The organism is Bacillus cereus group sp. MYBK15-3 (genome assembly GCF_051916765.1).
GTDB classification, from domain to species: Bacteria; Bacillota; Bacilli; order Bacillales; family Bacillaceae_G; genus Bacillus_A; species Bacillus_A cereus.
Map to the genome: position 1 here is coordinate 115344 of NZ_JBQAHG010000008.1, position 57671 is coordinate 173014.

Consider the following 57671-nt stretch of genomic DNA (forward strand, 5'->3'; position numbering starts at 1 on the left):
AATGCGACTTGGTTAATCACTTCTGCCATAACTGGATTTACTTTACCTGGCATAATCGATGAACCTGGCTGACGTGCTGGCAATTGAATTTCAGCCAACCCAACACGTGGCCCAGACGCCATAATACGAAGATCGTTTGCAATTTTAGACATGTTCATCATACATACTTTAAGTGCTGCAGATACTTCTGTGTATGCATCTGTATTTTGCGTTGCATCAACTAAATGCTCTGCACCAACAAGTGGGAACCCACTAAACGTTCTTAAATGTTTTACCACCTGTTCAATATACGTAGGATTTGCATTTAATCCTGTACCAACAGCTGTCGCCCCCATATTCACTTCATATAAATGTTGACGAGACTGTTTAATTCTTTTTATATCGCGCGCAAGCACTCGGCTATACGCTTCAAATTCTTGTCCAAGGCGAATTGGAACTGCATCTTGTAAATGTGTGCGTCCCATTTTAATAACGTGATCAAACTCTTTTGCTTTTTTACGAAAAGCAGAATGAAGTTCTTCCATTGTAATAAGAAGCTTTTCTAACATCATAAGAGTTGCAATATGAATCCCTGTTGGAAACGCATCGTTCGTTGATTGGGCCATGTTCACATGAGTGTTTGGGCTAATTTTCGCATACGCACCTTTTTCATATCCCATACGTTCTAACGCTCTATTCGCAATTACTTCATTTGTATTCATATTAATAGAAGTTCCGGCTCCGCCTTGAATAGGGTCCACGATAAATTGATCATGCAACTTTCCATCAACAATTTCTTGCGCTGCTTCTGCAATTTCATGTCCAATGTCTTTAGCTAAGTAACCAGTATCTATATTCGCAAGTGCCGCCGCTTTTTTCACAATTGCCATTGCTGTAATGAGTGATGGATGAATGCGATATCCTGTAATTGGGAAGTTTTCTACAGCACGTAATGTTTGTACACCATAATAAGCTGCACTTGGTACTTCCTTTTCACCTAAAAAATCTTTTTCTATACGTATATCCTTCGTTGCTATCATTTTTATCACCTATACTTTTTCATTCTAAATCCTTATCCAAAAAATCCGCCCTCTAAAAACACGAGTATCATTCAGAAGAATTTTTCAGTATCCACCTTCACTATATAGTACCTTTTTTGAAAGCGCAAACATTTATTTTTCTGTATATCCTTTTTATTAAAGTTTATAGAAAATCATTCTCCTACTTTCCTTATTTCCACTCGTTTAATTTGATGCATATCCTTTTCAAGGACTTTAAAATAAAAACCGTGTTTCTCAATAATATCTCCTTCAGCAACGATTTGTTTTTGTACCATAATCCAGCCACCAATTGTATCTACATCATCAGCAATTAAATGTATGCCAAGCAAATCATTTACTTCACTAATAAGCACTTTTCCCTCTACGATTTTATAGCCTTCACTTACATGCTCTATAGGTGGATTCTCATCTTCATCGTATTCATCTCGAATTTCTCCAACAATTTCTTCTAAAATATCTTCTAGTGTAACAATCCCTGCTGTACCACCATATTCATCATACAATACAGCTAATGGAATGTGTTTTCTTTGCATTTGTAATAGTAAATCATGAATTGGACTATTTTCTAGCACTTCAATAACTGGCCTTGTATATGGCATAATCGAGCACTCCTCGTCCCGATTACCATCCATATAACGAATAAATAAATCTTTTACATTAACCATCCCAATAATTTCATCTTTATCTTCACCAAATACAGGATATCTCGTGTACTTTTCTTGCGCGATTACTTTAATATGTGTTTCAAATGGTTCGTCCTCATATAAGCCTACAACTTCCGTACGAGGTACCATAATTTCTTTTGCTACTCTATTATCAAATTCAAAAATATTATTTACATATTTAAATTCCCTTTGGTTAATCTCTCCGCTCTCATAGCTCTCAGATAAGATTAACCTTAATTCTTCTTCTGAATGAGCTACTTCATGTTCAGAAGCTGGATGTAATCCGAATAAACCAGTTACAACCCTCGCTGAACCATTCAAAGCCCAAATAAACGGATACATAACTCGGTAAAAATAAATAAGTGGTTTCGATAACAATAAGCTAACTTGTTCTGCTTTTTGTATAGCAAATGTCTTTGGAGCAAGTTCCCCAATGACAACATGTAAAAATGTAATTACTGCAAAGGCAATAATAAATGAAACTGTACTGGAAATTGTAGGTGAGAATTGCAATTTTAAAAACAACGGCTCGAGTAAATGTTTAATGGTTGGTTCCCCTAACCACCCGAGCCCTAAAGCAGTAATTGTAATACCTAGCTGACAGGCCGATAAATATTCATCTAAATTTGTAGTTACCTTTTTAGCGGCCAGTGCACCTCGTCTTTTTTCGCTAACGAGTTGATCAATACGACTGCTACGTACCTTAATAATTGCAAATTCAACAGCCACAAAAAATGCTGTTAACCCAATAAGAATGACTACCATCAATAATTTTAAAATATCCACATATGCTCTTTAGCTTTCTTAGCTAAAGTTACACCTCCTTTTAAAAAGAAGTTTCACTTTAGTTTCTTCAATTATTGGAAAGCAACTCTATATAAAATCCACCAATTTTCAAACCTCATACAATTCTAAAGGTAAACCATCAGGGTCTTGGAAAAAGACGAATTTCTTCCCCGTTATTTCATCAATACGGATCGGTTCGATCTCAACACCACATTGATTTAAATGCTTCACAGCTTCTTCTATATTTGTAACAGCAAATGCTAAATGTCTAAGACCGGCTGCTTCTGGAAAACTTTTGCGCTCAGGCGGATTTGGAAATGAAAATAATTCGATTTGATACTCTTCTCCTACACATAAATCTAATTTATAAGAATCTCGTCCCTTTCTATATACTTCATTCATTTTTTTAAACCCTAATATTCTAGTATAAAAATACTTTGACGTCTCATAATTCGAACAAATAATTGCAACGTGATGCACTCTACATATATTCATACTCTCTCTATTCCTTTCTTTACCAAAGATGCATATTCTCCCTTGAAATGAAAAACATATATAGCAGAATATCTCTTTTAGGGGGCTTACCATGAAATTCATTACTTTTTTCGTCGGATTAATTGTTGTTTTCTTGCTCGCTTATATTGCTAGCAATAATAAGAAGCATATTAAATTTAAACCAATTTTTATCATGCTTATTATACAGTTAATTTTAACCTATTTACTATTAAATACAGAAATCGGCCTCATACTTATTAGAATCATTTCCAGTTTGTTTACAAAGCTACTCGAGTATGCTGCTAATGGAATAAATTTCGTATTTGGTGGTCTTGCAAATAAAGGTGAAATGCCATTTTTCCTTACTGTATTATTACCAATCGTCTTTATTTCTGTTTTAATTGGTATATTACAACATTTCAAAATACTACCATTTTTCATTCGTTGGATCGGGTACTTTCTTAGTAAAATAAATGGTCTTGGGAAATTAGAATCTTACAACGCTATCGCTTCTGCCATTGTCGGCCAATCAGAAGTTTTTATTACAGTGAAAAAGCAATTAGCTCAAATTCCAAAACACCGTCTTTATACACTTTGTGCCTCCGCTATGTCAACCGTATCTATGTCTATCGTAGGTGCCTATATGACAATGATTGAACCTAAGTATGTAGTAACTGCACTCGTTCTCAATTTATTTAGCGGTTTTATTATCGTACTCATCATTAACCCTTACGACGTTAAAGATGACGAAGATATTTTAGAAATCAAAGGTGAAAAACAAAGCTTTTTTGAAATGCTTGGAGAATATATTCTTGATGGTTTTCGTGTAGCCATTGTTGTCGGCGCTATGCTCATCGGATTTGTCGCATTAATTAGTTGTATTAATGACTTGTTCCTCATTATATTCGGTATTACGTTCCAACAATTAATTGGCTACGTATTTGCACCTATCGCATTCCTTATCGGTGTACCAAGCTCTGAAATTGTAGCAGCTGGTAGCATTATGGCAACGAAGCTTGTAACGAATGAATTTGTCGCAATGATGGACCTTAGTAAAATTTCTAATAGCCTTTCTCCCCGTACAGTTGGTATTATTTCTGTTTTCCTTGTATCTTTTGCCAATTTTTCTTCCATTGGTATTATTTCAGGTGCGGTAAAAGGACTAAACGAAGAACAAGGAAACGTTGTTGCGAGGTTTGGCCTTAAATTACTATATGGAGCTACTCTCGTTAGTATTTTATCTGCAATTATCGTAAGCATTATGTTGTAATTAGGTAAAATTTTATCATTTTCTTATCCCTATCTTTTGTATACAATAACGAATAGGTGTCTTATAAAGTGAAACTTTAATCAGAGTGGGGCTATCCCCACTCTGATTATTAGCCTTCATCAATCGGGTATTTACGGGCAGTTATCTCCCACCTAACTTCATTGTATTCACTGGACTTTGAGGTGGGCGTTTTACTGCTCGTTAATACCGGATAAATAATCAAGACATCTATTTTTTATACATGTACAATCGCTTTTATTTAGCGTAAAATATTTTTTATGTGTTTGAATACACTTCTAAATGTATACACTTTGATAGTTTTAAAGGAGAAAAAATGATGAAATCCGACACGAACAACGATACGCGAGCCAAAAAAGGACGCTCAAAGAAAAAACGCCTACTTTGGTTCCTTCTTATTCCATTACTAATTGTAGCACTTGGAGCAGGAGGCTATTCCTTCCATATATACAGTAAAGCAAAGTCCGTCTTAAATAATGCTTATGCTGAACTAGGTCGAGGAGATAAGTCCAGTAAACGTGAAAAAGCTGTTAAACCTATGACCGACAATATTTCCGTACTAATTATGGGTGTTGATGAAAGTGATATTAGGGAAAAAGGTTATGGAAAAGCAACTCGAACAGATGCGTTATTACTTGCAACAATTAATAAAAACGATAAATCAGTTAAACTTGTAAGCATTCCACGTGACTCACGCGTCTACATTAAATCACGTGATAAATACGATAAAATCACACATGCGCACGTATTCGGTGGTGTAGACAGCACAATTGATACGGTAGAGAACTTTTTAGATGTTCCAGTTGATTATTATGTAAAATTCAATTTTAAATCCTTTATTAAAATTGTTGATTCTCTTGGTGGCATTACTGTGGACGTTCCAGTTGAATTCACAGAGCAAAATAGTAAAGATGAAGCAGATGCAATTCATCTAAAAAAAGGACGTCAACATTTAAATGGAGAAGAGGCACTGGCACTAGCTAGAACTCGTCACATCGATAGTGATTATATGCGTGGCCAACGACAACAGCTTGTATTAGAGGCCATTGCTGAAAAGGCACTCTCTCTTAATTCCATTAATAAAATCGGTGGCCTACTAGACGCTGTCGATAAAGACTTAAAAACCAATTTAACTTTTGATGATATGATGACAATTACAAAAAATTCAATGGATTCAAATTTAAAGATGGAAAAAATGCAAGTAGAAGGTACAGATAAATATATAGGTGGTATTTATTATTACGTGCCAAATGAAAAAAGCGTCGATACTATTTCAACTACCCTTCAAAAACATCTCGGTGTTACGAATAAAAATGAACATAAAAAATTATAATAAAAAGGCTGCTAGATCTTTCTAGACAGCCTTTTTATTATATTTTTCAACATATTTTTCATACACATTGTGACAAGAAGTGACAATTATTACAGAAATGTAACATTTTTTATGAAAACATTACACACGCAGTGAAAATAATAGTATACTAGTACGTACATAATGTTATTTTCATCATTTTTATACAAAAAATGTAATACATATATTTATACATAAATTTCTGGGGGGAAATAAATGAAGCTAAGTAAAATACTGATTGGTTCTGCAATTGCTGGGGGCATATTACTTTGTGTAGGCGGTGTTGGGGGATATCAATATGTATCCAAATTAAATAATCAATTAGATACTACTGCATTACCAAATACTACATTTGAAGGTATTTCTCTCGATGGAAAAAATAAGAAAGATATTCAAGCAATTATTAATCAAAGGGTAACTGAATTAGATCAAAAATCCCTTACCTACATATTCCAAAACGATAAACAAACTTACACATGGAAAGATTTAGGAGTAAATTATAAAGAGAAAGATATTATTGACAAAATCTTTAAAGAACAAGAAGGAAACGTAATGAATCGTTACAAAATGCGTAAGCAAGCTGAAAACGGTGAATTAAAACGTGACTATAAATTAACACCACAATTAAATGCAACAGCTTACGAAACCTTTATAAAAGATAAATATAATGAAACATTAAAAAATCCTGTTAATGCAGAATTAAGCATTGAAGGCTCAACAGTAAATGTTAGTCAAAGCCAAAACGGAGAAAAAATTGATAAAGGAAAACTAAACAGTTTAACAAACGAAGCTATTACTACTGGTAAATCAGATGTTACATTACCAGTTACATTCATAAAACCAGAACGCTCTACAGAAGATATACAGAAAATGGGTATTAAAGAAGTCATTGCTGAATATTCTACTCCAATGGCTGGCCGTAACGGAAATCAATCATTTAACGTAAATAAGTCAGCTAATACTTTAAGTGGGGTTATTGTCGCACCTGATGAAACATTTAGTTTTAACGGCCGCGTTGGCGTAACTGATGCTGCACATGGTTACAAATCTGCAGCAGTATATTCACAAGGTAAAGTAATACAAAGTGCAGGCGGAGGAGTTTGCCAAGTCAGTAGTACTTTATACAGCGCAGCTTTAAGGGCTGATTTAGGAATTGTTTCTCGAAGCAATCATTCTATGCCAGTAAATTATTTACCACTTGGGCAAGATGCAGCAGTAGCAGATTATGGTCCAGATTTAAAATTTAAAAATAATACAGGCAATCATATTTATATTCAAGCATTTTCAAATGGAGGTAGTATTACTACACGCATTTTCGGTACAAATACTGGTAAAAATGTTGAAGTTTCTTCTCAAGTAATTAGTAGGACTAGTGATAAAATCACAGCGGTTACGTATAAAAAAGTAACACAAAACGGGGAAGTAATATCAAATGGACAAATTTCAAAAAGCGTATATAAAAGCGCTCCAAAAGAATAGATAATATCAACCAAATAGCATAAAGAAAAAGGCGTGAGTAAATCACGCCTTTTTCTTTTGCAGTAATAGTAAAAAAGTTTCAAGATGATCTTTCGTTTCTTCTAAAGACCACATACGGTTTCCTTGCTTCGCAGCTAATACACACGCCTCTTCCCACGCGTTCTTTTTCTTCATATTTATTAATTCATCACGTAATTTCAAAACAATTTCTTCGTCTTCTTGTTCAATAAACTCTTCCATCACGCTTACTATTTCATCCTCATGAATACTTAACGTACAGTACGATTTAAGAAAGTATTGTAATGTCGTATACATAATGTACTCCCCCTTCTTATTTATCAGATGGATAAGAAGTAATAATCTTAAACCCTAATTCCCCTGACTTATCTCTTGCTAAAACAGTAACAGTTTTTACCAATTTGTCTTTTACACTCATATTTTTCTTTATTACCGTTTTTCCAACAGGGAATGAATGAGTTGTATTTATTACGAGACGAGCCTCTTTAGAATTTTTTAACCAATCTTGAATTTCCTTGTCATGTTGCTTCAAGCTATCTTTTACAGCTTTCGTCGCTGTTTCTTTATCATAGTATGTACTTGCGGCTGACACTTTATCTGTCTTCAAGCGATTCTTCAAATCCTCTTCTGACTTGCCTACATGTCTTTCAATCGTATGACCATTTTTAGGTGGTCCTTCCATTTCATCTAAAATATTATCACTAATTTTTTCTACCGATGTAGCTTGATTACCTGTCTGTTTCTCTGTTTTTTGTTCTTTTCCTGCACATCCACTTAAGATCAGCATTAATGCCAATAAACTACTGAAGAAAAGACTACTTATTCGTTTCATCATATCACCTCTTCCATGATTATTATCGCAACTTCACTAAAAGTCAATTTCACAACGAAAAAATCTATCAGTTTTCATTTTTTTCATCTATTTTTCCATATTTACCCGCGCAATTTCATCAACCCTCTATTTTTCGCCTTTTATAATATATACCCCCTATATTTTATAATTATTTCCCGAATAAAATCACCAATAATATAATTATAAAACCCTTTTATAAAAAGGGTTTTATACTATTTTTCAAAACGATTTAAAATACCCCTATTTTTATATACCTAATACCTATATAAGGTATCAGGATCCCTTCTTATCAACGTTTTTCTACATTATGTAAATTTCCCCTTGCCTATACAATCGAAATATGGTGTAATGCAAAAAAAGATAAAGGATTTTAAACAATGGCTGAAACGATTCAAAATTTCTTAATAGAATACTATTCAATCGCAATTCCACTTAGTATCTTAATTAACATCATCATTAGTCTTTTAGGTGTTATTCCTAGCATCTTTTTAACCGCCATTAATATACAGCTCTTCGGTGTAACAAATGGCACAATCATTTCGATCGCAGGTGAGGCCTTAGGGGCTATTATCTCGTTTTATATTTACCGCCTGGGCCTTCAAAAGTTCACTCACGATAAAGTAAATAAGTACCCAAAGGTAGAGCGTCTTCTTTATGTAGAAGGTAGAGAGGCCTTTCTACTCGTTCTATCGTTTCGATTGATACCTTTCATCCCATCAAGTATCGTGACTTTATTTGCAGCTCTAGGGAAAATGTCATTACTCTCCTTCAGTATTGCCAGTACAATAGGTAAAATACCAGCCTTATTGATTGAAGTATATTCGGCATACCAAGTCATGAACGGAACAAATGAAGCGAAGTGGGTTGTAACAATCGCAGGCGTTATTGGATTGTTTTATTTGTGGAAAAAATGGAGAAAAAAATAAAGAAGGAGCCTATGCTCCTTCTTTATTTTTGAGGTATTTTATTACTAGCTCTTCCTTAAAGCCTTAGTTTACACCAACAGCACTAAATGATTGCTTAACTGCTGCTACTTCAGCAGAATTTGCACCATATAAGTCTGCAGCAGCTTGTACTGCACCAGCACGAGCTTGACTAAATGTAGTAGATTGCGTGAAATACTGTGTATTTGCACGGTAGTAAATCGCACCTAATTTATCTTTACCGATACCAGTTACAGTTACACCATAATGCGTACCACCATTTGCTAATAAATAAGCTTGTTTATTAATAATACCGCTGTTTGTATGAACACCACCGTTATCACTTGAACCAGTGTAACGCTTAGAATAATGGTCTGGATCACCATACTTCGTAGGATCACTCATAGAGCGAAGTGCGTCTCCTGCTTTACCAGGTGTGTAAATATCTTCACCAATCTCCCAATCCGGGTTACGGTTATCATAGAATTCTACTAAAGTACCAAAGATATCAGAAATCGCTTCATTTAAAGCCCCAGATTCATTTTGATAAATTAGATTTGAACTATTTTCCGTAACAGCATGCGTTAACTCGTGACCAATTACATCAATTCCACCAGATAATGAAGTAAACGTTACACCATCACCATCTCCGTATACCATCTGTGATCCGTTCCAGAATGCATTGTTATAATTACTTCCGTAATGAACTGTCGATTTTAACGGTGCTCCTGCATCATTAATAGAATTTCTATTAAACGTAGCTTTATAGTAATCATATGTTTTACCTGCATAGTAATGAGCATCTACTGCTGCTGCATCATACGCTGCATTGAAAACATTATCTGCATCTGCCCATAATGTTCCTGGTAATGTTGAACGGTTTTTCGCATCATATGTGAAAATCGTTGCCCCGCGTGTATTATCTTGTAAGTAGTAAGATGATCCAGATAACGTTGTATTAAGCGACTTCGTATCTCCTAATACACCTTTACCAGTTCCTACTTTATTCGTTCCTGTTACAGGCTTTACAACAGCTTTCGCATCCTGTTTAGGAGCCTCTTGCTTAACTGGTGACTTATCATCATTCGTCACATGATCAATTGTATTAAACTTATTTAATACTTTACCGCTGTCTGCCTCAATGAAATAGTAGTAGTTTCCTGGGCTTGGATCTAAGAAGTTTAGATTTACAACATATGCATATGTTGTTTCCTCACCGTTTTGATATACATATAAGTCCGCTTTTGGTTCTACTTCATATTTCGGTGTTACCCCTAAATCTTGCTGCGCGATTTCAATTGCTTTTGCGCCTTCAATCTTATTTTTATTTTTCAACTTTTCCTTTTTGTCTAAATCAGGTGCAACTGTTCCAGACAATACTTTTAAAGAACCGTCTTTACTTACGTGAGCTACTTGAGTAGAACCCCATACAGGCACTCCTTCGTAAACTTGTTGCATACGTACTACTGTTGAATCAGTTACAGCATCTTTCTTCACTTGTTTCACTTTGAAAGAATCTTGTGCACTCTTTTCCCCTAGCTTGTAATCACCTTTTGCTGCGTTTAAGTAATCAAACACAACAGATTCTGCTTTCTTGCCAGTTGCTTCAGTTAGATCACCAGAAATAAACTCAGGTGACTGCACCGTCTCATTGTACTTCTTCGTAGAGAGCACATTTTTAGAATCCGCAAATGCAGAGCCTGTCCCTCCAAACGTTGTAACTGCCATTCCTGTCGCTAACACTAATGCTAAACTTTTCTTTTTCATGAACCTTCCCCCTAATAAAAATTTTTTTTGAAAAAGAGTAGTTTCATATTAGCATTATGTTTCCACTATTAATATACTAAAAATTCAAATAATTTTTTTCTCAAGTTTTGTAGAATTTTGAGGAACAAATATTGAAAAACCCCTTTCCTGTTGGAAAGGGGTTTCTGTTAAGAATTTATTAATTCTACTACTTTTTCTCCTTGACCATAAATATCCGATGTCCAAGCATATTGCGGTTCCAATACCACTAATACAGCTACCAAAGCCAAAGCACCAATAATTATTTTTTTCATATTATTTTCCTCCCTTTTCTTCTAATAAATTAATTGCTAATTTATAGTAGTTATTACTTTCCTTAAATTCTAGTAATTCCTCGTGATATCCTGCTAGTTCTAAATACACCATTTTTAATTCCTTTTTATTTTCTTCGCCTCTAAAAAATGGGATTGCCTCAACTTCTAAAAATCTTTTATAAACATCTTTCGTTTCAAAGTATTTATTCTTAAGCATTGAAAGTATATATAGCATACTTTTATACTTTTCATCCCTCTTGGCAACATCTATCCCTTTATTAATCCAATCTTTCGCTTCTTCAAATTCTTTTAATTCAATACACTGCAAAGCGATCTCATACACTGCATCAATATAATTTAAATCCTCTTCCTTTTTGTACTTTAGGCATTGTAAATAATAATCTTTTGCTTTTGCATAATCTTTTAAGTTATAGTACAAGAAGCCTAAATTATTTAAAGCAATAGCTGTTATACTTTCTTTATCAGCAAAAGAATTTGCTTCCCTCAAAATATTATTATAAATAGATAGTGCTTCATTATATTGCTTTTTTTGTATATAACTCAACGCAATAAGTAACTGGCAATTTATCACATAACGGAATTTATATTCATTCTTAAATCCTTCCATTGCTACATTAGCAAAATGTAAAGTCATATGTTCAACTTCTAATTCATTATAAACAAGAGCTAAATTGAAATATATTCCATTCTCATGATAACCTTGTTCCTTTGCCATTACTTCTGTTCGAGTCAAATACTCCAATGCCTTCTTATATCTATGTTGTAAAAAATAATATAACCCTTTGCTATACGTATATAATAATTTTTGGAATGGTGAATACTTTTTGTACATCTTCTTTAAGCTCTCTAACTCTTTTTCGACAGCAGGAAAATCCCTTTTCATAATTAAATAACGTGTATACAGCAGTTTATAATAATTTATAATTTCAAAATCCAACACATGCTTCATTTCACCTTGCAACTCTTCATATATACGTTCTACTTGTTGCTTGTCTAAATGAACTAGTGCATTCAACCATTCATCCAGCTTCCCCTTCACATCTTCTTCTACATCCCTCAAATCCGTCACGGCAATTTCTAATCTTGCGCAGAGCAATTGTAGAATTTCTTCTGATGCTTCAATCTTTCCATTTTCAATCTTACTTAAGTATGAGACAGAACAAATGCCCTGACATAATTCTTCTTGTGTCATTTTTTGCTGTAGCCGTTTATAAAAGACTTGTTTGCCTATTTTTTCTAATGTTTGTTGCATTGTCCTCCTCCATTCTCATTACCCCCATTACTCTAATAATACATAAAATCTGGAGAAATATAAATTGATAAATATAAATTTTCTAAAAAATATGCATAATTTCATTTTTTTCTCTCTTGACTTCACATCAATATCTCTTCTTTGCTACGAATGGTGAAAAATTGGTATACTATAACCAAATTATGGAGGTGTTCTCGCGATGACTCATTATAAAGACGATAGTTATGCCTTACATACAGACCTATATCAAATCAACATGGCTTATACATATTGGAAAGATGGTATTCATAATCGCCGTTCTGTTTTTGATTTATATTTTCGAAAGCTTCCATTTGAGAACGGCTACGCTGTTTTTGCTGGCCTTGAGAAAATTGTAGAGTACATAGAAAATTTCAGTTTTACTGAAAGCGATATCGCTTATTTAGCAGAATTACAATTTGAAGAAGAATTCCTTCATTATTTACAAAATATGAAATTCACTGGGACCATTCGCAGTATGCAAGAAGGTGAAGTTGTATTTAATAACGAGCCTTTATTACGTGTTGATGCACCACTTGGTGAAGCACAAATTATTGAGACTGCCCTCTTAAATATTGTGAATTACCAAACATTAATTGCCACAAAAGCAGCACGTATGAAACATGCTGCAAGTAATGATGAGCTTTTAGAGTTCGGCACAAGACGTGCCCATGAGTTCGATGCTGCCCTTTGGGGGACGCGTGCTGCCTTTATTGGTGGGTTCTCCTCTACAAGCAACGTTCGTGCTGGGAAACGCTTTGGGATTCCTGTAGCTGGCACACACGCTCACTCTTTCGTTCAAGCATATCGCGATGAATACGTCGCGTTTAAAAAATACGCTGAAACTCATAAAAAGTGCGTCTTTCTCGTTGATACATATGACACATTGAAATCTGGTGTTCCAAATGCGATTCGTGTTGCAAAAGAATTTGGGGATCGTATTGATTTCTATGGCATACGTCTTGATAGTGGTGATATGGCTTATTTATCGAAAAAGGCACGAAAACTATTAGATGAAGCAGGGTTTACAAATACCAAAATTATCGCTTCTAGCGATTTAGATGAATACACAATTATGCACCTTAAATCTCAAGGAGCAAAAATTGACGTATGGGGCGTTGGGACAAAATTAATTACGTCCTTTGAGCAACCTGCATTGGGGGCTGTTTACAAACTAGTTGCGATTGAAGATACTGACGGAAAATTAAATGATACGATTAAAATTTCATCTAATCCTGAAAAAATTACCACTCCAGGACTGAAACGAATTTATCGTATTATCAATCGGGTAAACGATCATGCAGAAGGCGATTATATTGCGTTAGATTCTGAAGAACCTGGAAAAGAAGAGCGCTTAAAAATGTTCCATCCAGTTCACACATATATAAGTAAATTCGTAACAAACTTTGAAGCCCGTGAACTGCATAAAGATATTTTCGTTAACGGTGAAAGAACATATGAACTACCAAGTATATTAGATATTCAACAATATAATGAACAGAGTCTCTCTCTATTTTGGGAAGAATATATGCGAACTTTAAATCCTGAAGAATACCCTGTCGATTTAAGCCAAGAGTGCTGGGATCATAAAATGAATTACATTCAAACAGTTCGAGAACAAGTTGAAAAAAACATACAAAAGTAAACAGAGAAGTTTCCCCTTCTCTGTTTTTTCAATACTATATGGATATTTGTAAAAAATATATTAAAATAATAAGACGAATGTATTTTATTTGTAAATTTTAATATTACGCCATTTAAAAGTAAAATAATATTTAGTATTATTTTATTGAGTCAATTTCAACAAAATCACCAATAAAAAAAGGACGCGGGTCGCGTCCTCTTTTTTATAAATCTTTCACTCTTAATACACGCATTGCATTTAACACTGCAAGTAGTGTCACACCAACATCTGAGAAAACAGCTTCCCACATTGTTGCAATACCAAAAGCACCAAGTAATAAAACGATCCCTTTTACACCTAGAGCAAAGATGATATTTTGCCACACTATACTTCTTGTACGTTTTGCAATTTTTACAGCTGTCGCAATTTTTGAAGGCTCATCAGTCATAATAACGATGTCTGCCGCTTCAATTGCTGCATCTGATCCTAAACCACCCATCGCAATACCAACGTCTGCACGAGCTAATACTGGTGTATCGTTAATACCGTCACCAACGAAGGCAATTTTTTCTTTTCCGTGCTTCGCTGCATCAATTTTTTCAATCTCTTCTACTTTTTGTTGTGGTAGTAATTCCGCATGAACTTCATCTAAGCCTAATTCTTTACCGACAGCTTCACCAACTGGTTTTGCATCACCAGTTAACATTACTGTCTTTTTAATACCTAGTTCTTTTAACTTTTGAATCGCTTGTTTCGAATCCTCTTTTACCTCATCAGAGATAACAATATAACCTGCATATCTTCCATCTACAGCAACGTGAACTAATGTACCTACTGTTTCTGGTTGCTTAAATTCAATATTTTCTTTTCTCATTAATTTTGCATTACCTGCAAAAATTTCTTTTCCTTGTACTTTTACGACTGTACCGTGACCAGAAATTTCGTTATAATCATCGATTATTTTTTCATCAATTGATTTTCCATATGCCTTTCGAATAGATTGGGCAATTGGATGGTTAGAATATACTTCAGCAAATGCCGCATACTCTAATAACTCTTCACTTGTAGTACCTTCGCTCGGTTCCATTTTTGTAACTTTGAAAACACCTTTTGTTAATGTTCCTGTTTTGTCAAAAACAATATATTTTACATCATTTAAAGCTTCTAAATAGTTACTACCTTTTACTAACACACCACTTTTAGATGCACCGCCAATACCTCCAAAGAATCCAAGAGGAATGGATACAACTAACGCACATGGACAAGAGATTACTAAGAACACTAAAGCTCTATAAATCCACTCAGAGAATGTAGCTCCTTCTAAAATAAGTGGTGGAATAAACGCCATGATCGCCGCTGTAATAACTACAACTGGAGTGTAGTAACGTGCAAACTTCGTAATAAAGTTTTCCGTTGGTGCTTTTTTACTGCTTGCATTTTGAACTAAATCTAAAATTTTCGATACAGTGGATTCACCGAATTCTTTTGTAACTTCAATTGTCAACACACCATTTTGGTTCACAAAGCCACTTAATACATCATTTCCAACTTCTACTTCACGTGGTACAGATTCACCTGTTAATGCTGAAGTATCTACCATTGATGTTCCTTCAATTACTTTTCCGTCTAACGGCACTTTCTCACCTGGCTTAACGATAATATAATCGCCAATTTGTACATCTTCTGGTGATACTTGCTTCGTTTCATTTCCAACCTTTACATTCGCATAATCAGGACGAATATCCATTAATGAAGTAATTGATTTTCGGGAGCGGTTTACCGCAATACTTTGGAATAGTTCTCCTACTTGATAAAATAGCATTACTGCTACAGCTTCAGAATATTGTTGAATTGCAAAAGCTCCTACAGTTGCAATTGCCATTAAGAAGTTTTCATCAAATACTTGGCCACGAGTTATGTTTCTTATCGCTCTCCAAACGATATCTCCACCTATTAATAAATAAGCAAGGACGAATAACGGAATTGTTACCATTTGTGGTAAGCCCGCTAATGCAGCAATTGCTGTCAAAATTCCGCCGACCACTAATCTCCCTACCATCTTTTTCACATTTGCTTCACCATGATCGTGACTATGTCCGTGGTCATGACCGTTCTTCTCTTCACGAACAACTTTCACATCTGGTTCTAACTTTTGAACGACATTTGTTATATTTGCTACAGTCGCTTCTAGTTCTCTTTTATTCGCAACTTCTACTCGTAATTTCTTCGATACGAAATCAACAGTTGCTTCTGAGACAGCTGGCATTTCCTTCACTTTATTTTCAATTTTCATTGCACAGTTCGCGCAATCTAAACCTTCTAATATAAATACTTCTTTAGCAATTTTATTTTTTTGTTCTTCTTGAACTTTAATATGCGGTTCTAATTTTGTAACGAGTTGTTTTGCTTCCGTAACAACTTCGTTTTCTTTATTTTGTGCTGTTTCTAAGATCATTGTCTTTGTTGCGAAGTTTACAGAACAAGAATTTACTCCTTCTATATTCCCAACACCTTTTTCAATTTTCATTGCACAGTTCGCACAATCTAAACCTTCTAACATCAGTTTCTTTTTCACCAATGCTTCAGCCATCGTTCTCCCTCCTCGCGTTCTTTTATTCTTCTTCATTTACGTGTTCAAACGCTTGCTCGAAGATATGAATTACGTGCTGGTCAGCTAACGAATAATAAACAACCTTTCCTTCTTTACGATTCTTCACAAGTTTCGCTTGCTTTAACACACGAAGCTGATGCGAAATAGATGATTGTGTCATTCCTAATAAATAAGCTAAATCACAAACGCACATTTCAGCTTCAAATAGCGCATGTAATATTCTCGTACGTGTACGGTCACCTAATACTTTAAATAGTTCTGCTACTTTACTTAAACTTTCATCAGTTGGAATTGTTTGTTTTACTTGCTCTACAACTTCTTCATGAATTATCGTTTGAGAACATGTCTCTTGTGGTGTTTCTACTTTATTTCCAGCCATTATAGCTCACCTCTTTAATTGAACATATGAACAATCATTCATATATCTTATACTCTTATTATATGAGCGCCCACTCATATGTGTCAATGAAATCTGAATTTTTTTTATGAACATTCCGTTCACATTTTAATAAGTCGTATACATATTTTCCGCACTCTCTATATTCTCATACAAAAAAGGATGCACAATTCGCACACCCCTTTTTACTTACTTTTCATTTTTCACCGCATCCACAATTAAAGAAACAAATCCTAAATGATTATCCCGATTTCTATGGTCAAAACGTTTCGAACGATAAATAAATCCATCTTTCTCATTCCAATCATTATAGTGAAACTTACCATTCTCATCACAGTATTCTAAGAGCCTTACTTGAAAACCTGCTGATTCAAACATGGACGTGATTGTTTTATAGCTATGAACAATTTTATGACTTGCTGCAGGATGATCTAATGGACCAGGTCCACCTACTTGTACCCCTTGCTGATATTCTTCATCTGGAAAAAATGCATCTGGTACTGCACAACGAATATATCCATTCTCCATTAAAAACTCATAACAAATTTTTGCAGCTTCAATTCCTTCTTCATATGATAAATGCTCCCATACATGTTCTGCTAAAATTACTGATAAAGAATTAGGTTGAAATTTATCAAGCCAAGTTTCTCTCCGTAATAAATTTAATTCTTCTTCATTCGTATGTAACCAACCAGGGTTATTATTATACCCCTCTGCTCCAACAACAACTTTTGCTTCTTCCATTTCGCTCCCACCCTTTTTTCATATTCCGACAGAAAAATTCGACAAAATAATATACATTCCCTTTATTTCAACAAAAGAAAAAGCCTTGCGCGCTCCCTAGACGCACAAGGCTTACTGTGTTTATATCCCTTTAATTAGCTTGTTCTAAATTATCCTGCGAACTTCCATCGTCTTTTAAATGACTATGTTTTTTCGAATAAACAAAGTATACAACTACTCCGATTGCTAACCAAGCACCGAAGTACATCCATGTTTTTAATGGTAGGTTTACCATTAAGAATAGACAACATGCAATTGAAATAATCGGCAAGATCGGTACAAGTGGTACCATAAATCCACGTTGTAATTTTGGATGTGTTTTACGAAGAATAATAACTGACACACCAACCATCGCAAATGTTAACAACGCTCCAATATTCGCTAAATTCGACAATTCTTTCAAATCGATAAATCCAGCAATTAAAGCACTACCAATTCCTGTTAACCAAACTGTAAATGTTGGTGCTTCTGTCTTTTTATTAATTTTCGCGAAAGATTCTGGCAATAAACCGTCACGGCTCATAGCGAAGAATACACGTGTCGTTGCATAAATGTAAGCAAAAATTACTGCCATAATACCAATTACAGCTCCAATTGCGATTATACCAGCTACTTTATCTTGTCCTACAACTTCTAACACATACGCCATCGCTTCCGGTACATCTAGCTCTTTATATGAAACCATACCCGTCATAACGAGACAAACTACAACATAAATGATTGTACAAATGACTAACGAAGCGATAATACCAATCGGTAGATCACGTTGCGGATTTTTTACTTCTTCAGCAGAAGTTGCTAATGCATCAAATCCTAAGAAAGCAAAGAATACTGCTGCTCCCCCCGCGAAAACTCCACTTAAACCATACGGTGCAAATGGTATCCAGTTTTCTGGTTTCACGTAGAATACACCAACTGCAATGAATAAAACAACGATACCAATTTTAATTAATACCATTATGTTATTCACTCGTTTACTTTCTTTCGTACCTCTTGATAATAACCAAGTTATAACTAATGTAACGATAACTGCTGGTAAATTCACTATACCACCTTGAGACGGAATCGTTAGCAGTGCTTTTGGAATTTCAAGCCCTAATCCACTCACTAAGTTATGGAAGTAACCAGTCCATCCGCCAGCTACTGCGGCAGTCGTTACAACATATACGGATAGTAATGTCCATCCCATTAAATGAGCTACAAACTCGCCAATTGTTGCATATGAGTATGTGTACACACTACCTGAAACAGGAAGTGTAGAAGCAACCTCTGCGTAACATAATGCTGCAAATCCACAAACGATGGCTGCAATCATGAATGAAAAAATAACTGCTGGACCAGCATCTCTTGCTGCTACTAATCCAGTTAATACTAGAACTCCTGTACCAATTATCGCACCAATCCCTAGCATTGTTAGGTCAAATGCCCCTAGCGTTTTCGTCAAAGTTTTACTTTTACTTTCCCCTAACAATTGCGTAACGGATTTCTTTTTAAATAGGTTGGCCACGATGTATGCCCCCTTTTGCCAAGAAGAGCTAAGAGATCTTCACTCTTAGCTCTTATCATGTTGTTTTATATATTGTTCGATTTTGTTTTGTATAATGCTTCTATTAGCAAGATACTGTTTCTGCTTCTAATAATTCTTTAGCACCTTTGTACTCTACACCGTGAGCTTCTGCAACTGCTTCAAATGTTACATAGCCATCTAATGTGTTAATACCTTTTAGTAATGCAGTGTTGCCTAGGCAAGCTTCTTTGTAGCCTTTGTTAGCAATTTGTACTGCATATGGTACTGTTACGTTTGTTAATGCAAGAGTTGATGTACGTGGAACCGCACCTGGCATGTTTGCAACTGCATAATGAACAACGCCGTGTTTTTCATAAGTTGGGTTATCATGAGTTGTAATACGATCAGTTGTTTCGAAAATACCACCTTGGTCAATCGCGATATCTACAACAACAGAACCTGGTTCCATTGATTTAATCATTTCTTCTGTTACAAGTTTTGGAGCTTTTGCACCTGGGATTAATACTGCACCGATTACAAGATCAGACTCTTTAACAGCTTCTGCAATATTGTAAGGATTAGACATTAAAGTTTTTACTTGGTTTCCGAAAATGTCATCTAATTGACGAAGACGTTCTGCGCTTAAGTCGATGATTGTTACATCCGCACCTAGTCCAACTGCAATTTTAGCAGCATTTGTACCAGCTTGTCCACCACCGATGATTGTTACTTTACCACGTTTAACCCCTGGAACACCTGCAAGTAAGATACCTTTACCGCCTTTGTTCTTCTCAAGGAATTGTGCACCAATTTGTGCAGCCATACGACCAGCTACTTCACTCATAGGTGCAAGTAATGGTAATGAACGATTTTCTAATTGTACTGTTTCATATGCAATAGAAACAACTTTTTTCTCGATTAAAGCTTTTGTTAATTCTGGCTCTGGAGCTAAGTGTAAGTATGTGAATAAGATTAAGCCTTCACTGAAGTGTTTGTATTCGCTTTCAATTGGTTCTTTAACTTTCATAACCATTTCCATGTTCCAAGCTTCTTCAGCTGTATCAACAATTTTTGCTCCCGCTTCCACATACTGAGCGTCTGTGAAACCAGATCCTAAACCTGCACCCTTTTGAATGAATACTTCGTGATTGTTACGAATTAAATGTACAACACCTGCTGGTGTCATTGCCACACGGTTTTCGTTGTTTTTAATTTCTGCTGGTACCCCAATACGCATAATGAAATGCCCCCTTATAATTAACAGAAAAAAGAGATTCTTTTTTCTTTTTGTAATAATTAATAACTTATGTCCTTATTCTAGCATAACTTAAAAGTTATGAAAACGCTAACATACCATTTTTATAAAGTTTATATATTTAGAATAGTGTAAATATATAAAACATTGATTCTATTGGGGGCTTCGTGACATTTCATTATCTATCACTCTATTTTTATTATACCTCTTCAAAATAAACAGTAACCTTTTATTATTTGACAATAATTTAACATTGTAAGAAACCTAAGCGATAACGTATACATATACAGTTATTATTTTACTCAATACTTTAGAGATATATTCTTTTCAAAAAAAATAGCTGCTAGCATTTAGCTAGCAGCTGGGTAACTTATAAATAACTTAGAAAATAAATCATCTGTCGTTTCAGTAATTTTATCAAACAGATCACTTTCTTCCGCTTCTTGCTCTTTTAACATCTTAATTGTTTCACGTGCATCTTCAGGGTAATCGGTTATGATACCATCTACGTTCAACTTATAATATGCCTTTAAATTTTCCATATCATTTACTGTCCATACGTAAATTGGTTTGTTTAACTTCCTTGCTTCTTTTACTAATTTCTTATTTAACATATATTCTTCTGCTACGTAAAAGTCAGCCTTCACATTCTTTAAGTTAGCTCTACTTGCATACAATATATACCCTACTTTTATATCTGGATTTGCACGCTTAAACTCTTTAATAAGTGGATAGTGTAACGTTTGAATTACACATTGCTTCTCAAATTCATTATCTTTAATCGTTTTTAAGACTTTGTTTACAAAATCTTTTTCGCCCCCATGAAGCTTCACTTCTATATTAAGTTTGATTTTGCCATTTGCTAGCTTAATGATTTCATCAAGTGTACTTATTTGTCCTGAAAGTCCATCTTGACTAAGGGTAAGCTGCCTTAACTCAGCCATCGTTAAATCTGACACATGCACATTGGCATTTGCGAGACGTTTCAGCTTCAAATCATGTATAACCGCTAGTTCACCGTCTTTCGTTTGTAATACATCTATTTCAGCGTAGTCTGCTTTTGCATCAATAGCACCTTGCACAGCTTCTTTCGTATTTTCTACACCTTTTGATATATACCCGCGGTGCGCCATAATAATCGGTTCTTTATATGAATTTGAAATAAACGTTACAATGAAAGCAACGACCATTCCGGCAGTAATAATTCCTACAATGTATACGCCAATGAATTTCCAACGATGTTTTTGGAAGAAACATTTATCTGCTTTCGTTTTCGAATAATCTAATCCTTCTTCTAATAAAACATCCTCAACCGGTACCTTTTGTAAGTATAATCGCGTAATCGCCATAATATAAAATGGCGTCACGATAAAGCTGAATAAATACAATGTGCTCGTTAAAAATACAGAAATCGTTGATTCAGCTAATAATGCAAATGTTCCTTTCGGGTTTGTAAATTCATAAACACCCCATAGGCACAATAAATATATTCCCAAAAACACGACATATACAATTCCAATTGAAATAAAAAATCCTACTAAAAAGAATAGTACTTTAAAAAAGCTTTCCTTTACTAAAGTTGCACTTTTACGTGCTGCCACGCGAAATGGTTTTTGCTCTAAAACAACAATGGGTAGAACGAAAATCCATCGAAGATTCAAATACGCGACTACAGCAAAGAACGTGTAATAACCAACTTGTCCCATCGTTGTCTTAAACAGTTCTCCTGTAATAAAGTTAGGAATTTGAATTTGCGGGATTAATGCCGTTTCATATCCCATATTTAAAAGAGGCAACAATACGACAGCATATAAAATAAATCCTGGTAAGCAATATGTGAAAAGAGTAGGTAAATACGTTACCGTTTTATATAAAATCGGACGTAATTTCACCTTCTGTCTTTTATGAGCGAAATACGAAATAATAATAAGCACTGCAAATTCTGTAAAGATAAGAAACAGTGCTAACAATGATAAAATTACGATTGCTAAGATGCCATAAGGCGTCTTTAAAAACGCTAATAATTCATCATTTGTCGCATTTGCATAACCAGCAAAATACAATAACTTATTAAAAATGATTCCAAATAGTGGAACAAACACAATCGCTGCTAATAATTTATAAGCAAGTTGAAAAGTTAATACATTCCAAAAAGCAAATTTAACTGTTTGAAAGGAATGTCTCATTACTCCTGGTATAGATAGTTTTTTACGGTGTTGCATATATTCCTCCAAATTCTAAAACGGTATTTGAGATGGATTCCATATTTCAAGTTCTAATCCATCTTTTTAATAATAATATATTCCGCTTAACATGAACACTCTTATACATATAATGAAAAAAGTGATGGCTACTTCCCATCACTTTTTCATTTATTCTATTTTTTCTCTAGGCCTTGTCCAAATGCTTTCAAAAAGCTAAAACCGAATGTAATAGCTCTATTGATATCTGGATCTTTTAATACTTTAAAGAAATCCATTACTTTTGTTTTTTTACCACTATTTAATTCATCTGTTGCAAATTGCAATCCTGTAACTAAACTTGACGTAATTTGCTTCGTTATTTCTGGATCAACTGAAGATAACGCTTCTCCTGCCCCCATCATATTGTTGAGTGCATTTTTAACTGGTTCACGATTTAATTGCTCCACAGCGATTTTTGAAACATCTTCCTTCGCAGCAAGTAAACTAATTGCTGCATCTAATATACCAGCCTTCTGCAACTGTGCTAAAAGCTGCATCGTTTCTTCTACTGCTTCACGATTATTAGATAACTCATTTAGAAGTTCATCTGCTACTTGCTGTTTCTGTTCTTCCTCTGTTACAACTTTCTTTTTAATTACAGTAATTTCTTTCGCCACTATCTCCGCCCCCTAGTCCACAAGTGATACGTATTGTTTTCTTTGCCATTTTTGCTGGATTTCAACACCATTTTGCGGATTACGCTTTTTATCTCTCGGGTTTGAAGATGGTAACGGACGATTCCCTTTTTCACGTAGTACACGCATCTTTACCATCGTTTGTTTATACGCTGGTGTACACGTATAAAGATCTGTCGCCGTTCCAGTTAAAATATTGATTGCCTCTTCATTTACCGTTGCATGCATCGGTAAATATAGCTCTTTCCCCGTTACACGATCTGTAACAAGTGCCTGTACTTTAATTTTCCCAAATGGTGATGCTAATTCTACAAGACCACCATCTTTCACATTGCGCTCTAGGGCAAGTTCAGGCGAGATTTCAACGAACACTTCAGATACTTTAGATAAAATACCAGCCGATTTATTCGTCATATTTCCTTCATGGAAATGTTCTAACATACGACCATTATTTAAAAGTAAATCATACTCATCTGGTGCTACAACTGGTGGTACCCATTCATCTAATGATAAACGAGCGAGTTTATCTGGGAAGTTAAATCCGTCTACATATAATAGCGGTGTATCGCTACCATCATGACTACCCCAACATAAACTATTCCATCCTTCTAGACGGTCGTACGTTGCTTGAGAGTATAACGGTGCAAGTGACGCGATTTCGTCCATAATTTCACTTGGACTTTCATAATTCCAATCCCCACCTAGTGCACGAGCAACTTTTTGTAAAATCCACCAGTCTGGTTTTGAATCACCAAGCGGCTTCAATACTTCATATAATCTTTGAATGCGGCGCTCTGTATTTGTAAACGTTCCTTCTTTTTCTAAGCTTGGTGCCGCTGGTAAAATAACATCAGCAAAACGAGCTGTTTTCGATAAGAACATATCTTGAACAACAAGGAAATCTAAATTCGCTAAAATATGTTGTACATGGTTGGCATTCGAATCTACTAAAGCCATTTCTTCACCCATAACATACATACCACGCAGTTTTCCTTCATCTGCCGCAAGTAACATTGCAATATTATTTAAGCCTGGTGCTTTCGGAATTGTAGTACCGTATGCTTTTTCAAATTTCGCACGGAGCGCATCATCTGAAACCGCTTGGTAACCTGGAAGCCAGTTTGGTAATGTTGCCATATCACAAGCGCCTTGTACGTTATTATGTCCGCGTAATGGGTATGCTCCTGCACCAGGACGACGATAGTTACCCGTAACAAGCAATAGATTTGAAATTGCTGCTGAAGTTGTACTTCCTCCAGTATTTTGAGTTACACCCATTCCCCAAAGTACACAAGTACCATCTGCTTCATATACCATACGAGCCATTTCTTTCAGATTTTCTTTCGAAATCCCCGTGATTTCTTCTGTATAATCAAGCGTATACTTTTCTACCATTTTGCTATATTCATCAAAATTCTTCACATTTTCAGCTATGAACTTTTTATCGTGCCAATCTTGATCAATAATATATTTCGTAATACCAGCGAGCCATACGTAATCAGTTCCTTGGCGCGGATGAATGAATAAATCCGCACGCTCTGCCATTTCATGTTTACGAAGGTCTGCCACAATTAATTTTTGGTCATGTAATTTATGTGCACGTTTTACACGCGTTGCAAGTACAGGATGTCCTTCTGTTGGATTTGCTCCAACGATAATGACAAGGCCTGCTTCCGCAATATCTTTCACTGTTCCAGCGTCCCCGCCCATACCGACAGTTTTAAATAAACCGTCTGTTGCTGGAGATTGACAATAACGGGAACAGTTGTCTACATTATTCGTTCCATATATTTGACGGGCTAGTTTTTGCATAAGATAATTTTCTTCATTCGTTACTTTCGAAGAAGAAATAAATCCAAATGCATCACTTCCATATTCTGATTTAATATGCTGCATATTGGATGCAACAACTTCAAGAGCCTCTTCCCATGAAGCTTCAACAAACATATCTCCTTGGCGAATTAATGGCTTTGTAATACGATCTTCACTGTTTACAAAATCCCATCCAAATTTGCCTTTTACACATGTGGAAATACCGTTAACCGGCGCATCTGAAACAGGCTGTACTTTCAAAATGTGGCGGTCTTTCGTCCATACTTCAAATGAACAACCTACACCACAAAATGTACAAACTGTTTTTGTTTTATTCACTTTCGTCTTACGCATCGCAGCCTCTACTTCTGAAACTGCTAAAATACTACTATATCCAGGTTCTACATCCTTTACAAAATCAATCATCGGATCTAACACATCCGGTTTCAATCCTGTCATGAATCCAGCTTCACCCAGCATTGTTTTTTCCATTAACGCATTACATGGACATACTGTTACACACTGCCCACAACTTACACAAGATGAGTCATTTATACTTACACCATTGTCCCATATAACACGTGGACGGTCTAAGCTCCAATCAATCGATATAGTTTCATTCACTTGTAAGTTTTGACATACTTCTACACACTGCCCACAAGCAATACATTGATTTGGATCATACCGATAAAACGGATGTGACATATCCACTTCACACGCACTTACTTTTGGCTCATACGGATATTTCTGTTCCTCAATTCCCATCATATGTACTGTATTGTGGACTTTACAGTTACCATTATTGTTATCACAAACGGTACAATACAGTAGATGATTCTCTAATATTCGATCCATTGCCTCAGTCTGTGCCTCTTTTGCACGCTGGGACTGTCTTTCGATATGCATACCGTTCTCTAATTTCGTTGAACAAGCACGCATTAACTTCCCATTTACTTCTACAATACACGTATCACAAGTTTGAATTGGATCTACTTCTGGTACATGACAAATTTGAGGATGTTCCAAATTACTCTCGTTAAATAATTGTAGTATCATCTTTTCACCTGATGCAGAAAATTCTTTACCATCGACGGTTACACGGACTGTCTGTTCTGCCATAGTTTCCCCTCTCCTTACAACCAACTGTACAACACAATTATGAATCCGTTTTCAAAATCGCATTACTGTACATATTTTTGAAACGCTCTACCCAAATACTTTCTTATGAAGTCGATTCTAGATGTTATAAGGTATAACTACGAAAGCTTGAAATTATCACTATTCTACAGTTCTATTATATCGTACATATACAATAATAACCAAAATAATCTGTGCTCTTCTTGTTAATAGGTGTTTTTATTTTTCCCATTGTTTTATGATAAATGTGGGAGAGAAATACATATAAAAGGGGAATTTAATATGGGGCCTACGCAAGAGACTTATACAATTGTACGCTATCAATCTGGTACATTTTCAAAACAGCTTGATGAGATTGTTACAGAATCTCCTATTACTATTAAGTTGAATGGTGAAGAATATGTAACAGTCGTATGCACACCAAATTATATTGAAGATATGGTAATTGGTTTTTTAATTTCTGAGGGGATTATTTCTTCCTATAAAGATGTTGAAGAACTATGGGTTCAAAAAGATAACGGAATTGTCCATGTAAAATCATCAAAAGTGAATCCGCTCTATCAAACTTTATATAATAAACGATACATCACTTCTTGCTGTGGAAAAGGTAGACAAGGTTTTATTTTCGTAAACGACGCAGCAAAAGCAAAAGACTTACATGATATACATGTAAAAATTACTCCTGAAGAATGCTTTCACTTAATGAATACCTTGCAACAATCTTCTACTACATTTCGCCAAACTGGCGGTGTTCACAATACCGCGCTATGTGATCGAAACAATATCCTCCTATCAAGAATGGATATTGGAAGACATAATGCATTAGATAAAATATATGGTCATTGTTTGCGTAACGATATATCCATTAAAGGAAAAATCATCGCATTTAGCGGACGTATTTCATCCGAAATTTTACTCAAAGTTTCAAAAATCGGATGTGAAATTGTTCTATCTAAATCCGCTCCAACAAAACTGGCATTGCAACTTGCCCATGATTTAGGCATTACAGTCGTAGGGTTTATTAGAAATGAATCTTGTAATATTTACACACATCCAAAACGAATTGATGGCTATCAATCCAATGTTTAAAAAATAACTCCTCAATCGAGGAGTTATTTTAGTTATAAAAATGTAACATATTAAACACTTGAATAGTTAACAAAGTTAATATATAATTTCATTACATAATTAAAACAAAACATTGTAGCATATATCTTTTCATTCTTTTACAAATTAAAAGAGAATACTAACAAAACATATACTCAATCTTATAAAAGTAATGGATTTATTTGAAATCCACCAGGGAGGTTACAACTATGGAAATTCGCTTATTAACAACAGAGGACGCAGAAATATATTTAAAAGTTTGTATGGAAGGTTTAACGAAGAATCCGGAAGCTTTTAGCTCTTCTTATGAAGATGTTCTTAAACATGAAAATCCTGTGGCTGCTATGGCTAAACGATTAAGCAATCCGGATAAGTATACTCTAGGTGTCTTCAAAGATAATGATTTAATTGGTATCGCTACTTTAGAAACAAAACCATTTATTAAACAAGAACATAAAGCAAAAATCGGTTCCGTTTTTGTTTCTCCAAAAGCGCGTGGCCTTGGAGCAGGACGAGCTCTAATTAAAGCAATTATTGAAAATGCCGATAAATTACATGTAGAACAACTTATGCTCGATGTTGTAGTTGGTAACGATGCAGCAAAAAAATTATATGAGTCATTAGGTTTCCAAACTTACGGCGTACAAGAGCGTTCATTAAAACATAACGGTCAATATTGGGACGAGGAACATATGGTTCTGTTCTTAAATGATTAATACTTCAATATAAAGTGAAACTTTACTCAGTGGGTGATTTTTCCATCCCCTACTGAGTATTAGCTGAACCAATCGGGCTTTTGCGGGGTAGTTTTCCAAAAACATCTTTCTTAATAAGAAAGATGTTTTTTTGCATTACAACAATGTAATCTTCATGTCACCTTTATCGATCGTACCAATCCTTACCATTTATTATACTAAAAATATAAAGTGAAACTTTACTCAGTGGGGAACTACATCCCACGCTGATCGCATGTACTTGATATGTAGAGGAGAATGTGACATGAAACAAAACAAACGAGCTATGCTTTTAATATTTACTACAGCAATTGTAACTTCTGGGTTAGCAATTTTACCTTGGTTTATCATATAGGAATACTCCCCTAACAATAAAAAAAGCTGATTGCTTCTTAAGAAGCAATCAGCTTTTTTTATATTATAAAATCCCCAAAATTTTATTTACGCAACTTATAATAATAACCATAGATACGGCAACGCACATGACAACCGTATTACGATCTTGCTTTTCTTTTTTTGAAATTTCTTCTTTTGAATTCATGTGTATGATCTCCTTTTAAAAAAAGTGTGAGATAGGAAATTTTTCTTATCCGATGCGAGGTGAATACGAAAACCCTCTCTATCTCACATACACAATAGAATGGAATTGTCATTTTATAAATAAAATGACATGACGTTATGTCGCAACATAGGGTATTTTGTGTCGCTACGTTTTCTATTATAAAAAATAGTTGTGCAAAACTAGTGCATTTTTTATGTCAATTACTCTGAGCGAAAAATAACTCTTCCACTCAATCACATAAAAAGAGTTTTTTATTATTTTCATGTAAACTATACAAGTAGAATGAACAGTTTGGGGTGCACAAGATTATGGTAAAAATTTTATTAGTAGACGATGAAGAACGTATGTTACGATTATTAGATCTGTTCTTAAGCCCTCGCGGCTATTTTTGCATGAAAGCTACCTCTGGCCTTGAAGCACTAAATTTAATCGAACAAAAAGAATTCGATATTATTTTATTAGATGTTATGATGCCAAATATGGATGGATGGGATACTTGCTATCAAATTCGTCAAATTTCCAATGTTCCTATCATTATGTTAACAGCTCGTAATCAAAACTACGATATGGTGAAAGGCCTCACGATGGGCGCAGATGATTATATTACAAAACCATTTGATGAGCATGTATTAGTCGCACGAATCGAGGCTATATTACGCCGTACAAAAAAAGATGGCTTTGTTAGTTTCAATGGTATTGAGTGGGATAAAACGAAACATACTGTCACAGTTTATGATGAAAAAATCTCATTAACTCCTATCGAATTTTCGTTACTCGGACTATTTTTGCAAAATACAAACCGTGCTTATAGCCGAGATGATTTAATCGAAAAAATTTGGGGCTATGAAACAGATATCGAATATAGAACAATTGATTCACACATTCGTAATATCCGTGATAAACTACGCAAAAAAGGATTTCCAATTGAAGATTACCTAGAAACGGTCTATAAAGTCGGATATAAATGGAAAAGTGAATAATTACTTCGGTCAGTGGGAAATCGTATACCACTGACTCTTTATTATGAATAAGGTATGGTGAAAAAATGAGTAAACTTTCCCTTAAAATTGGGACATACTTTTTAATATTAGCTTTATGTATTGAAACAATTGCTTTCGTATCTTTTTATAAAAGCCTTTCAAAAATGCGTATTGTAGAGGAAACAGATGCTCTTTTAGAGAAAGGTAATCGCTATAGTAAAAAAATTAAAAGCCGCGAGAGACGGGATGAATATTATAAAGAAATGAAACACGCTGAACATAATAAAAGTCCTAAACGCCCTGTGTATCCTGAATTCGATATTACGAATGAGGCTGCACACTTAGTTGAATCGGAATCAATTTCTAACTCCGATATAGCTATCATTATTACTGACCATAACGGCAAAATTATTTCCACCTCAGAACCCGTAACAAAAGATATGCAAAAACAACTTACTTGTAAAACAGAAACTGTCCCAGACGGCGGATTGGTCGTTGAAAGGAACTGGAAAAAATCAAAGTTCATCACAACAGTAAGCCCACTTAACACAACAAAGTTTCAAGGAAAGCTATATATGCTATTAAAAACATCTTTCCTAGAAAATATGTTACTTAAACTCATGAACCAATTTCTTATCATTAGCGTTTTAACAATTATTTTAACAACAATTTCTGTCTTTGTTTTTTCACGCGTTATTACAGAACCACTTGTAAAAATGAAGAGAGCGACAGAAAAAATGTCAAAATTAAATAAGCCAATTCAATTAGGTATTAAACGGAATGATGAACTCGGAAGTTTAGCAAAAACAATTGAAGATTTATCGAGTGAACTTACGTATATGAAAAAAGAGCGCAATGAATTTCTCGCTAGTGTCGCTCATGAACTATTAACTCCATTGACCTATATGAAAGGTTATGCAAAGGTAGCAAAGAGAGACTCTTTAACAAAAGAGGAGCGAGAAGAATACTTACAAATCATTGAGGATGAAACGGATAGTGTAACCGATCTCGTCCAAGATTTATTTATGCTTGTACAATTAGAACAACACCAATTTGTTATAAAAAAACAAAAAGTGCTTCTTCAGCCATTTTTAGAACGAATGGTTGAAAAAACAAAAACAACATTAACGAATAAGCAAATGCAACTTCGTGTATATTGCAAAGATGATTTAGAAGTTTGTATAGACGAAAGACGTATGGAACAAGTTATGTTAAATTTATTACACAACGCTTATCAACATTCGCCAGAAAACACATCCATTACGATACGTGTACTCATGGAAACAGATTCTTTTACAATAAGTGTACAAGATGAAGGTGAAGGTATTCCTGAAGAAGATATCCCGCATATTTTTGACCGTTTTTATCGTGTTGATAAATCTAGAACACGAGCTACAGGCGGAAAAGGCATCGGGCTAGCTGTTGCAAAGGAAATTGTAGAATTGCATAACGGTTCTATTCTAGTAACAAGCCAATTAGGAGCGGGAACAAACTTTATAATCAAGCTACCTTTTGAATAATATGCGTGTGAAAACACCAGTAGTAGTAAACACTACTGGTGTTATTTTGTTCATAAAAACAGCTCATATAAGCTAAGCTTTTGAAATTATTCTTATTTCAATATAAAATAAAGGTACATTTGCAAAGATTTGGAGGGTGATATAATTGGATATCCATGTATTAACAAAAGACGAAGCAGAAATTTACTTAGAACTTCGCGTAGAAGGATTAAAGCAAAACCCTGAAGCATTCAGCTCTTCTTATGAAGATATTATTAATAAAGAGTGTGCGATTGAATATAAAGCACAAAAATTAGCACAAGATGAAAACTATACGCTAGGTGCATTTAAAGATGGAAAATTAATCGGGGTTGCAACACTGGAAACGAAACCATATGTAAAACAAGAACATAAAGCTAAAATCGGTTCTGTATATGTATCTCCAAAAGCACGCGGACTTGGAGCAGGAAAAGCACTTATTAAAGAATGTCTTGAGCTTGCTAAATCTTTAGAAGTAGAACAAGTTATGCTTGATGTTGTTGTTGGCAACGATGGAGCGAAAAAACTTTATGAATCATTAGGTTTTAAAACATTCGGTGTACAAGAACGTTCATTAAAATATAACGGACAATATTGGGACGAAGAGCATATGGTCTTATTCTTAGATGAAAATAAATAATAAAAAACATCCTCATGTTTGGAGGATGTTTTTTACTTTCTTGTAAACCATGCCGTGTGTAATAATTGAATCGCTTTCGCAATCTCTTCCTCTGATAATATCGCAAACCCAAGTAAAACTACACTCTCAGGCGCCGTACCGTCTTTATAGTACGTAGACACAGGATATATTTTAATACTATATTTCGCAGCTTCTTGAATTAATTCTTCTTCCTGCATTCCATTATGCACTTTTAATAAAATGTGTAATCCGGAATCTTCTCCTATCACTTCAACACGATTAGAGAAATACTTCTCTATTTCAAAAACAAGTCTATCTCTCTTCTTACGGTAGACAACACGCATTTTATGAATATGTTTTTCCCAATATCCTTCATTTAAAAATCTTCTAATCACTTCTTGATCTATTCTTGAAACACTTTGTGTATAAAATAAATATTGCTGTTGATACTTTTTAATTAATTTCTTCGGCAACACCATATAGCTCATCCGTAGCGATGGCAATAATGCTTTAGATAGCGTCCCCATATAAATAACTTTCCCCTCTGTATCTAACCCTTGCAGCGCCGGTATAGGTTTTCCAGAATAACGAAATTCACTATCATAATCATCTTCAATAATATACCTGCTCTCTTCTTTCTTTGCCCACTGTAAAAGCTGCATCCTTCTCGTAATAGGCATAATCATTCCATATGGAAACTGATGGGAAGGTGTAACAAATACAACATTCGCATTGCTATTTTCTAAATCTGCAATACAAATTCCATCTCTATCTAAAGATAACATTTGGACTCTTGCTTCTCCCTGTTCAAAAACAACCATCTTTCTATGATACCCTGGGTTTTCAACTGCATAATTGCTTCCCTTTAACAATTGAAACAATAGTTTCACTAATATTTGTGTTCCCGCTCCTAATACAATTTGACTAGCTGAACAACGCACACCTCTAGATTCATACAAATAATTCGTAATCTCTTCTCTTAAGCTTGCTTCCCCTTGAGGGTGTCCTAGAAAGAGAAGTTCGTTATTATGCGGTTGCCATACTTCATTTACAATTTTCCGATACATATTAAATGGAAAAGCATTTGTATCAATTCCTGTTTGTGTAAAGTCAAATTTATAACGCTTCTCCTGAAACGGGACTTCTTCTATCCTCTCTTCGCTATCCTCTACATGAACCATTTGCTCAATCTTGCATACAAAATAACCTTTTCTCGATATCGATTCAATATAACCTTCTGCAAGTAATTGTTCGTAGGCTGCCTCTACTGTATTTTTACTTACTTGTAAATGTATCGCTAACTTTCGCTTAGCCGGTAATTTCGTAAAAGGGACAATCGATCCATCTTTAATCTCTTTTTTTATATACTCATACAATTGCACATATAATGCCTTTTTACTATTCACATTTAAATTAGGCGTTAATTCTAACATAATATCTGACCCCTTAATAAAACTAAAATCTGATACTTTTTACAGTACCAGATTTTATATATAATTCCTTTTATCATGTCACACATCAAAAATCAAATACCGGAGAGGAGAAACATGATAATGAACAATGGTAGACGTATCGGACTCATTATGATTATTACAGGGGCTACATTATGGGGATTATCTGGTCCAATGATTCAGTGGCTATTTCAGCATACTAATGTATCCTCAATTGATTTTTTAACAATTCGATTGTTACTTGCAGGAATATTTATTTTGTCTTTCTTACTTATAAAGAAACAAAACATATTTCAAATTTGGAAACACCCTAGATATTCTATACAACTTATTATTTTCTCTATTCTCGGCATGCTTGGTGCGCAATACGCCTTTATCGAAACGGTTCATATTAGTAACGCGGTCACAGCAACGCTATTTCAATTTCTAGGTCCTGTTCTTATTACCATGTATGTTGCATTTGAACAAAGAAAATTCCCTGCTTCCATGCAACTATTCGCAATTATAGCCGCGCTAATAGGAACATACTTTATTATTACAAATGGCTCAATTGAAAATATTGTTTTATCTAAAGAAGCTATTACTTTTGGACTATTAACAGCAATTGGATTTGCATTTTATACCCTTCATCCAGCTTCGCTTATTAAAGCATGCGGAACAACTATAGTAATTGGTTGGGGGATGTTAATCGGAGGAATTGCACTACTTATTTATAATCATTCATTCGGGTGGAATCAATTTTCACAAACCTTTACACTAAAAACTTTTTCTATGCTTATTCTTATCATTATTAGTGGTACCCTTTCTTTCCTTCTGTATATCGGTAGTCTTAAATATTTAGCAGCAACAGAAACAAGCATTTTATCTAGCATTGAACCCCTTGTAGCTGCCATCGTTTCAATCACTTGGCTAAGTGAATCTTTTGGAGCATATCAATTATTAGGCGGCATATGTATCGTTCTATCCGTTATTTTTTTGACGATGCCCCAAAAAGAAACCGAACCAACCTATACAACGGAACAAATATAAAATGAAACTTTAATTAGTGGGGCTATCTCCCACTGATTATTAACCTACACCAATCGGGCTTTTACGGGATACAAAATGTCAAAAGAGGTCGTACAAAACTTACGACCTCTTTTGACATTTTAAAGGAATTGTCCCGCCTTCTAGCAAATACAATTACACTAACAATAAAAACTAGGAGTGTGGCACCATGAAAAAAATCGGAACTATGCTACTTCTCTCCTTTCTCATCACTGGATGCACACAAGCACAACCTGATTCAAAAGCATCTAAAACTGAAGCTGTCGCAACGTCCAATCAAGTGAACGCACCTTCCTTCTTTCATCTTAGTGTTTTAAAAGATGTAAATTGGGAAGAAGCACCCTCATTCATAGACGGAAAAATACCTTTAAAAGGCATCGAAGGAAAAATCGCAATGGCTGATAGTCCTATTATCGCAAATGAACAAAATGAAATAATGTGGTACTTTCTAGATTCTGAAATACCAACTGGAAAATTGTCTATTATTGCGCTAAAACAAGGATCTGTAACGCCAACACCAGTACTCTTTCAAAAAGAAATTTCCAAACAAACTTGGACTACTTCAAATACAATCAATTCTACTACAAGCGAACTCCCTCTCGCTATGTCACTACCTTCATCTGGATTATGGTTATTAAATATATATGTGAATGAAAAATATTATGATCAGTTTGTAATCACCGCTGAGTAAAGTGACAAAAATAAACCACTTTCTTACAACAATGTAATTTCTACGTCATGTACTTCGATAGTTGAATTATCTCTCTTCTCTTATACTTAAAGTAAGAAATGAATGAGGAGAGATGAGAGATGAAAAAAATGATAGAAGTAATCGTAGCAATAACTGAGGTTTTAGTGAATGGTAAACAAGTTGCAATGGAATTAAATAAATAGTGAAGAAACATAAATAATTCTACACTTCTTCATTATTTTGATTTCTTATCTCAAAAAAGCAGTGCCTTTTAGGCACTGCTTTTAGCTATTAATAACGTGGTATTTTCGTAATTTGTGCCACGCCTGAATCAATAGCTGCTTTCGCTACTGCTTCCGCAACACTTGGAACAACTCTTTTATCTAATGGATTCGGGATTACATAATTCGCATTACGTTCTTCATCAGTAATGATGTTAGCGATCCCATATGCTGCCGCTAATTTCATCTCTTCTGTAATATCAGTTGCGCGCACATCTAACGCACCGCGGAATATTCCGGGAAACGCCAATACATTATTTACTTGATTCGCATAATCCGAGCGCCCAGTTCCTACTACAGCTGCCCCAGCCTCTAATGCATCCTCAGGGAAGATTTCTGGAATTGGATTCGCCATTGCAAACACAATTGCTTTCTCATTCATCGTCTGTACAAGTTCTTTCGTTAATACGTTAGGAGCAGATACGCCAATAAAAATATCAGCTTGGTTAATCGCTTCTTTTAACGTTCCACGCACATGTTCACGATTTGTCTTTTTTGAAACTTCAATTTGTGCTTCGTTCATCCATGTTTCACCTTCACAAACAATACCTTCTAGGCTAACTAGCGTAATGTGCTTTGCACCAGCCTTTAATAATAATTTTCCAATTGCAATTCCTGCCGAACCCGCACCGTTAATAACGATTTTCACATTATCCATTTGTTTGCTAACAACTTTTAATGCATTAATAACAGCTGCTAAAACGACAATAGCTGTTCCATGTTGATCATCATGGAATACAGGAATATTCGTTTCTTCTTTTAATCGTTTTTCAATTTCAAAACAACGCGGTGCTGCAATATCTTCTAAATTAATCCCTGCAAATGTAGGCTCTAAATTTTTTACAAGGGTAACGATTTCATCTACATCCGTTGTGCCTAAACATAATGGGAAAGCATCTACATTCGCAAACTTCTTAAACAAAATACTTTTTCCTTCCATAACAGGCATAGCCGCTTTCGGTCCAATGTTTCCTAAACCGAGTACCGCTGTTCCATCTGAGACAACTGCCACCATATTACCACGTGCTGTATAGTCATACACCGTTTCTTCATCTGCCGCAATTGCTTTGCAAGACTCCGCTACACCTGGTGTATACGTCAGGCTTAAATCATCCGCTGAATTTACTTCTACTTTACTTGTAATTTCAATTTTCCCTACTAATTCTTTATGCAATAACAATGATCTTTCATTAATTTGATTTGCTAACATACTTATAATCTCCCCTTAATTTGACAAGCTAGCTATATGAATATAGCTAGCTTGTTTGATCATGAAAACATCTTTAATAATATTGTCGCCGTTACAACCATTGCCGCCCCGCCTAAACGAGTCGAAATTTGCGCGAACGGCATTAATTCCATACGATTTGAAGCCGATAAAATAGCAACATCTCCAGTTCCACCTAAACCGCTATGACATCCAGTTACAATCGCCGATTCAACTGGATACATCTTCATCACTTTCCCTACAAGAAAACCTGATGCTACCATTGTAAGAACAACCGATGCGCACACAACAACATATCCTACTGAAAGAACTGCTGCTACGTCTTTTAACGGAATATATAGCAATCCTAATCCAACCATTAAAGGCCAAGTTAAATTCTTCGAAATAAATTTATATAAATGGAATGCTCCTTGCTCCATTTTTGCTGGCATTAATTTAAAGTATTTCACAAGCGCTGCTGAGAAAATCATAATGATTGCCCCAGGAATACCGATGAACTTAGAAGCAAATCCTCCGAAGATGAAGAACGTACACGCAATTAATAAACCTGCTCCCATTAATGAGAAGTCAATTGGCTTCTCTGTATTTTGTTCTTTTAATAATTCTGCTTGATTGTCTGTTTTCACTAATACACCGTTACCACTAAGCTCCGGTTTCTTCTCACCTAAACGCTTCATATACCCTGCACTTACAATTGCGAACATATTTCCAATAATAGCTGCTGGAATAAGCTGTGATACAAACGTTGCTGATGATTCATTTAAAATATCACTATAAGCTAGCGACAATGGTAAAATCCCTTCCCCGATACCACCACTCACAATTGGTACGATGATAAAGAAGAATGTGTGCTTCATTTCAAATCCAAATAATGAACCGACCAATAATCCTACTGCTACAGAAGCTAACGTCCCTACTACTAAAGGAATAAACATGCGAACGAAACCTTGTACTAACACTTTACGGTTCATTCCTAAAATACTTCCGACTACTAAACAAGAAATATATAAATATAAAAAGTTCGATTTTTTCATTAACATAGTCGCAGCTTCCATTGAAGCTGGATTCATCCAGTTAAAAAATACAAGTAATGATGGAATAAATAACGAAAGTATTGCTGGACCGCCGATATTTTTTAAAATTGGAATTCTCATCCCAATATCACCTAAGAAAATCCCCATGATCATAATAACTGCAAATCCACCAATCATATCTGCTGGCAATTTATTATATACAGATGCCCCATAAATAATAGCAGCCAATACTACATATAACGGTAAAGGTATAACACCGATTTTTACATTCATAATTTTAGAAGCGAAAGATTCTCTTTGTACTTCATTTCCTTCAGAAAATGATACCGCTTCCACATTCTTTTGAATTCCCATATGGCACCCCCTCGTTTTCTTAATAACAATATTAAAACGCTTTCAATAGTAAAAATAGTTTTTGTAAGTTTTGTAATTGATTTTGTAATTAAAAAAAGTATAAGCGACTTATATTAAGTCGCTTATACGTAAAACTCTATTTTCTTTTGATCAACACATCTTAATTTACTTACAGGTCTTCCCACATGTTGGTACATCATTTCGTTTTCTAACACCCCAATGTCAGTCAGAAACATTACATATTTTCGAATAGAAACTCTTGAAATTCCAACTAATTGTGCCATTTCATCTGTTGTAAATACTCTTCCATTCAGAGACTCGATCTTCTGCCAAATTAATTGCAACGTTTGCTTCGTTAAACCTTTCGGAAGCTCTTTAGTGACAGTAGGCTCTCTTTTTTCTTTTTGTAAAATTAACGAATCTAATTCCGATTGACTAATTTTTTGTTGTTCTTTCATGAAAGTAAATTTTTCTCGATATATAGTTAATGCCTCTTTAAATCGTTCAAATGTAAATGGTTTAATTAAATAATCTACAACTCCATATTGTAATGCTTTTTTAATACTCCCCATATCATGTACAGCTGAAATCATCATTATATCGATTTCTTTTTCTTGGTTCCGGATATACATTAAAAGCTCAAACCCAGTCTCTTCAGGCATAAAAATATCAAGTAATACTAAATCTACTCGTGATTTCTCTAATACTTCTATCGCTGACTTTACTGAGTTAACTGCTTGAACAAGTTCAAACCCTCCTACTTGTTCTAAATAATGCGTATTTAACATTGCTACCATCGGGTCATCTTCTACAATTAAAACTTTAATCATATTTGCCTCTCATCCCTACCTTTAGGTATTTCAATTGTTATCGTTGTTCCCTTTCCTACTAATGAATGCATATGAATTTCCCCATTTATTCGCTGTATACTATCTTTTACAAGATACAAACCATAACCGCGGTTATCTCCCTTTGTGGAATAACCTTTCGTAAATAATTCCTCTATTTCTTTTTCTTGTATACCTTTTCCCGTATCTTGTACTGTAATAGTTAGTATATCCCCATGTTGTATCTCAACTTCAACTTGCTTCTTTTCACAATTCGTCACTGCTTCTAATGCATTATCAATTAAATTTCCGACAATCGTAATAAGTTCATGAGTAATACTTTCATCATCTATTTCCGGCATATAAGAATCTTCACTTATAATTAATTTTATATTTTTCTCTCTAGCATAGCTGAGCTTACCTAGTAAAAAACCAGCAAATACTGGACTTTTTATTCTTTTCATAACTCCACCAATTTCATATTGATGCTCTGATACCATGCCGCTTATATACTTCTGTAATTCTTCATACTGTTTCATATGTGTAAGCCCTAATACGACATGCATCTTATTCATAAACTCATGAGATTGTGCCCGTAATGCTTCTGCATATAGTCTAATACCAGTTAGTTCCTCTGCTAGTTTTCTAATCTCTGTTTTATCACGAAATGTTGCAATTGCACCAACTATTTCTCCTTTTACATATAAAGGAACTCGATTCGTCACAATCGTAATTCCATAAATATTTTGTTCTTCGTTTAATTGTACTTCTCCCGTTTGCAATACTTCTTTTATACGTGAATTTGGCATATACAACTCAACATCTTTACCGATAAAATCTTCTTCAAGTCCGCTTTTTTTAAATAGACGTTTCGCTTCATTATTAATTAACGTTACTCTAGCCTCTTTATCTACAGCAATAATACCTTCCTTTACAGATTGTAGCATCGTATTTCTTTCTTCAAGAATTTTTGCTATCCTGTGCGGCTCAAGACCGAATAAACTTTTCTTCATATGTCTAGCTAGCAATATTGCTCCTATAATTCCGACTAATACACCCACTCCGACACCAATATAAATGATATGTCTACTTTCCTTAACTCTCTCTTTTACATTATCTGCTGAAATACCAACAGCCACTGCTCCAAGTTGTTCACCTGTTTCAGAAAATATTGGTACAAACACTCGCATGGAAATACCTAAAGTTCCTTCTGCTAACGATACATGTTCTTTTCCTTTCAATGCAGGCCCTTCATCTCCCCCAATAAAATGATGCCCTATTTTTTGAGGATTTGGATGTGACTTTCTTATTCCATTCATGTCCATAACTACAATAAATTGAACACCTGTGTTTTGTAATATTCTATTTGTATACGTTTGGATTGCAGAGGTATCTGCTTTCCCAACCAAACCATCGATTACAATCGAATCATTCGCCACAATGTGTGCAATTGTTTTTGCTTTCTCTGCTTGGCTATCCTCCGTCGTCCGTTCTACATTATGACTAATTAATATATCTGTCACAAGTAAAGAAAAAATTACAACTGTACAAACTAACAATGTAATCGTTTTCCATAAATTCCATAGTCTTTTTCTTTTTTTCATCCTGTTAATGACTCCCCTAATTGCTGAATAGAAAAATAAGTAAGGTGATATTATTTTCACCTTACTTATCTGCTGTTATTATACTTTAAATTTACTAGTCATCGCTTGTAGTTCTTCTGCCATCTCAGCTAAGTTTTGCGAAGCTGAACTAATTTCCTCCATGGAATTAACCTGTTCTTCTGTTGAAGCTGCAACACTTTGCATACTAGCTGTATTTTCTTCTGCAGCAGCTGCAATTTCATCAATAGCATTTGTCACTTCATTTGCATCTCCAGCAATTCTCTTCGTTGTTTCTACCATTTGATTAACTTGAGAAACAATATGTGTAGTAGAACTTAAAATTTCCGTAAAACTTACTTTCGTTTTTGTTACAACATCAAGGCCTTGTTGAACTTCTCCATTCACATTATCCATCGCCTTAACAGTATGTTCAATATCCGCCTTAATTTCTGCAATTAAATTTGCAATCTCTCCAGATGACTCTCCTGATTGCTCTGCTAATTTTCTAACCTCATCTGCTACAATAGCAAATCCTCGTCCCTGTTCACCTGCTCTTGCTGCTTCAATAGCCGCATTTAAAGCTAATAAGTTTGTTTGAGTTGCAATGTTTTGAATTGCTTCAGAAATAGCTCCTACTTGCTTTGATTTCTCATCAAGAAGTTTAATAATAGCATCTGACTCGGATACCGACCTAGAAATAGACTGCATTTGTTTTGCGGTTTGTTCAACTAAATCTTCTCCCTCTTCAGCTCTTTCACGGGCATGTAATGAGGAAATAGAAATTGACTCTGCGCTTCCGGTTACATCTTGAATTGCTGTATTTACTTGTTGTAATGTAGCAGCACCTTCTTCAACACCTTGACTTTGTGACTCAGCCCCACCTGATACTTGTTCCATCGCAATTGTAATTTGATCTGTCGCATCATTTGCTTGCTGTACGCTCGCTGTTAACTCTTCAGCCGATGCTGCAACATGTTCTGCTGAAAAGCTAATTTGGGTAATAACATCTTGTAAAGACGTAGACATTTCATTAAATGAATTCCCTAATTTCCCTATGTCATCCTTGGAATGGATTGTAATTTTCTCTGTTAAATCTCCCTTACTAATTTTATATGCCGATTCAGCTATTTTTCGTAATGGCCCTGTAATAGACTTTGTAATGAAATAAATTAATATACTACCAAATGCAATAGCAATAGCAATAACAATAAAAGTCTTATAAAATACTGGATTCGCAGCTTGGGTAATTTCTTCATCAAACATAACTCCAACTACTTTCCAGCCCGTTTTCTCATTTGTTGCAAAGATTAAATTCTTTTTATCATCTTGTTCTGTATAAGAGACATTTCCTTGTTTTTCTTCATAAATCGGTTTAATCCAGGGATCAGTAACTTTTGCACCTGGTTTTCTAGATGGATGACTAACAATTTGCTTATTTTGATCTAAAATAACTGCATAACCTTTTTCACCAATGTTAATCATTTTGGAAATTTTCAAGATGTTATCTAAATTTAAGTTAATTCCTATAACACCTTTACCATCTTTTACTTCTTTTGCAATTGTTACTACCATATTTTTTGTAGATGCTGATTGATATGGTGCAGTAACAATTACTTTCCCTTTATTTTCATGTGCTTCTTTATACCAAGATCTATCTGTTGGATTATACCCATCATCCATTTTGATAAATGGTTCTCTTATAAACTTTCCTGTCTGCGTTCCAATATAAATACCTTCTACTTCTGGATGAAGTTTTATATATTGCGCTAACTTTGTTCTTACTATTTCTTCTTGTCCGTTTGGATATGTATCCTCTGTTAAGATGTCTGCAAAGTATGCTGCATCAACAAATTTCTCTTCTATATTTTGAGAAATAACAGTATTTAAAATCGAAATGTTTTCCTTTGCTTTACCTGTGATTTGTTGTTCAAAATTTGTTTTGGCAGTTTGATATGAAACACCACCGATAATAAGTCCTGGTATAGTTAAAATTAGAAAAAATGAAATGATTAATTTTTTCTTGATACTCATACATTTAACCCAGTTAAATATTTTTTGCATAATAAGCCTCCTTTATGTAATGTGAATACTTGTGTAATTTTATACAAGTAACATATATAAAACAATATATAATGATAACATGTAATTTTTTTGTCAATTATGCATTTTTACATATTTACTACTTCTAAAGATTTAAGCATAAAAAATAAGAGAACTTCAGCTTATATAATAAGTTCAAGTTCTCTTATTTCGTAACAAAAAGCCCCCACAAAAACTCCTCTTACAATTCCTTACATCTCTTTCCTTACTCATTCATTTAGGGCTTTTCACATAACTAATCGCCTGACTCCCCATTTGCATCCATGCCTTTTCAAAACTTTCTCTCGGTACTTTTACATCTAAACTTTCATTAAGAGGATCTCGAATATATACAAATTCCTTATCATATCCAATAAGCACTACACAATGTTCATTATACGTAATAGAAACATCTCCACTATTTGTTTCCCATGTAGTAAATTCATCTTCATCTAATGGCGCAAATGTTGCATTTGTGATCATGACTACCGGTTGTTCTGCTTTTACACTCTTATAAATTTCTTCTATATTCTTCCCTGTTAAGTCTACAGCTTTATTAGGTAAATATTTTTCCGCTAACTGAAAAAGTGGCCCATGATATACACCGTATCCTGATTCAGAAAATGTATAAATATTACCTACAAATCCTTCATTTGGATTCCCGCGCACACCATCATCTATAAAATCAACTTTTTTTATTTCATTTGCTAATGTCATCTTATCCACTGAAACACCAGCGTATTGTAACATCATCGCTAAGCTTGTCACTTCACAGCCTCGATCTAGCTCTGGTAGTTGCTGAATTAATGGTACACTTGATAAAATGACCTTTTCATCATTATTACTAAATTCCGGTTCTTTTCCGTTTTGTATATTGAAGAATGTCAACTTCTCCACATACTTTGTAACTCCATTTGTATATACACTCCATACCGCTATAGCTAGTAATGCTATACATATATACCACTTAAACCTCCGTATCACTCTCACGCCCTTTTTAGTTCGTTAAATAAGAATAAAATGCGTCAGCATCCGTTCGAATCACTGGTACAAAATTTAGTTCTTTTTCTCTCTCAGGTTGATCTTTTTTTATTTTTTCTGTTAGCTCTTGAATATTCATGTTCGCTTTGTCCATATTAAGCTCATCTGCCAATTGTAGCACCTTTTGTTCATTAATTTCTCTTAATACTTGATATATATCTTTCCCATACAAATCAATATGATATTTTTTTGCTTCTTCCTGCACTTTTTGTTCGTACACCTCTTGTGCTAATTCTTCAATTTCTTTTCCCTTTTGAGAAATGTCTAACTTCCCTGCTTCTTCTCTTACTTTCTTTCCATAGATTTCTTCTGCAATGTCCTCTATTTCTTTTCCATTTGTCGAAATACCTAATTTATCTGCTTCATCATTAATTTTAATCATATTAATTTGATTAATTAAATTTACAATTGATGTATTTTCTATAGATATGCCTAGTTTTAACGCTTCTTGCTTCACTTTTGTTTCATAGATTTCTTCTGACAACGTCCCAACATCTTTTCCTTCAATCGATATGCCTAACTGCTCTGCTTCCCTTCCTACTTCTGTTTCATGAATTTCTTTTTCTAGTGTAATTTGTTCTTTTCCTTCCGTTTCAATACCTAGTTTCTCTGCTTTTTCTTCTGTATGCACTGCATGTATCTTACCATTATTTAATTGTTCTTTACTGCGCTGCGTGTAATCAGTCTTTCCTTTTTGTGTTTCAGAAGGAGAGGCACCCCCTAATATACTTAAGCTCATTACTCCAATAGTGAATACCGTCATCATTTTCTTTTTCAAAATTAATTCCTCCCTCTTATACTTTCTTTCCCATCATTCCCCTAGTTTTTTTAATACTATACATACATCTCATCGCTGCTTGAGATAACATTATGATTGATAAACCCCACTCACATACACCTAGTCTCTTCTTCATGTAACGAACTTTCTTTATGCCATACATAATATAAATAGTTTCTTAACTTTACCTTAAAAAAAGACGACCTTGTGTAAAAACAAGGTCGTCTTTTTACTTATATTTTTTGGTTTTTAGGGAAAATCACTTCAAAACAAGTGCCATCTCCCCATTTGCTCTCTACTGATATTTTTCCGTAATGCTTTTCTACAATCCAATTTGCGATTGAAAGACCTAATCCAGCTCCTTCTGACGTACTTCTTGCTTTATCCCCTTGATAAAAACGATCAAATAATTTTGGAATATCTTCTTCTTTCACTCCTATCCCGTCATCTTTCACCTGTATACGAATTGAACTACTCGTTTGCGTGCAATCAATTTGAATATGCCCACCTTCATTTGTATACTTCATCGCATTATCCAACAGTATGACCATCATTTGATGAATCCGCTCTCTATCCCCCATAAAAAATACACCACGTTCTACTTTTAGCATCATTTCTTTTTCTTGATAAGAAGCAATCTCCTTATATGGAGCTACTATTTCTTCTAACAATTTATCAAGTTCAAATATTTTCTTATCCATCTCAATTTGATTAGAATCAGAACGTGCTAGCAATAATAAATTACTAACGAGTTTCGATAACCGCCTACATTCTTTTGAAATTGTAGAAATATCCATCGCTTTTTCTTCTATCGTAGCGGATGGTGACTGAAATAAAACATCCGTTTTTGATTGAATAACTGCAAGTGGTGTCCTGAGTTCATGTGATGCATCAGAAACGAATTGCTGCTGTTTCTCCCATGAATTTTGAATGGGTACGAGTGCTCTGCCAGCTAGGAAAAAGCCGATACCTATCGCACAGAGGCTTCCTATGCTACAACCTATAACGAGGATTAAAAATAAAGTATTTAACATTCCTTCTTCCGCTGTTATATCTCGCACGATTTGAACTATTTCTCCATCTTTTTGAAGCGAAAATGCTCTAAAATATCGTCCTTGTACTTTGATATCTTGTAACTCCCCTATTTTTTCCGGAGAAAACTTTTCCAAATTCTCTTCAAAAATAGAACGGAATTTACGGTTATCGCCCTCTATTTTCACTATTTTCCCATTCCAAGTTATTCTAGTTACTCGCGGATCTCCAATTTGGATATTCTCCATACGTTTTCTTGGTGGTATTTTAACATCTAATTTTTCTCTATACTGAGCCATCATTTTTATAGATTGATCCACTTCATTATAAATACGCTTATATGTGTATGAATAAATAATACTACCTAATATACCTATTAATAGGATAAATACTAATGAATTCACTATAGTCAAACGAATGCGTGTCTTTTGAAACATACTTCCCTTTTTCATTGTTCTTTTAATATATATCCAATACCTCGAACGGTTTGAATATCTTTCTGATAACCGAATGGTTCTAATTTTTTACGCAAATGATGCACATACACTTCCACAATGGCTACTGTCGTATCTGAATCAAATCCCCAAACACGATCAAAAATTTGTTCACGCATTAAAATCTTCCCGCTATTTTGAATGAGATACTCTAGCAGCTCATATTGTTTCAATGTCAACTTAATACTTTGTCCATCTACTTGAACGTCTTTATCTTTTCCGAACAATTCAATCCCTTTATAACGAATCGTTTGCTGCGTTGTTAAACTACCACTTCTGCGTAGTAAAGCGCGAATTCTCGCTTTTAATTCAGGGGCCTGGAATGGCTTAACGATATAGTCATCTCCACCAAAATCCAATCCCTTCACCCGATCTTCTAAAGAATCTCTCGCTGTCAAAAACAGGACTGGTGTTTCAATCTTTTCATCACGTATTTTTTGAATTACTTCAAATCCGTCCATCCCTGGCATCATCACATCCAGTAAAATTGCATCATATATATTTTGAAGAGCTAAAAACAATCCATCTTCTCCATTTATTGCCGTATCTACTTCAAATTCATCACGCAAAATTTGTACGATAGACTCTAATAACGAGGCATTATCTTCTACTACAAGTAAGCGCATGCTCTCACCTTCCATCAAATAGTTCAATTCTATTTATTATTACATTTCTTCTCTTCATAACAAAAGAATGTAGTTACATTACGTTTCATTTTTAACTATTTCCTTCTAAAATTTTGAAGTTTTATTATAAAAACTTTGTCTTAAATTTAGCTTAATAAAAAATTGAAAGAAATAAGATTCCTCTTATCTCTTTCAATTTTTTATTACATATACCTTTTTACTCGGCAATTCCAAACAATTTAGCTGACCACCGTACACAGCCCCGCCATCAATTCCAATAATACGATTACTACCAAAATACACTCCGCAATCCTCACTACCATGAAGCGTTTTTGTTTCCGTATGCCCAAATACAACAACCTTTTCACCGCTATATCCATTATGAAATTCATTACGGATCCACATTAACGTATATGGTTCAGATTCAGAAACTCGTTTCATCGGTTCAACCCCAGCATGTACAAATATATACTCTTCTGTTTCAATGTAATGATCTAATTCTTGAATAAACTTTATATGTTCCTCTAATACACGAGAGTGTAAAATCGGTTTTTGGAAGTCTTTGTCATTAACCGCAATATCCTCTTCTACAAATCCATAGCTATATAATGTCTTATCTCCACCATTTCTTTTTACCCAATGGTTCCATGAACGTTCCTCATTTGTCGTTAACGCCTTAATCATCATATCTTCATGATTTCCCTTTAAAATGAGTGCTCCCTCTTCTTTCAATTCTCTTACCTTTTCAATTACAGCACGCGCATTTGGACCACGATCTACATAATCTCCCAGTAAGATTAATTGATCCTGTTTCGCATCATATTGTGCTTCTTCCAATAACTGTTCGAACTTTTCTATCTCTCCATGAATATCACTAATAACAAGAATTCTTTTCATATTATCCCCCCTCTTTCTAATTATAGTTCAAAACAACAGAAACTTCCGAATCTTAATCTTAAATCAAATTTATCCCGCATTAACGGGCAGTAAGCCCCCCACTGATTACAGTTTCACTTTATTACAAACTAAACTATTATCCTTACAACAATGTAAGTCTCTTGTCATCCAATTCGATAGTTGTAATTACTGTATTTCCTTATACTGAGAGTAAGAAATGAAACAAAAAATAAGGAGAGATGAGCGATGAAAAAAGTAATGGAAGTTGTAGTAGCGGTAGTAGAGGTTTTCGTAAATGGTAAACAAGTGGCAATGGAGTTAAATAAATAATGAAAAGGACAACATTCACTCTAGACCCTTTACTCATATAAAAGAGATAAGACTTCATCATTTCTTTGATCCCTTATCTCCCTATAAAGAAAGCCGTATCCCTTTTAAGGATACGGCTTTCTCTTATTTTTGACTCGTACGAGCTGAAATGCTAATTGCTCTATCTGTTGCTTTGGCAGCTTCATCTAACGCTTCTTTACTATTCTTCCCGTCATACATCGCTTCTAATGCTTTTACAACTGCATCTCTTGATTCTGGAAATACACTAATTAAAGCACCTTGTGTTGCTGGAGATTGCTTCGTTGCTTGCAGTTGATCTACTGTTACTTTCAACTGTGGGTATTTTTCATATTGCTCTTTTACTAATGGCTCATTATATGCATCTGGATTAATTGAGAAATAGCCTGTTGCAGTATGCCATTTTGCTTGTACGTCTGGCTTCGTTAAATATTTCATAAAGTCCCAAGCACCTTGTTGCGTTTCTTCTGAAACCATATTCGTCATCCATAATGATGCTCCACCAATAACAACACCATTTTGTTTCGAATCCTCTGGATACGGAATATATGAAACACCTACATTAAACTTAGATGCATCAATTAAATCACGAACACCTGCTGAAGAATCTAAATACATAGCAACTTGTCCAGACTGGAACGCGGCACGAATATCATCCCAACTTGCTCCATACTTTCCAAGTGCGCCAGCTTTATTTAAATCATCTAACATTCCAAATACTTTCTGTCCTTCTTTACCGTTAAATACCGCCTTCTTTGCAGCATCCTTACGGCCGTTTTCGTTATCTACATATAAAGCACCTTGTGTCGCTAACAATTCTTCAAAGAACCAACCATAGTTAAGCATGGAGAATCCATATTGTTTTACATTTCCGCCTTCTTTAATCGTTAACTTTTTCGCTGCTTCTTGTAATTCCGCATATGTTTTCGGAGCTTTCTCTGGATCTAAGCCCGCCTTTGCGAAAGCATCTTTATTATAAATTAATACTGGTGTAGATGAATTAAATGGCATAGAATACATTTTTCCATCAACTGAATAATAATTTGTAATTGCTTTTTCTAATTTTGACGTATCGTACTTATCTTTTTTTATCCAGCTATCAATTGGTGTGATTTTTTTACTATCAATCATATATTTCGTTGTAATTTCACTCGATTGAACAAGAGCTGGCGCTTCTTTCGTTGCAGACATCGTTCTAAATTTCGTTAAAGACTCTTCATATGTTCCTTGGAACTCTGCCTTTATCTCATATTTATTTTGCGACTTATTATAGTCTGCAACAAGACCATCTAGTACTCCTTGTGTTTTTCCACCCATCGCATGCCAGAAGCGAATTACAGTTTTATCACCATTTTTTTCAACTGGTGCTACTTTTGCCTGTGCTTCAGGTTTTCCTTCTGTTTTACTATTTGAACAAGCGGCACTAGATAATGCCATTGTTGCTACCATTAATAGCGCAGCACCTTTTTTAACTAGACTCATTTAAATCTCACCTTCTCTTAGTTATTTAATTGCACCTTTTGTTAATCCTTGTTGTAATTGCTTTTGCCCTAAAAATAGTAAAATCAATGTTGGAATAACGATAACCGTAACACCGGCCATTACGCTTCCCCAATCAGTTGCAACTTCTTGAGACTGAAGCTGCTTCACACCGATTTGCACTGTTCTTACTTTTTCATCAGTGGTCACTAAAAGTGGCCATAAATACATATTCCATGTTGTTAAAAAGCTATATACTCCAAGCGTAATAAAACTCGTTTTACAATACGGAATTACAACGCTGAATAAAAATCTTATATTTCCAATCCCTTCAATAAACGCAGCTTCTTTCAGTTCATTCGGAAGTGTCATAAAATGTTGACGTAACAAGAAAATACCGAAAGCTGTTGCAAAAAACGGCACTGTCATCCCAGCAAAACTATTGATCCAACCAAAGTTTTGAATCGTTAAAAAGTTAGGCACCATCGTTGCTTCCCACGGAATCAGCATCGTTGAAATAAACAGGAAGAAAATTAAGTTTCTCCCTTTAAACTGAAGAAAAACAAAAGCATAAGCTGCTAAACTTGATACGATAAGTTGTCCAATCATAACGACTGTCGATACAATTAAACTGTTATATAAGTATGTAAAAAGCGGTACCTTTTGAAAAATATTAATAAAATTATCAAAAGTAAATTGAGTCGGAAATAACCTTCTCATTTGAATATCGTCTGGTGTCATAAAGCTTATTAAAAATGCATACAGTACAGGAAAAAATACCATTACTGCACTAATAATGAGCAGCATGTATAATAGGAAATTTTGTTTCCACTGTTTAACAATCATTTATAATGCACCTTTCTCTCAGCAAACTTAAATTGAAGTAATGTAGCAATGAAAATGAAAACAAATAATACCATTGCTTGTGCACTTGCTGTTCCAAATTGATGATTCACAAACGCCTCTTTGTAAATCGAGTACACAATCAAATTCGTTGCATCATTTGGTCCACCGTGCGTTAAAATATCAATTTGCCCAAAGCTTTGGAACGCACTAATTAATGTTACTGTTACAATAAAGAATAAAGTTGGTGATAGCATCGGTAATGTAACACGGCGAAGTTTATATAAATAACTAGCACCATCTATAGATGCACTCTCATATAACGACGTATCGATATTTTGTAAACCACCTAATATAACTAAAAATGCAAAACCTGTATTCACCCAAACTGTTGTAACTGATACAGAGAATAGTGCCCAGTCCGGACTCGTTAACCATGCGATTGCAGGAAGGTTCATAGAGGCTAATATATTATTAAATAATCCTACACTTGGATGAAATAAAAATAGCCAAATCACTGCACTAGCGGCTACTGATATTCCCATCGTCGAAGAAAACAGAACTCGGAATAACCCAATACCTCTTACTTTTCCATTTGCAATCAATGCAAGAAACAAAGCAAATATAATACTCGTAGGCACTGTATATAAAACAAATAATAAAGTTGATTTTATACTTTTGTAGAAGGCTGGATCAGAGAATAAGTATTGATAATTTTCTAAGCCAACGAAAAGATTAGCTTCCCCATGTATATCGGTTAAATAAAAGCTATAGTAAATCGTCCTAAACAATGGATAGAACAAAAAAATCGAAAATAACAAAATAGATGGCGCCAAAAACAATAATCCTATTCTTAAATCTTTCGTTCTCCCCCATAATTTTTTCTTTTTTGACACCTTTGTTTGAACTGGTAACTTACTTACTCCAATCATTATTTCGCCACCACTTTCAACTCTTCTTCAGCTACCACTTTTAAGCGTTCATTCGTGTTTTCATTAAAGAAGCATAACTTTTCTTGCGAGAATAATAATTTTACTTTGTCACCTTTGTTCAAGAGTAACTGTCCGATGACTTTCGCACTCCAAGTTGTTCCATTTACCGCAAAGTTCAATATAGATTCATTCCCTAATACTTCTACAGATTGCAACGTCACTTCTTGTCCCTCCTCAGACAGTGCAATATGCTCAGGGCGCATGCCTATGCGAATTGTTCCTTCTGGTAATTGCTTTAACTGTCTAATAGATAATGGAATTTGCAATTGCCCTATATGTAATACACCTTTTTCTTTATTTACTTCCCCATCATTTATATTCATAGAAGGAGAACCTATAAAGCTTGCAACAAATTCGTTTGCAGGTTCGTTATATATGTCAAGTGGTGTTCCAACTTGCTGTATACTTCCTTTATTTAAAACCATGATACGATCTCCCATAGTCATCGCTTCTATTTGATCGTGGGTAACGTAAATCATCGTAATTCCTAATCGCTGCTGAATTTCTCTAATTTCAATTCTCATTTGCGCACGTAATTTCGCATCCAAATTCGAAAGTGGTTCATCCATTAAACAGATTGGTGCTTGACTCACAATTGCCCTGGCAAGTGCAACACGCTGTCTTTGTCCGCCTGATAATTGGCCTGGTTTCATTTTCACATACTCTTTCAGTCCTACCATTTCAATAGCTTCCATTAATCGCTTTTGTCGCTCTTCTTTTTGTACTTTTCTTACCTTAAGTCCAAATAAAATATTTTCTTCTACAGATAAGTGTGGATATAATGCATAATTTTGAAATACCATTGATAGATTACGGTCTTTCGGCTCTAGATCATTTGCAACACGTTCATTAATAATTAAATCTCCTGAAGAAATCTCTTCTAAGCCAGCGATCATTCGTAATAATGTGCTTTTCCCGCATCCCGAAGGTCCAACTAAAACAAAAAATTCACCCTTCTTAATATGAACCGATACGCCTTTAACCGCTGTCTCTTCTGCATTTTTATATACCTTTGAAACATTTTTCAATTCAATCACAAGGTTGCACTCCTTTTTTCTTCTTGTATCCATACTTCATAATGACTTGTTGAAATTGCACTTGCTCCTGCACGAATTGCAATTTCCGCATCTTCTCGCGTTTGAATCAACCCTCCTGCAATAATAGGAAACTCTATTTCCTCTACTAGCTGTTTAATAATAGAAGGCATAATCCCCGGCATAATCTCTACTGCATTTGGTTTAGTCGTTTTACAATTTTCAATTGATTTAGTAAGAGATAAAGTATCTACAATAAAAATACGTTGAATTGTTTTCAATCCAATTTTATTAGCATTTCGAATTGTTGAACCCTTTGTTGAAATAATACCTTGTGCCCCGATAACATCTTGAATATACAAAAGCGCTTCCTCTGTATTCGTATTTAAGCCTTGTATAAAATCACAATGAAGAAATACATCATGTCCATGTTTCTGCAATTCATATACACGCTCTGGTAATTCCAGCATTGAACCAGTCATAAGAAAAACTGTTTTCGGCAATTTTTTGTATGCTTTGTATCCTTTCCAATCCTTTATCATCGCAATATAAGGTTCTTTAAACATTTTTTCCACCTAACTGTTCTATTTTTATCCAAACTAAAAACACCTACTTACATAGAACGCCTTTCTCCTTATTTGAACTCTAGGGAATAGAGCACACCTAAGAAAGTGGCACATTATATGTAAGTGGGTGTTCTCAAATGTTCTCTACCCTATTTATTTTGTTACCTTTACTATATTACGCATTTATTAAGTCAGTTTTGATAGATTGTTAATTAGGTGTTAATCGAATGTTAATATTCACCATATTTTCTTAATATTAATCTAGATATACAAATAAATCCCAACGGCAAACAACTATCTTTAAAATTTAAGTGATATGCAAATTCATTCCATAGTTAATTAGTTTTAGTTTTCTCGCAACGGCTTGTGAAGCATAATTATTCCAAGAAGTACTATAAAGTGGAATGCTTTTTTCTTCTTGTATTGATATCGCCCAGGCTGTAACACCATCAGTACCATATCCGTTCCCTTGAAACTCCGCTAAAGTTTCCACACTTGCCTCAGCAGCTACGGGCGTACTTCTGGCACTGCAACAAACAGAAACTACCTTTTCATTTTTTACAATTGCCAAATAAGGTTGCCTCCTTATTTACTCCATTTACCATCCATTCATAATCTATTTTTCATGTTCAAAATAAAAATCCCATTCAAATACACATTACTGAATCCATCATACTAACTGATTTCTTCATTCTGTCTATCTAAATGGGATTATTTTTCGTTTTTTACTCTACTGGCTGTTGTGGCTGTACTACTTCATTCGCTCCAGCTACCCTCAACATATTTACAATATCTTTAAAACCTCTTTTTTCAGCGTATTGCAGTGGCGTCAGCTGTTCCTTGTTAGCCATATTTACATCTGCACCGTGATCAATAAGCAATTGAATTACTTTCTTATGGTTTTCACTACCATTTCCTAATACAATTGCTTCTAATAGCGCTGTTCCACCACGTTCATTTTTATAATTCACATCAATATCTGTATGCTCTAATAATTCTTTAACAACCTCTACATGGCCACGCTCAGATGCAGAAATAAGTGCTGTCCCACCTGACCTAGTCGTTTCTTTCGTATTAACTCCTGCATTAATTAATACTTTTACAATATCCGTATATCCTTCTCTACTTGCATAAAGAAGTGGATTACTTTTTTTCTCATCTTTAATTTCAATATTAGCACCTGCACCAATTAATGCTTTAACTGTCTCTACATGATTTTGGTACGTCGCTGCAAGGACAGGCGTTTCTCCGTTGTCACCTTCTACGTTTATATTCGCTCCATCCTGAATCAACTTCATAGCTGTCTCTGTGTCTCCAAGGGTAGCTGAAAGTAACAACTGTTTGTCCATTAAATTTATACTTTTCTCTTCTTTAGATTCTTCCTGTTCTTTATGCTTCTCTTTTTTCTTTTCATTTTTCACATGAACCGGTTTCGATTCTGGTTCTTCTTGCTTATCGCAAGCCACTACCGTCATTAAAAGTCCTAATAAAATACATAATAAAATTTTTTGTTTTCTCACAACTACAGCTCCTATGAAAGATAATGTTTTCTTAACCATTCCTCCATCACATACAATAACTCTTCTTGAGTACATTTATCCATAAGCCCTTTAGATTCCTTCTTTAATCGGATTATCTTAAGCTTATACTATGTTTCTCAACCTATTGAAATGATACGCCTGATGGCCCCATCATTAACATTATGAAGCAATTAGTTTAGCACGTTTTTACCGCATTTGTATACATTTCTAAAAAGTACATAAAGTGAAACTTTAATTGGTGGGGGTTTTGTTCATCCACCACTAATTATTAGCCCACACCAATCGGGCTTTTACGGGCAGCCCGACTCCACCTAACTTCTTTGCTTTCACTAAATTTTGAGGTGGGGATCTTACTGCCCGTTAATGCGGGATAAATGATTGCTTTAGGTTACTATATTCCATTGTAACCGTTCTTCTAAAAATTTTACACCTTTTCTATATTTGCACCTGAGTAATAATAGAAAAAGACAACTATATAGTTGTCTTTTTCTATTATTAATGATGTCCACCATGATTTCCTGCTTTCGGTTTCCCCATCATCTCTTTATTCATTTCCCATTTATGCTCTGCTAGCTCTTTATACGAAAGAACTTTACCCTTATAGTTAGATACAAAGCTCTCTGCATCTTTTTTATTTTTAAATGAAATGACATTATAAGCCATCGGTGTCGTTATTGTTTTATCATATACGTAAGTAGCCTCTTCTAACGAAATCCAATCTTTCGAATCATAATCTCGAACAAATTTCTCTTTCGTCTTTTCACCTGAGTTGATCTCCATCCATTTATACATACAACCGATATCATCAAACTTTAACGCTTTTCCATTTTCTAAAATAATTTCTGTTGCAAATTGATTATCTGTTACCCCAATTTGGCAAATATCACATTTATCATGTTTCTCATCAATGGCAACAGCTGCTGTTTCCTTTTTCCCACACCCGACTACCGTAAATACGAAACATAAACATATAGCAAGTACGACATATTTTACTTTCATCAATATTCCTCCCTAGAAACCGTATACTCCACGAAAAGAATACCAAAAGGTTGTGTGAGATTTGTGAAAAAACAATGTGCTTTTTGTAATATAGGAAACAAACAAAGATGTGTAGTTATTTCTACACATCTCTCATCACTCGCAACCTGTAATTAACAAATCATCTTCTAACTTAACTAATAATGTATCCGCACTAATTTCCTGTCCAACTTCTACATTTACCAATCTTATATTTCCACTAATACCGACTGCGATTTTTTTAAGCTCACCGTCATTTTTTCGAATCATCAATAATTTTTCCCATTCATATACGTAAGAAGATTCATTAATAAAAATCTCCTCTACTTTTCCTTCATAAGAGCTATAAATCTCTTCAATTCTCGTTTTCATATAACATCTACTCCCTATTTCACACTTCACTATTTTCATCTTATTCTACCATTCTTACGAGGAGCAGCTTACTTTTTAAAAATTCAAATTAACTACCGTGAACAAAATGAACAAAATAAAAATTATGCTTCTAATGATGTTATTTTTCAAATTATTTACCATTTGAATAGATGCTTTTATTATAAATAAAAAACATTTTTTCTGAATTTTTATTCTATTTTGAAAGCGCAATCATTCTTTTGAGGGGGAAATCACATGTTAGCACTACTTGGATTTGCGATGGTATTTGTCTTTATGTTTTTAATTATGACGAAACGTATGTCAGCGCTAGTAGCATTAATATTAATTCCGAGTGTTTTTGCATTAATTGGCGGATTCTATGCCAATATGGGGCCTATGATGTTAGAGGGAATTCAAAAATTAGCACCTACTGGTATTATGCTTATGTTCGCTATTTTATATTTTGGAATTATGATTGATAGCGGTTTATTCGATCCTGTCATTAGTAAGATTTTAAAATTTGTAAAAGGAGATCCTTTAAAAATCGTTATCGGAACGGCTATATTGACTATTATCGTTTCTCTAGATGGTGACGGTACAACAACATACATGATTACAGTTTCCGCAATGTATCCACTATATAAGCGCCTTGGAATGAACCCCCTCATATTAGCTGGAGTTGTTATGTTAGGGGCGGGGGTAACAAATCTTACACCTTGGGGTGGACCCACAGCTCGTGTTATGAGCGCACTTGGACTTGAGGCTTCCGAATTATTTACACCTCTTATTCCAGGAATGATTGCTGGTGCAATTTGGGTTGTTTTCGTTGCTTACTATCTTGGAAAAAAAGAAAGAAAACGTTTAGGAATTATGGATGTACAGTATTTAAAACAAATGCAAACAATGGATGAGCAAGCTGCAACTGTCGAAGCCGCAGTGCATAAACGTCCTAAACTTCTATGGATTAACTTTTTATTAACCGCTACATTACTTGTCTGTCTCATACTAGAAGTTATGCCGTTACCTGTTTTATTTACAGTCGCTTTTGCTATTGCTGTTATGATTAACTATCCAAACTTAGAGCAACAGAAAGAACGTATTGCTTCTCATGCAGGGAATGTATTAGCAGTTGTTTCTCTCGTATTTGCTGCCGGTATTTTCACTGGTATTTTATCTGGAACAAAAATGGTAGATGCAATGGCTAACAGTGTAGTAACTCTTATACCAGATGCACTTGGACCACAATTGCCAATTATTACAGCTCTTCTTAGTATGCCATTCACATTTTTCATGTCCAATGATGCATTTTACTTTGGGGTATTACCTATTTTAACTAAGGCTGCTGCTACTTACGGAATTAGTGCAGCTGAAATGGGACGTGCTTCCTTACTTGGGCAACCCGTTCACTTATTAAGTCCTCTTGTTGCATCCACTTATTTATTAGTTGGGATGGCAAAAGTTGATTTTGGTGAACATCAACGTTTTACTTTATTGTGGGCAGTTGGAACGACAATGGTGATGTTGATTACTGGCATTGTAATTGGGATTATTCCAATATAAGACGCAAAAAACAGTAGAAGAAATAAATCCTCTACTGTTTTTTATTATGAAGAAACAAGAAAATACCGTCTCTCCGGTCTCCCCACACTCCCATATATTAGCTCTGCGTGGACTTTCTTCCCAGATATCAAATACTCTAAATAGCGCCTTGCAGTTGATCGACTTACGCCTACCATTGAACTTAGTACCTCTGCTGTAATCCCTTCTTCATTAACTGTTAACATATGTTTTTTTATTTTTGCTAAAGTTAAGGGGTCTATCCCTTTCGGGGCATATTCCATTTCATTTCCCTTTACGCCTCTTTGAGACCATAAATGTTCTATTTGTTCCGTAGATAATTGATTATTTTTCTTCAGCTGCACAATCTTTTTTTGATAACTTTCCAAACTCGCCTTAAATCGATCAAACATTAGTGGCTTTACAATATAATCTGTTACTCCGCCCCGCAGGGCGTGCCTCACTACATCTGTTTCCGATGCCGCTGTAATCATAATAATATCTGTATCGTGCAAATGATGCCTAATATATGTGACAAGTTCCGTTCCTTGCATATCAGGTAAGTACACATCTAATAACACAAGCTGTGGCTTCACAAGCTCTAGCCATTCTTTCGCTTGTTCTCCAGTCGTTGCCGTTCCAAT

Annotated in this window: 50 protein-coding genes and 2 pseudogenes (2 of these 52 cut by a window edge); 13 read left to right on the forward strand and 39 right to left on the reverse strand. The window is 34.8% G+C overall.

From position 1 onward, the window contains the following. The 3 genes from aspA to gloA2 all read right to left on the reverse strand — a co-directional run. Positions 1 to 1019 carry the 5' portion of an aspartate ammonia-lyase gene (aspA, locus tag ACTFR8_RS26205; RefSeq protein WP_252209787.1) on the reverse strand. Its footprint begins 415 nt before the window's first position, so only the first 1019 of its 1434 coding nucleotides appear in the window; its start codon is at positions 1017 to 1019; its stop codon lies beyond the left edge, outside the window. Positions 1020 to 1192: 173 nt separating this feature from the next. Beyond that, positions 1193 to 2491, reverse strand: coding sequence for a hemolysin family protein (locus ACTFR8_RS26210; protein WP_252209786.1), 1299 nt, complete (start codon positions 2489 to 2491; stop codon positions 1193 to 1195). Positions 2492 to 2599: 108 nt separating this feature from the next. Next, positions 2600 to 2986 carry an SMU1112c/YaeR family gloxylase I-like metalloprotein gene (gene gloA2, locus ACTFR8_RS26215; RefSeq protein ID WP_252209785.1) on the reverse strand — a complete coding sequence of 129 codons (387 nt, stop codon included), beginning with the start codon at positions 2984 to 2986 and terminating at the stop codon, positions 2600 to 2602. A gap of 91 nt (positions 2987 to 3077) precedes the next feature. On the opposite strand from gloA2, the gene ACTFR8_RS26220 reads away from it, so the two are divergent. The 3 genes from ACTFR8_RS26220 (at position 3078) to ACTFR8_RS26230 (ending at position 7104) form a co-directional block, all read left to right on the forward strand. Beyond that, on the forward strand, positions 3078 to 4256 hold the full coding sequence (locus ACTFR8_RS26220; protein WP_000668870.1) for a NupC/NupG family nucleoside CNT transporter: 1179 nt from the start codon (positions 3078 to 3080) through the stop codon (positions 4254 to 4256). A 334-nt stretch (positions 4257 to 4590) separates the two neighbouring features. Then, positions 4591 to 5607 (forward strand): LCP family protein, encoded by a 1017-nt coding sequence (locus ACTFR8_RS26225; RefSeq protein WP_252209784.1) that lies wholly within the window; start codon positions 4591 to 4593, stop codon positions 5605 to 5607. A 234-nt stretch (positions 5608 to 5841) separates the two neighbouring features. Next, positions 5842 to 7104 carry a VanW family protein gene (locus tag ACTFR8_RS26230; RefSeq protein ID WP_000777362.1) on the forward strand — a complete coding sequence of 421 codons (1263 nt, stop codon included), beginning with the start codon at positions 5842 to 5844 and terminating at the stop codon, positions 7102 to 7104. A gap of 42 nt (positions 7105 to 7146) precedes the next feature. Here the strand turns inward: ACTFR8_RS26230 and ACTFR8_RS26235 are convergent, their stop codons facing one another. Beyond that, positions 7147 to 7419, reverse strand: coding sequence for a hypothetical protein (locus tag ACTFR8_RS26235; RefSeq protein WP_000288803.1), 273 nt, complete (start codon positions 7417 to 7419; stop codon positions 7147 to 7149). A 16-nt stretch (positions 7420 to 7435) separates the two neighbouring features. After that, the gene (locus ACTFR8_RS26240) at positions 7436 to 7954 is read right to left on the reverse strand and encodes an RNase A-like domain-containing lipoprotein (protein ID WP_252209783.1); all 519 of its coding nucleotides are present in this window, start codon (positions 7952 to 7954) and stop codon (positions 7436 to 7438) included. Positions 7955 to 8352: 398 nt separating this feature from the next. Between ACTFR8_RS26240 and ACTFR8_RS26245 the strand changes: the two genes are divergently transcribed. After that, positions 8353 to 8901, forward strand: a complete 549-nt coding sequence (locus ACTFR8_RS26245; protein ID WP_000852189.1) for a TVP38/TMEM64 family protein — start codon at positions 8353 to 8355, stop codon at positions 8899 to 8901. A gap of 63 nt (positions 8902 to 8964) precedes the next feature. Here the strand turns inward: ACTFR8_RS26245 and ACTFR8_RS26250 are convergent, their stop codons facing one another. The 3 genes from ACTFR8_RS26250 to ACTFR8_RS26260 form a co-directional block, all read right to left on the reverse strand. Beyond that, positions 8965 to 10665 (reverse strand): M4 family metallopeptidase, encoded by a 1701-nt coding sequence (locus tag ACTFR8_RS26250; RefSeq protein ID WP_000730369.1) that lies wholly within the window; start codon positions 10663 to 10665, stop codon positions 8965 to 8967. 167 nt (positions 10666 to 10832) lie between these two features. Further along, on the reverse strand, positions 10833 to 10958 hold the full coding sequence (locus tag ACTFR8_RS26255; RefSeq protein WP_000720172.1) for an NprX family peptide pheromone: 126 nt from the start codon (positions 10956 to 10958) through the stop codon (positions 10833 to 10835). 1 nt (position 10959) lies between these two features. After that, positions 10960 to 12231: a helix-turn-helix domain-containing protein gene (locus ACTFR8_RS26260; RefSeq protein ID WP_001187937.1), complete on the reverse strand. Its 1272-nt coding sequence runs from the start codon at positions 12229 to 12231 to the stop codon at positions 10960 to 10962. A 199-nt stretch (positions 12232 to 12430) separates the two neighbouring features. Here ACTFR8_RS26260 and ACTFR8_RS26265 point away from each other — a divergent pair, with 199 nt between their 5' ends. Then, on the forward strand, positions 12431 to 13894 hold the full coding sequence (locus tag ACTFR8_RS26265) for a nicotinate phosphoribosyltransferase (RefSeq protein WP_000150187.1): 1464 nt from the start codon (positions 12431 to 12433) through the stop codon (positions 13892 to 13894). A gap of 202 nt (positions 13895 to 14096) precedes the next feature. On the opposite strand, the gene ACTFR8_RS26270 is transcribed toward ACTFR8_RS26265, so the two are convergent. The 8 genes from ACTFR8_RS26270 to fdhF all read right to left on the reverse strand — a co-directional run bounded on the left by ACTFR8_RS26270 (position 14097) and on the right by fdhF (position 26235). After that, positions 14097 to 16463: a heavy metal translocating P-type ATPase gene (locus tag ACTFR8_RS26270; protein ID WP_000796560.1), complete on the reverse strand. Its 2367-nt coding sequence runs from the start codon at positions 16461 to 16463 to the stop codon at positions 14097 to 14099. Between the two features lie 22 nt (positions 16464 to 16485). Further along, positions 16486 to 16863 (reverse strand): ArsR/SmtB family transcription factor, encoded by a 378-nt coding sequence (locus ACTFR8_RS26275; protein WP_000918378.1) that lies wholly within the window; start codon positions 16861 to 16863, stop codon positions 16486 to 16488. A gap of 207 nt (positions 16864 to 17070) precedes the next feature. Beyond that, positions 17071 to 17625 (reverse strand): class I SAM-dependent methyltransferase, encoded by a 555-nt coding sequence (locus ACTFR8_RS26280; RefSeq protein ID WP_000390572.1) that lies wholly within the window; start codon positions 17623 to 17625, stop codon positions 17071 to 17073. Positions 17626 to 17755: 130 nt separating this feature from the next. Then, a complete protein-coding gene (locus tag ACTFR8_RS26285; protein WP_001284887.1) occupies positions 17756 to 19171 on the reverse strand; it encodes an amino acid permease in 1416 nt (471 codons plus the stop codon). Positions 19172 to 19274: 103 nt separating this feature from the next. Next, the gene (gene ald, locus ACTFR8_RS26290) at positions 19275 to 20408 is read right to left on the reverse strand and encodes an alanine dehydrogenase (RefSeq protein ID WP_001219744.1); all 1134 of its coding nucleotides are present in this window, start codon (positions 20406 to 20408) and stop codon (positions 19275 to 19277) included. A gap of 368 nt (positions 20409 to 20776) precedes the next feature. After that, positions 20777 to 22648 carry a glycerophosphodiester phosphodiesterase gene (locus ACTFR8_RS26295; RefSeq protein ID WP_001164705.1) on the reverse strand — a complete coding sequence of 624 codons (1872 nt, stop codon included), beginning with the start codon at positions 22646 to 22648 and terminating at the stop codon, positions 20777 to 20779. A gap of 155 nt (positions 22649 to 22803) precedes the next feature. After that, positions 22804 to 23286 (reverse strand): DUF1641 domain-containing protein, encoded by a 483-nt coding sequence (locus tag ACTFR8_RS26300; RefSeq protein ID WP_001040540.1) that lies wholly within the window; start codon positions 23284 to 23286, stop codon positions 22804 to 22806. A 12-nt stretch (positions 23287 to 23298) separates the two neighbouring features. After that, positions 23299 to 26235, reverse strand: a complete 2937-nt coding sequence (gene fdhF / locus ACTFR8_RS26305) for a formate dehydrogenase subunit alpha (protein ID WP_000840638.1) — start codon at positions 26233 to 26235, stop codon at positions 23299 to 23301. A 300-nt stretch (positions 26236 to 26535) separates the two neighbouring features. On the opposite strand from fdhF, the gene fdhD reads away from it, so the two are divergent. Together fdhD and ACTFR8_RS26315 are read left to right on the forward strand one after the other, a co-directional pair. Next, a complete protein-coding gene (gene fdhD, locus ACTFR8_RS26310; RefSeq protein ID WP_000529230.1) occupies positions 26536 to 27342 on the forward strand; it encodes a formate dehydrogenase accessory sulfurtransferase FdhD in 807 nt (268 codons plus the stop codon). A gap of 227 nt (positions 27343 to 27569) precedes the next feature. Further along, complete coding sequence (locus ACTFR8_RS26315) at positions 27570 to 28076, forward strand: GNAT family N-acetyltransferase (protein ID WP_000405883.1); 507 nt, start codon at positions 27570 to 27572, stop codon at positions 28074 to 28076. A gap of 436 nt (positions 28077 to 28512) precedes the next feature. On the opposite strand, the gene ACTFR8_RS26320 is transcribed toward ACTFR8_RS26315, so the two are convergent. After that, on the reverse strand, positions 28513 to 28635 hold the full coding sequence (locus ACTFR8_RS26320; RefSeq protein ID WP_001085006.1) for a hypothetical protein: 123 nt from the start codon (positions 28633 to 28635) through the stop codon (positions 28513 to 28515). A gap of 329 nt (positions 28636 to 28964) precedes the next feature. Between ACTFR8_RS26320 and ACTFR8_RS26325 the strand changes: the two genes are divergently transcribed. The 3 genes from ACTFR8_RS26325 (at position 28965) to ACTFR8_RS26335 (ending at position 31814) form a co-directional block, all read left to right on the forward strand. Beyond that, positions 28965 to 29636, forward strand: coding sequence for a response regulator transcription factor (locus tag ACTFR8_RS26325; protein ID WP_000238959.1), 672 nt, complete (start codon positions 28965 to 28967; stop codon positions 29634 to 29636). A gap of 65 nt (positions 29637 to 29701) precedes the next feature. Beyond that, positions 29702 to 31156 carry a HAMP domain-containing sensor histidine kinase gene (locus tag ACTFR8_RS26330; protein WP_252209782.1) on the forward strand — a complete coding sequence of 485 codons (1455 nt, stop codon included), beginning with the start codon at positions 29702 to 29704 and terminating at the stop codon, positions 31154 to 31156. Positions 31157 to 31301: 145 nt separating this feature from the next. Further along, the gene (locus tag ACTFR8_RS26335; protein WP_000351212.1) at positions 31302 to 31814 is read left to right on the forward strand and encodes a GNAT family N-acetyltransferase; all 513 of its coding nucleotides are present in this window, start codon (positions 31302 to 31304) and stop codon (positions 31812 to 31814) included. A gap of 32 nt (positions 31815 to 31846) precedes the next feature. Here ACTFR8_RS26335 and pdxR read toward each other — a convergent pair whose 3' ends face one another. Further along, a complete protein-coding gene (gene pdxR, locus ACTFR8_RS26340; protein WP_000891927.1) occupies positions 31847 to 33247 on the reverse strand; it encodes a MocR-like pyridoxine biosynthesis transcription factor PdxR in 1401 nt (466 codons plus the stop codon). A gap of 120 nt (positions 33248 to 33367) precedes the next feature. Between pdxR and ACTFR8_RS26345 the strand changes: the two genes are divergently transcribed. Beyond that, complete coding sequence (locus ACTFR8_RS26345) at positions 33368 to 34294, forward strand: DMT family transporter (RefSeq protein WP_252209781.1); 927 nt, start codon at positions 33368 to 33370, stop codon at positions 34292 to 34294. Between the two features lie 187 nt (positions 34295 to 34481). Further along, the gene (locus tag ACTFR8_RS26350; protein ID WP_000719682.1) at positions 34482 to 35003 is read left to right on the forward strand and encodes a DUF4871 domain-containing protein; all 522 of its coding nucleotides are present in this window, start codon (positions 34482 to 34484) and stop codon (positions 35001 to 35003) included. 291 nt (positions 35004 to 35294) lie between these two features. Here the strand turns inward: ACTFR8_RS26350 and ACTFR8_RS26355 are convergent, their stop codons facing one another. The 20 genes and pseudogenes from ACTFR8_RS26355 to ACTFR8_RS26450 all read right to left on the reverse strand — a co-directional run bounded on the left by ACTFR8_RS26355 (position 35295) and on the right by ACTFR8_RS26450 (position 55470). Beyond that, on the reverse strand, positions 35295 to 36494 hold the full coding sequence (locus tag ACTFR8_RS26355) for an NAD(P)-dependent malic enzyme (protein ID WP_000880782.1): 1200 nt from the start codon (positions 36492 to 36494) through the stop codon (positions 35295 to 35297). Between the two features lie 59 nt (positions 36495 to 36553). Next, on the reverse strand, positions 36554 to 37900 hold the full coding sequence (locus tag ACTFR8_RS26360; RefSeq protein ID WP_000512722.1) for a 2-hydroxycarboxylate transporter family protein: 1347 nt from the start codon (positions 37898 to 37900) through the stop codon (positions 36554 to 36556). A 122-nt stretch (positions 37901 to 38022) separates the two neighbouring features. Continuing rightward, the gene (locus ACTFR8_RS26365) at positions 38023 to 38730 is read right to left on the reverse strand and encodes a response regulator (RefSeq protein ID WP_000598689.1); all 708 of its coding nucleotides are present in this window, start codon (positions 38728 to 38730) and stop codon (positions 38023 to 38025) included. Further along, positions 38727 to 40331, reverse strand: coding sequence for a sensor histidine kinase (locus ACTFR8_RS26370; protein ID WP_252209780.1), 1605 nt, complete (start codon positions 40329 to 40331; stop codon positions 38727 to 38729). Before ACTFR8_RS26370 ends, ACTFR8_RS26365 begins: the two co-directional genes overlap by 4 nt. A 78-nt stretch (positions 40332 to 40409) precedes the next feature. After that, positions 40410 to 41357, reverse strand: a complete 948-nt coding sequence (locus tag ACTFR8_RS26375; RefSeq protein ID WP_433846465.1) for a methyl-accepting chemotaxis protein — start codon at positions 41355 to 41357, stop codon at positions 40410 to 40412. Continuing rightward, positions 41349 to 42392 (reverse strand): annotated as a pseudogene (locus ACTFR8_RS26380) (HAMP domain-containing protein); the annotation flags it as partial. The pseudogene ACTFR8_RS26380 and the gene ACTFR8_RS26375, both read right to left, overlap by 9 nt. A 252-nt stretch (positions 42393 to 42644) precedes the next feature. Continuing rightward, entirely contained in the window at positions 42645 to 43394 is a 750-nt protein-coding gene (locus ACTFR8_RS26385; protein ID WP_002098846.1) for a C39 family peptidase, read from the reverse strand. 13 nt (positions 43395 to 43407) lie between these two features. Then, complete coding sequence (locus tag ACTFR8_RS26390; RefSeq protein ID WP_000728589.1) at positions 43408 to 44229, reverse strand: hypothetical protein; 822 nt, start codon at positions 44227 to 44229, stop codon at positions 43408 to 43410. A gap of 233 nt (positions 44230 to 44462) precedes the next feature. Next, a complete protein-coding gene (locus ACTFR8_RS26395; RefSeq protein ID WP_283259425.1) occupies positions 44463 to 45713 on the reverse strand; it encodes a sensor histidine kinase in 1251 nt (416 codons plus the stop codon). Further along, positions 45710 to 46381 carry a response regulator transcription factor gene (locus ACTFR8_RS26400; protein WP_001238623.1) on the reverse strand — a complete coding sequence of 224 codons (672 nt, stop codon included), beginning with the start codon at positions 46379 to 46381 and terminating at the stop codon, positions 45710 to 45712. Before ACTFR8_RS26400 ends, ACTFR8_RS26395 begins: the two co-directional genes overlap by 4 nt. 192 nt (positions 46382 to 46573) lie before the next feature. Further along, entirely contained in the window at positions 46574 to 47278 is a 705-nt protein-coding gene (locus ACTFR8_RS26405) for a metallophosphoesterase family protein (RefSeq protein WP_000821967.1), read from the reverse strand. 453 nt (positions 47279 to 47731) lie between these two features. Beyond that, positions 47732 to 49108, reverse strand: a complete 1377-nt coding sequence (locus ACTFR8_RS26410; protein ID WP_000060602.1) for an ABC transporter substrate-binding protein — start codon at positions 49106 to 49108, stop codon at positions 47732 to 47734. A gap of 21 nt (positions 49109 to 49129) precedes the next feature. Continuing rightward, the gene (locus ACTFR8_RS26415) at positions 49130 to 49951 is read right to left on the reverse strand and encodes a carbohydrate ABC transporter permease (protein ID WP_000635946.1); all 822 of its coding nucleotides are present in this window, start codon (positions 49949 to 49951) and stop codon (positions 49130 to 49132) included. After that, entirely contained in the window at positions 49948 to 50880 is a 933-nt protein-coding gene (locus ACTFR8_RS26420) for a carbohydrate ABC transporter permease (protein WP_000580652.1), read from the reverse strand. Before ACTFR8_RS26420 ends, ACTFR8_RS26415 begins: the two co-directional genes overlap by 4 nt. Next, positions 50880 to 51977 carry an ABC transporter ATP-binding protein gene (locus ACTFR8_RS26425; protein WP_000571387.1) on the reverse strand — a complete coding sequence of 366 codons (1098 nt, stop codon included), beginning with the start codon at positions 51975 to 51977 and terminating at the stop codon, positions 50880 to 50882. The genes ACTFR8_RS26420 and ACTFR8_RS26425 overlap by 1 nt, the downstream gene beginning before the upstream one ends. Continuing rightward, positions 51974 to 52540, reverse strand: coding sequence for a glycerol-3-phosphate responsive antiterminator (locus tag ACTFR8_RS26430; protein ID WP_000472003.1), 567 nt, complete (start codon positions 52538 to 52540; stop codon positions 51974 to 51976). Before ACTFR8_RS26430 ends, ACTFR8_RS26425 begins: the two co-directional genes overlap by 4 nt. A 307-nt stretch (positions 52541 to 52847) precedes the next feature. Next, a pseudogene (locus tag ACTFR8_RS26435) lies at positions 52848 to 53123 on the reverse strand (GNAT family N-acetyltransferase); the annotation flags it as partial. A gap of 142 nt (positions 53124 to 53265) precedes the next feature. After that, positions 53266 to 54135, reverse strand: a complete 870-nt coding sequence (locus tag ACTFR8_RS26440; protein ID WP_000287337.1) for an ankyrin repeat domain-containing protein — start codon at positions 54133 to 54135, stop codon at positions 53266 to 53268. Between the two features lie 441 nt (positions 54136 to 54576). After that, the gene (locus tag ACTFR8_RS26445) at positions 54577 to 55080 is read right to left on the reverse strand and encodes a nitrous oxide reductase accessory protein NosL (protein WP_000865667.1); all 504 of its coding nucleotides are present in this window, start codon (positions 55078 to 55080) and stop codon (positions 54577 to 54579) included. 135 nt (positions 55081 to 55215) lie between these two features. Continuing rightward, positions 55216 to 55470, reverse strand: coding sequence for a hypothetical protein (locus ACTFR8_RS26450; RefSeq protein WP_000857376.1), 255 nt, complete (start codon positions 55468 to 55470; stop codon positions 55216 to 55218). Positions 55471 to 55725: 255 nt separating this feature from the next. On the opposite strand from ACTFR8_RS26450, the gene ACTFR8_RS26455 reads away from it, so the two are divergent. Then, entirely contained in the window at positions 55726 to 57030 is a 1305-nt protein-coding gene (locus ACTFR8_RS26455; protein ID WP_000880467.1) for a CitMHS family transporter, read from the forward strand. 44 nt (positions 57031 to 57074) lie between these two features. Here the strand turns inward: ACTFR8_RS26455 and ACTFR8_RS26460 are convergent, their stop codons facing one another. After that, on the reverse strand, positions 57075 to 57671 hold the 3' portion of the coding sequence (locus ACTFR8_RS26460; protein ID WP_000503463.1) for a response regulator. It continues 96 nt past the right edge of the window; the window shows 597 of its 693 coding nt (coding positions 97-693); its start codon lies off the right edge, out of view; it ends in the stop codon at positions 57075 to 57077.

Bases quoted from the DNA above. Each gene is read 5' to 3' on its own strand.
- pdxR (WP_000891927.1), bottom strand. From the start codon at position 33,247: ATGTTAGAATTAACGCCTAATTTAAATGTGAATAGTAAAAAGGCATTA.
- ACTFR8_RS26410 (WP_000060602.1), bottom strand. From the start codon at position 49,108: ATGAGTCTAGTTAAAAAAGGTGCTGCGCTATTAATGGTAGCAACAATG.
- ACTFR8_RS26240 (WP_252209783.1), bottom strand. From the start codon at position 7,954: ATGAAACGAATAAGTAGTCTTTTCTTCAGTAGTTTATTGGCATTAATG.
- ACTFR8_RS26455 (WP_000880467.1), top strand. From the start codon at position 55,726: ATGTTAGCACTACTTGGATTTGCGATGGTATTTGTCTTTATGTTTTTA.
- ACTFR8_RS26255 (WP_000720172.1), bottom strand. From the start codon at position 10,958: ATGAAAAAAATAATTATTGGTGCTTTGGCTTTGGTAGCTGTATTAGTG.
- fdhF (WP_000840638.1), bottom strand. From the start codon at position 26,235: ATGGCAGAACAGACAGTCCGTGTAACCGTCGATGGTAAAGAATTTTCT.
- ACTFR8_RS26270 (WP_000796560.1), bottom strand. From the start codon at position 16,463: ATGGCTGAAGCATTGGTGAAAAAGAAACTGATGTTAGAAGGTTTAGAT.
- ACTFR8_RS26405 (WP_000821967.1), bottom strand. From the start codon at position 47,278: ATGAAAAGAATTCTTGTTATTAGTGATATTCATGGAGAGATAGAAAAG.
- ACTFR8_RS26415 (WP_000635946.1), bottom strand. From the start codon at position 49,951: ATGATTGTTAAACAGTGGAAACAAAATTTCCTATTATACATGCTGCTC.
- ACTFR8_RS26440 (WP_000287337.1), bottom strand. From the start codon at position 54,135: ATGTACTCAAGAAGAGTTATTGTATGTGATGGAGGAATGGTTAAGAAA.
- ACTFR8_RS26235 (WP_000288803.1), bottom strand. From the start codon at position 7,419: ATGTATACGACATTACAATACTTTCTTAAATCGTACTGTACGTTAAGT.
- ACTFR8_RS26445 (WP_000865667.1), bottom strand. From the start codon at position 55,080: ATGAAAGTAAAATATGTCGTACTTGCTATATGTTTATGTTTCGTATTT.
- ACTFR8_RS26365 (WP_000598689.1), bottom strand. From the start codon at position 38,730: ATGATTAAAGTTTTAATTGTAGAAGATGACCCGATGGTAGCAATGTTA.
- ACTFR8_RS26325 (WP_000238959.1), top strand. From the start codon at position 28,965: ATGGTAAAAATTTTATTAGTAGACGATGAAGAACGTATGTTACGATTA.
- ACTFR8_RS26275 (WP_000918378.1), bottom strand. From the start codon at position 16,863: ATGGCTGGAAATAAAGTAGAAACACCACAAGAGACATGTTCTCAAACG.
- ACTFR8_RS26360 (WP_000512722.1), bottom strand. From the start codon at position 37,900: ATGGGAATTCAAAAGAATGTGGAAGCGGTATCATTTTCTGAAGGAAAT.
- ACTFR8_RS26250 (WP_000730369.1), bottom strand. From the start codon at position 10,665: ATGAAAAAGAAAAGTTTAGCATTAGTGTTAGCGACAGGAATGGCAGTT.
- ACTFR8_RS26430 (WP_000472003.1), bottom strand. From the start codon at position 52,540: ATGTTTAAAGAACCTTATATTGCGATGATAAAGGATTGGAAAGGATAC.
- ACTFR8_RS26370 (WP_252209780.1), bottom strand. From the start codon at position 40,331: ATGAAAAAAAGAAAAAGACTATGGAATTTATGGAAAACGATTACATTG.
- ACTFR8_RS26295 (WP_001164705.1), bottom strand. From the start codon at position 22,648: ATGCAACACCGTAAAAAACTATCTATACCAGGAGTAATGAGACATTCC.
- ACTFR8_RS26245 (WP_000852189.1), top strand. From the start codon at position 8,353: ATGGCTGAAACGATTCAAAATTTCTTAATAGAATACTATTCAATCGCA.
- ACTFR8_RS26330 (WP_252209782.1), top strand. From the start codon at position 29,702: ATGAGTAAACTTTCCCTTAAAATTGGGACATACTTTTTAATATTAGCT.
- ACTFR8_RS26265 (WP_000150187.1), top strand. From the start codon at position 12,431: ATGACTCATTATAAAGACGATAGTTATGCCTTACATACAGACCTATAT.
- gloA2 (WP_252209785.1), bottom strand. From the start codon at position 2,986: ATGAATATATGTAGAGTGCATCACGTTGCAATTATTTGTTCGAATTAT.
- ACTFR8_RS26375 (WP_433846465.1), bottom strand. From the start codon at position 41,357: ATGTCTACGTCTTTACAAGATGTTATTACCCAAATTAGCTTTTCAGCA.
- ACTFR8_RS26260 (WP_001187937.1), bottom strand. From the start codon at position 12,231: ATGCAACAAACATTAGAAAAAATAGGCAAACAAGTCTTTTATAAACGG.
- ACTFR8_RS26320 (WP_001085006.1), bottom strand. From the start codon at position 28,635: ATGAATTCAAAAGAAGAAATTTCAAAAAAAGAAAAGCAAGATCGTAAT.
- ACTFR8_RS26230 (WP_000777362.1), top strand. From the start codon at position 5,842: ATGAAGCTAAGTAAAATACTGATTGGTTCTGCAATTGCTGGGGGCATA.
- ACTFR8_RS26350 (WP_000719682.1), top strand. From the start codon at position 34,482: ATGAAAAAAATCGGAACTATGCTACTTCTCTCCTTTCTCATCACTGGA.
- ACTFR8_RS26355 (WP_000880782.1), bottom strand. From the start codon at position 36,494: ATGTTAGCAAATCAAATTAATGAAAGATCATTGTTATTGCATAAAGAA.
- ACTFR8_RS26395 (WP_283259425.1), bottom strand. From the start codon at position 45,713: ATGAAAAAGGGAAGTATGTTTCAAAAGACACGCATTCGTTTGACTATA.
- ACTFR8_RS26420 (WP_000580652.1), bottom strand. From the start codon at position 50,880: ATGATTGGAGTAAGTAAGTTACCAGTTCAAACAAAGGTGTCAAAAAAG.
- ACTFR8_RS26315 (WP_000405883.1), top strand. From the start codon at position 27,570: ATGGAAATTCGCTTATTAACAACAGAGGACGCAGAAATATATTTAAAA.
- ACTFR8_RS26400 (WP_001238623.1), bottom strand. From the start codon at position 46,381: ATGCGCTTACTTGTAGTAGAAGATAATGCCTCGTTATTAGAGTCTATC.
- ald (WP_001219744.1), bottom strand. From the start codon at position 20,408: ATGCGTATTGGGGTACCAGCAGAAATTAAAAACAACGAAAACCGTGTG.
- ACTFR8_RS26450 (WP_000857376.1), bottom strand. From the start codon at position 55,470: ATGAAAACGAGAATTGAAGAGATTTATAGCTCTTATGAAGGAAAAGTA.
- ACTFR8_RS26345 (WP_252209781.1), top strand. From the start codon at position 33,368: ATGAACAATGGTAGACGTATCGGACTCATTATGATTATTACAGGGGCT.
- ACTFR8_RS26220 (WP_000668870.1), top strand. From the start codon at position 3,078: ATGAAATTCATTACTTTTTTCGTCGGATTAATTGTTGTTTTCTTGCTC.
- fdhD (WP_000529230.1), top strand. From the start codon at position 26,536: ATGGGGCCTACGCAAGAGACTTATACAATTGTACGCTATCAATCTGGT.
- ACTFR8_RS26225 (WP_252209784.1), top strand. From the start codon at position 4,591: ATGATGAAATCCGACACGAACAACGATACGCGAGCCAAAAAAGGACGC.
- ACTFR8_RS26280 (WP_000390572.1), bottom strand. From the start codon at position 17,625: ATGGAAGAAGCAAAAGTTGTTGTTGGAGCAGAGGGGTATAATAATAAC.